General features: G+C 56.5%; 52 protein-coding genes, 1 tRNA gene and 4 CRISPR repeat arrays (1 of these 57 only partly in view). Of the genes, 33 read left to right on the top strand and 20 right to left on the bottom strand.

Annotation, left to right across the window (positions count from 1 at the left end; genetic code table 11):
• Positions 1-553 carry the 3' portion of a zinc-dependent alcohol dehydrogenase family protein gene (locus Q6A51_RS18890; protein ID WP_304575462.1) on the top strand. It extends 458 nt beyond the left edge of the window, so 553 of the gene's 1,011 nt are visible here — the last part of the coding sequence; the start codon falls outside the window, past its left edge; it ends in the stop codon at positions 551-553.
• 11 nt (positions 554-564) lie between these two features.
• Here the strand turns inward: Q6A51_RS18890 and Q6A51_RS18895 are convergent, their stop codons facing one another.
• From Q6A51_RS18895 to csy1, 5 genes are all read right to left on the bottom strand, one after another.
• Entirely contained in the window at positions 565-1,224 is a 660-nt protein-coding gene (locus Q6A51_RS18895; RefSeq protein ID WP_304575463.1) for a hypothetical protein, read from the bottom strand.
• A 303-nt stretch (positions 1,225-1,527) separates the two neighbouring features.
• Positions 1,528-2,275: direct repeats of the CRISPR family, unit length 28 nt; unit sequence CTTCACTGCCGAATAGGCAGCTCAGAAA.
• A 115-nt stretch (positions 2,276-2,390) separates the two neighbouring features.
• Positions 2,391-2,954: a type I-F CRISPR-associated endoribonuclease Cas6/Csy4 gene (gene cas6f / locus Q6A51_RS18900; protein ID WP_304575464.1), complete on the bottom strand. Its 564-nt coding sequence runs from the start codon at positions 2,952-2,954 to the stop codon at positions 2,391-2,393.
• A 3-nt stretch (positions 2,955-2,957) separates the two neighbouring features.
• A complete protein-coding gene (gene csy3, locus Q6A51_RS18905) occupies positions 2,958-3,980 on the bottom strand; it encodes a type I-F CRISPR-associated protein Csy3 (protein WP_304575465.1) in 1,023 nt (340 codons plus the stop codon).
• A gap of 32 nt (positions 3,981-4,012) precedes the next feature.
• Positions 4,013-4,996 carry a type I-F CRISPR-associated protein Csy2 gene (gene csy2 / locus Q6A51_RS18910; RefSeq protein WP_304575466.1) on the bottom strand — a complete coding sequence of 328 codons (984 nt, stop codon included), beginning with the start codon at positions 4,994-4,996 and terminating at the stop codon, positions 4,013-4,015.
• On the bottom strand, positions 4,989-6,335 hold the full coding sequence (gene csy1 / locus Q6A51_RS18915) for a type I-F CRISPR-associated protein Csy1 (RefSeq protein ID WP_304575467.1): 1,347 nt from the start codon (positions 6,333-6,335) through the stop codon (positions 4,989-4,991). The genes csy2 and csy1 overlap by 8 nt, the downstream gene beginning before the upstream one ends.
• 569 nt (positions 6,336-6,904) lie before the next feature.
• Here csy1 and fic point away from each other — a divergent pair.
• Positions 6,905-8,026, top strand: coding sequence for a protein adenylyltransferase Fic (gene fic, locus Q6A51_RS18920; RefSeq protein WP_304575468.1), 1,122 nt, complete (start codon positions 6,905-6,907; stop codon positions 8,024-8,026).
• Positions 8,027-8,247: 221 nt separating this feature from the next.
• On the opposite strand, the gene cas3f is transcribed toward fic, so the two are convergent.
• Positions 8,248-11,616, bottom strand: coding sequence for a type I-F CRISPR-associated helicase Cas3f (gene cas3f, locus Q6A51_RS18925; protein WP_304575469.1), 3,369 nt, complete (start codon positions 11,614-11,616; stop codon positions 8,248-8,250).
• A complete protein-coding gene (gene cas1f, locus Q6A51_RS18930) occupies positions 11,613-12,590 on the bottom strand; it encodes a type I-F CRISPR-associated endonuclease Cas1f (RefSeq protein WP_122320943.1) in 978 nt (325 codons plus the stop codon). Before cas1f ends, cas3f begins: the two co-directional genes overlap by 4 nt.
• A 1,391-nt stretch (positions 12,591-13,981) precedes the next feature.
• A CRISPR array of direct repeats spans positions 13,982-14,609; the repeat unit is 28 nt; unit sequence CTTCACTGCCGTATAGGCAGCTCAGAAA.
• A 328-nt stretch (positions 14,610-14,937) separates the two neighbouring features.
• On the opposite strand from cas1f, the gene Q6A51_RS18935 reads away from it, so the two are divergent.
• Together Q6A51_RS18935 and Q6A51_RS18940 are read left to right on the top strand one after the other, a co-directional pair.
• Positions 14,938-15,780, top strand: a complete 843-nt coding sequence (locus Q6A51_RS18935) for an AraC family transcriptional regulator (protein ID WP_201018007.1) — start codon at positions 14,938-14,940, stop codon at positions 15,778-15,780.
• Positions 15,781-15,830: 50 nt separating this feature from the next.
• Positions 15,831-16,397, top strand: a complete 567-nt coding sequence (locus tag Q6A51_RS18940) for a LysE family translocator (RefSeq protein ID WP_201018006.1) — start codon at positions 15,831-15,833, stop codon at positions 16,395-16,397.
• A gap of 2 nt (positions 16,398-16,399) precedes the next feature.
• Here Q6A51_RS18940 and Q6A51_RS18945 read toward each other — a convergent pair whose 3' ends face one another.
• Both Q6A51_RS18945 and Q6A51_RS18950 read right to left on the bottom strand, forming a co-directional pair.
• Complete coding sequence (locus Q6A51_RS18945) at positions 16,400-16,795, bottom strand: RidA family protein (RefSeq protein WP_304575470.1); 396 nt, start codon at positions 16,793-16,795, stop codon at positions 16,400-16,402.
• Positions 16,785-17,921 (bottom strand): DSD1 family PLP-dependent enzyme, encoded by a 1,137-nt coding sequence (locus Q6A51_RS18950; RefSeq protein WP_304575471.1) that lies wholly within the window; start codon positions 17,919-17,921, stop codon positions 16,785-16,787. The genes Q6A51_RS18945 and Q6A51_RS18950 overlap by 11 nt, the downstream gene beginning before the upstream one ends.
• A 95-nt stretch (positions 17,922-18,016) precedes the next feature.
• Between Q6A51_RS18950 and Q6A51_RS18955 the strand changes: the two genes are divergently transcribed.
• Complete coding sequence (locus Q6A51_RS18955) at positions 18,017-18,898, top strand: LysR family transcriptional regulator (RefSeq protein WP_201005911.1); 882 nt, start codon at positions 18,017-18,019, stop codon at positions 18,896-18,898.
• 115 nt (positions 18,899-19,013) lie between these two features.
• Entirely contained in the window at positions 19,014-19,769 is a 756-nt protein-coding gene (locus Q6A51_RS18960) for a hypothetical protein (protein WP_304575472.1), read from the top strand.
• Between the two features lie 56 nt (positions 19,770-19,825).
• Here Q6A51_RS18960 and Q6A51_RS18965 read toward each other — a convergent pair whose 3' ends face one another.
• From Q6A51_RS18965 to Q6A51_RS18995, 7 genes are all read right to left on the bottom strand, one after another.
• Positions 19,826-20,056, bottom strand: a complete 231-nt coding sequence (locus Q6A51_RS18965) for a hypothetical protein (protein WP_201005909.1) — start codon at positions 20,054-20,056, stop codon at positions 19,826-19,828.
• A 97-nt stretch (positions 20,057-20,153) separates the two neighbouring features.
• On the bottom strand, positions 20,154-20,873 hold the full coding sequence (locus Q6A51_RS18970; protein ID WP_304575473.1) for an alpha/beta fold hydrolase: 720 nt from the start codon (positions 20,871-20,873) through the stop codon (positions 20,154-20,156).
• A gap of 152 nt (positions 20,874-21,025) precedes the next feature.
• A complete protein-coding gene (locus Q6A51_RS18975) occupies positions 21,026-21,817 on the bottom strand; it encodes a TSUP family transporter (protein ID WP_201005904.1) in 792 nt (263 codons plus the stop codon).
• Between the two features lie 82 nt (positions 21,818-21,899).
• Positions 21,900-22,979, bottom strand: coding sequence for a hypothetical protein (locus tag Q6A51_RS18980; RefSeq protein WP_304575474.1), 1,080 nt, complete (start codon positions 22,977-22,979; stop codon positions 21,900-21,902).
• A 917-nt stretch (positions 22,980-23,896) separates the two neighbouring features.
• A CRISPR array of direct repeats spans positions 23,897-24,224; the repeat unit is 28 nt; unit sequence CTTCACTGCCGTATAGGCAGCTCAGAAA.
• 92 nt (positions 24,225-24,316) lie between these two features.
• Complete coding sequence (locus Q6A51_RS18985) at positions 24,317-24,847, bottom strand: BRO-N domain-containing protein (RefSeq protein WP_304575475.1); 531 nt, start codon at positions 24,845-24,847, stop codon at positions 24,317-24,319.
• A gap of 299 nt (positions 24,848-25,146) precedes the next feature.
• The gene (locus Q6A51_RS18990) at positions 25,147-26,415 is read right to left on the bottom strand and encodes a DUF1835 domain-containing protein (RefSeq protein WP_304575476.1); all 1,269 of its coding nucleotides are present in this window, start codon (positions 26,413-26,415) and stop codon (positions 25,147-25,149) included.
• Between the two features lie 280 nt (positions 26,416-26,695).
• Complete coding sequence (locus Q6A51_RS18995) at positions 26,696-27,739, bottom strand: hypothetical protein (protein ID WP_304575477.1); 1,044 nt, start codon at positions 27,737-27,739, stop codon at positions 26,696-26,698.
• A gap of 116 nt (positions 27,740-27,855) precedes the next feature.
• On the opposite strand from Q6A51_RS18995, the gene Q6A51_RS19000 reads away from it, so the two are divergent.
• On the top strand, positions 27,856-28,416 hold the full coding sequence (locus Q6A51_RS19000) for a hypothetical protein (protein ID WP_304575478.1): 561 nt from the start codon (positions 27,856-27,858) through the stop codon (positions 28,414-28,416).
• A gap of 56 nt (positions 28,417-28,472) precedes the next feature.
• Here the strand turns inward: Q6A51_RS19000 and Q6A51_RS19005 are convergent, their stop codons facing one another.
• Positions 28,473-29,015 carry a BRO-N domain-containing protein gene (locus Q6A51_RS19005; RefSeq protein WP_304575479.1) on the bottom strand — a complete coding sequence of 181 codons (543 nt, stop codon included), beginning with the start codon at positions 29,013-29,015 and terminating at the stop codon, positions 28,473-28,475.
• Between the two features lie 1,611 nt (positions 29,016-30,626).
• The gene (locus Q6A51_RS19010) at positions 30,627-30,845 is read right to left on the bottom strand and encodes a hypothetical protein (RefSeq protein WP_304575480.1); all 219 of its coding nucleotides are present in this window, start codon (positions 30,843-30,845) and stop codon (positions 30,627-30,629) included.
• A 342-nt stretch (positions 30,846-31,187) separates the two neighbouring features.
• On the opposite strand from Q6A51_RS19010, the gene Q6A51_RS19015 reads away from it, so the two are divergent.
• Positions 31,188-31,736, top strand: a complete 549-nt coding sequence (locus Q6A51_RS19015) for a hypothetical protein (RefSeq protein WP_304575481.1) — start codon at positions 31,188-31,190, stop codon at positions 31,734-31,736.
• Between the two features lie 83 nt (positions 31,737-31,819).
• Positions 31,820-32,270: direct repeats of the CRISPR family, unit length 29 nt; unit sequence TTTTCTGAGCTGCCTACACGGCAGTTAAG.
• A gap of 369 nt (positions 32,271-32,639) precedes the next feature.
• On the opposite strand, the gene Q6A51_RS19020 is transcribed toward Q6A51_RS19015, so the two are convergent.
• Positions 32,640-32,724, bottom strand: a tRNA-Leu gene (locus Q6A51_RS19020).
• A gap of 117 nt (positions 32,725-32,841) precedes the next feature.
• Between Q6A51_RS19020 and queA the strand changes: the two genes are divergently transcribed.
• From queA to Q6A51_RS19050, 6 genes are all read left to right on the top strand, one after another.
• Positions 32,842-33,906: a tRNA preQ1(34) S-adenosylmethionine ribosyltransferase-isomerase QueA gene (queA, locus tag Q6A51_RS19025; RefSeq protein WP_304575482.1), complete on the top strand. Its 1,065-nt coding sequence runs from the start codon at positions 32,842-32,844 to the stop codon at positions 33,904-33,906.
• A 14-nt stretch (positions 33,907-33,920) separates the two neighbouring features.
• Positions 33,921-35,036, top strand: a complete 1,116-nt coding sequence (gene tgt, locus Q6A51_RS19030; RefSeq protein WP_095067087.1) for a tRNA guanosine(34) transglycosylase Tgt — start codon at positions 33,921-33,923, stop codon at positions 35,034-35,036.
• A gap of 53 nt (positions 35,037-35,089) precedes the next feature.
• On the top strand, positions 35,090-35,425 hold the full coding sequence (yajC, locus tag Q6A51_RS19035; protein WP_025258825.1) for a preprotein translocase subunit YajC: 336 nt from the start codon (positions 35,090-35,092) through the stop codon (positions 35,423-35,425).
• 61 nt (positions 35,426-35,486) lie between these two features.
• Positions 35,487-37,355 carry a protein translocase subunit SecD gene (gene secD, locus Q6A51_RS19040; protein WP_304575483.1) on the top strand — a complete coding sequence of 623 codons (1,869 nt, stop codon included), beginning with the start codon at positions 35,487-35,489 and terminating at the stop codon, positions 37,353-37,355.
• A gap of 9 nt (positions 37,356-37,364) precedes the next feature.
• The gene (gene secF / locus Q6A51_RS19045; protein ID WP_201003797.1) at positions 37,365-38,276 is read left to right on the top strand and encodes a protein translocase subunit SecF; all 912 of its coding nucleotides are present in this window, start codon (positions 37,365-37,367) and stop codon (positions 38,274-38,276) included.
• Between the two features lie 201 nt (positions 38,277-38,477).
• Entirely contained in the window at positions 38,478-39,020 is a 543-nt protein-coding gene (locus Q6A51_RS19050) for a glycine zipper 2TM domain-containing protein (protein ID WP_025258828.1), read from the top strand.
• Between the two features lie 86 nt (positions 39,021-39,106).
• Here Q6A51_RS19050 and suhB read toward each other — a convergent pair whose 3' ends face one another.
• Positions 39,107-39,922, bottom strand: coding sequence for a type III secretion system regulator SuhB (gene suhB / locus Q6A51_RS19055; RefSeq protein ID WP_201003793.1), 816 nt, complete (start codon positions 39,920-39,922; stop codon positions 39,107-39,109).
• 193 nt (positions 39,923-40,115) lie between these two features.
• Here suhB and trmJ point away from each other — a divergent pair, with 193 nt between their 5' ends.
• The 19 genes from trmJ to der all read left to right on the top strand — a co-directional run bounded on the left by trmJ (position 40,116) and on the right by der (position 56,756).
• Positions 40,116-40,889, top strand: a complete 774-nt coding sequence (trmJ, locus tag Q6A51_RS19060; RefSeq protein ID WP_201003791.1) for a tRNA (cytosine(32)/uridine(32)-2'-O)-methyltransferase TrmJ — start codon at positions 40,116-40,118, stop codon at positions 40,887-40,889.
• Complete coding sequence (cysE, locus tag Q6A51_RS19065; RefSeq protein ID WP_201017960.1) at positions 40,889-41,665, top strand: serine O-acetyltransferase; 777 nt, start codon at positions 40,889-40,891, stop codon at positions 41,663-41,665. The genes trmJ and cysE overlap by 1 nt, the downstream gene beginning before the upstream one ends.
• 157 nt (positions 41,666-41,822) lie before the next feature.
• Complete coding sequence (gene iscR, locus Q6A51_RS19070; protein ID WP_201003787.1) at positions 41,823-42,314, top strand: Fe-S cluster assembly transcriptional regulator IscR; 492 nt, start codon at positions 41,823-41,825, stop codon at positions 42,312-42,314.
• 44 nt (positions 42,315-42,358) lie between these two features.
• Positions 42,359-43,573 (top strand): IscS subfamily cysteine desulfurase, encoded by a 1,215-nt coding sequence (locus tag Q6A51_RS19075; protein ID WP_201003785.1) that lies wholly within the window; start codon positions 42,359-42,361, stop codon positions 43,571-43,573.
• Positions 43,574-43,656: 83 nt separating this feature from the next.
• Complete coding sequence (gene iscU / locus Q6A51_RS19080; RefSeq protein ID WP_002552476.1) at positions 43,657-44,043, top strand: Fe-S cluster assembly scaffold IscU; 387 nt, start codon at positions 43,657-43,659, stop codon at positions 44,041-44,043.
• 44 nt (positions 44,044-44,087) lie between these two features.
• Positions 44,088-44,411: an iron-sulfur cluster assembly protein IscA gene (gene iscA / locus Q6A51_RS19085; protein WP_201003783.1), complete on the top strand. Its 324-nt coding sequence runs from the start codon at positions 44,088-44,090 to the stop codon at positions 44,409-44,411.
• Positions 44,412-44,422: 11 nt separating this feature from the next.
• Positions 44,423-44,944 (top strand): co-chaperone HscB, encoded by a 522-nt coding sequence (gene hscB, locus Q6A51_RS19090; protein ID WP_304575484.1) that lies wholly within the window; start codon positions 44,423-44,425, stop codon positions 44,942-44,944.
• Between the two features lie 44 nt (positions 44,945-44,988).
• Positions 44,989-46,851: a Fe-S protein assembly chaperone HscA gene (gene hscA / locus Q6A51_RS19095; protein WP_304575485.1), complete on the top strand. Its 1,863-nt coding sequence runs from the start codon at positions 44,989-44,991 to the stop codon at positions 46,849-46,851.
• A gap of 3 nt (positions 46,852-46,854) precedes the next feature.
• Positions 46,855-47,196, top strand: coding sequence for an ISC system 2Fe-2S type ferredoxin (fdx, locus tag Q6A51_RS19100; RefSeq protein ID WP_201003777.1), 342 nt, complete (start codon positions 46,855-46,857; stop codon positions 47,194-47,196).
• A gap of 14 nt (positions 47,197-47,210) precedes the next feature.
• Positions 47,211-47,411 (top strand): Fe-S cluster assembly protein IscX, encoded by a 201-nt coding sequence (iscX, locus tag Q6A51_RS19105; protein ID WP_117182667.1) that lies wholly within the window; start codon positions 47,211-47,213, stop codon positions 47,409-47,411.
• A 93-nt stretch (positions 47,412-47,504) separates the two neighbouring features.
• Positions 47,505-47,930 (top strand): nucleoside-diphosphate kinase, encoded by a 426-nt coding sequence (gene ndk, locus Q6A51_RS19110; protein ID WP_002552482.1) that lies wholly within the window; start codon positions 47,505-47,507, stop codon positions 47,928-47,930.
• Between the two features lie 32 nt (positions 47,931-47,962).
• Positions 47,963-49,111: a 23S rRNA (adenine(2503)-C(2))-methyltransferase RlmN gene (gene rlmN / locus Q6A51_RS19115; protein WP_201003775.1), complete on the top strand. Its 1,149-nt coding sequence runs from the start codon at positions 47,963-47,965 to the stop codon at positions 49,109-49,111.
• A 14-nt stretch (positions 49,112-49,125) separates the two neighbouring features.
• On the top strand, positions 49,126-49,884 hold the full coding sequence (gene pilW / locus Q6A51_RS19120) for a type IV pilus biogenesis/stability protein PilW (protein WP_201017958.1): 759 nt from the start codon (positions 49,126-49,128) through the stop codon (positions 49,882-49,884).
• Positions 49,884-50,897 carry a RodZ domain-containing protein gene (locus Q6A51_RS19125; protein ID WP_201003771.1) on the top strand — a complete coding sequence of 338 codons (1,014 nt, stop codon included), beginning with the start codon at positions 49,884-49,886 and terminating at the stop codon, positions 50,895-50,897. Before pilW ends, Q6A51_RS19125 begins: the two co-directional genes overlap by 1 nt.
• Before the next feature lie 3 nt (positions 50,898-50,900).
• Complete coding sequence (gene ispG, locus Q6A51_RS19130) at positions 50,901-52,010, top strand: flavodoxin-dependent (E)-4-hydroxy-3-methylbut-2-enyl-diphosphate synthase (protein ID WP_025258843.1); 1,110 nt, start codon at positions 50,901-50,903, stop codon at positions 52,008-52,010.
• Positions 52,011-52,032: 22 nt separating this feature from the next.
• A complete protein-coding gene (gene hisS, locus Q6A51_RS19135) occupies positions 52,033-53,322 on the top strand; it encodes a histidine--tRNA ligase (RefSeq protein ID WP_200978163.1) in 1,290 nt (429 codons plus the stop codon).
• 39 nt (positions 53,323-53,361) lie between these two features.
• A complete protein-coding gene (locus Q6A51_RS19140; RefSeq protein WP_304575486.1) occupies positions 53,362-54,003 on the top strand; it encodes a YfgM family protein in 642 nt (213 codons plus the stop codon).
• Entirely contained in the window at positions 53,996-55,147 is a 1,152-nt protein-coding gene (gene bamB / locus Q6A51_RS19145; protein ID WP_201003765.1) for an outer membrane protein assembly factor BamB, read from the top strand. The genes Q6A51_RS19140 and bamB overlap by 8 nt, the downstream gene beginning before the upstream one ends.
• A gap of 139 nt (positions 55,148-55,286) precedes the next feature.
• On the top strand, positions 55,287-56,756 hold the full coding sequence (gene der, locus Q6A51_RS19150; RefSeq protein ID WP_201003763.1) for a ribosome biogenesis GTPase Der: 1,470 nt from the start codon (positions 55,287-55,289) through the stop codon (positions 56,754-56,756).
• Positions 56,757-56,865 lie beyond the last annotated feature (109 nt).

Consider the following 56,865-nt stretch of genomic DNA (forward strand, 5'->3'; position numbering starts at 1 on the left):
GAGCGATGGCGGCCTGAAAGCAGGTGACACCGTATTGGTTCAGGGCACAGGCGGCGTTTCGATCTTCGCCCTGCAATTCGCCAAAATGGCCGGAGCAACGGTTATCGCCACATCCTCCAGCGACGAGAAACTGGAGCGTCTGCGCGAACTGGGCGCCGATCACCTGATCAACTATCGCAAGGACAGCAACTGGGGCGAGACAGCCCGCACCCTGACCGGCGGCCGTGGTGTCGATCACATCATCGAAGTCGGCGGTCCATCGACACTTGAGCAGTCCATGCAGGCGGCGCGTGTGGGTGGGCATATCTCGGTGATCGGCATTCTGACCGGCGTTGCCGGGCAACTGGCAATCGTGCCGGCCCTGATCAAGCAATTGCGCCTGCAAGGCGTATTGGTAGGCAGCCGGAGCCAGCAGCAGGACATGATCCGTGCGATCAACGCCACCGGTATCCGCCCGGTCATTGACCGCTCGTTCCCGCTGACCGATATCGTCGAAGCATTCCGCTATCAGGAAACCAACCGGCATTTCGGCAAGATCACGCTGGATATCTGATCGGCCCGGGCCTATGTGTAGGACTCTTCCAGCTCTGTGAGCTGTTCTTCGATCGTCGTCATGAGGGTTTCCCAATCGGCCTGGGTTCTTTGCCAGGCCTCACCCTCATGGGCATAGAGAAAATCCACGATGGAGTGGGTGATCTTGCCTTTGCCCACGGCCCCGAACGCTTCGGCACTTAGAGCCCGTGCCAGCATTTCGAGTTCGGCTGCATGGTTCAGCCAGCGCCAGTGACTCTTGATCACCACCTTGTCCAGCAGGATGCACTGTTTTTTGAACGCCCTCAGCGCCAGACCCAGCGGGCTGGCGCTGAGCAGCGAATCGATCTGGCGCGCATCGTTGCCGGCCTTTAGCTCGGCATCCGGGCGGAAGAACCACTCGTTGAACCCGATCTCGATCTCCCGGAACGCCACACTGGCATCCCAGATAACGCCAAGCGCCTTGTGCTGGCGCACATCCCGCTTCCAGGACCCATAAGCCTTGAACGTCACCCCTGCGATCCCGATGATCGCCAGAGCCTCGACCAGAGAAGAGGCCGAATAAATGACAAAATAGGCATCTGCTGTCCGAATCGGATGAGTACCGGAAGCCGCGCTGTAATAAGTCGCCGCAACCACCACCATCAGCGCAAAACAGGCACTGTAGAACCCGAAGGCATAAGGGTCTTTCATTATTATTCTTGTCCCCATCAGTCAAGGTGGCCAGAGCATCAACCGCTTAAATGATGGGTTTGAGGGTAGTCGAGAGCGGGGGTGTTTGCTGCTGATAGATCTATCCTAAGAACACATAGCCCCTCCCACTGGTGACATGTAGGCCTTAAATGATCGGCATTACCCTTTCCTGACCCTCTTTTTTTCACCATAGGTTCATCCTTTAAAAATCAACGACTTACAAAGCTCGATAAAAAAAGGGGTAAAACGGCTGAAAACGCATATTTTTCTTTGAAAACGGAGGGTTATCGGGGAGAGTGTCTACTTCACTGCCGAATAGGCAGCTCAGAAATATCCAGTGCAGGGTTGTCGGTGGGCTCGTTCCTTCACTGCCGAATAGGCAGCTCAGAAAGTCAACAGGCCCAACGATGGGACCCCAGCTCCCTTCACTGCCGAATAGGCAGCTCAGAAAAGGGTGCGCGCAGTTAGCCCCATGAATGTTTCCTTCACTGCCGAATAGGCAGCTCAGAAATGAACGAAAGGGCCGCCGTCAGTTGCCAGGTCCTTCACTGCCGAATAGGCAGCTCAGAAATGACAGCGGGTCGACTGGCGCACGATGCGCAACTTCACTGCCGAATAGGCAGCTCAGAAATCCCACTGCGCGCCCTCGATGTAAACGAATCGCTTCACTGCCGAATAGGCAGCTCAGAAAAATCCAGATATAGCCCTCGCTTAATGCGTTACCTTCACTGCCGAATAGGCAGCTCAGAAATCACGGAAGCGGGCTTTTTCATTTCTGCATATCTTCACTGCCGAATAGGCAGCTCAGAAAATGGAAGCCAATCATGATGCGGTCGAGGGCGACTTCACTGCCGAATAGGCAGCTCAGAAATTCTCGGCATCCTTGAGGTGATCTGAGCGACTCTTCACTGCCGAATAGGCAGCTCAGAAAAGATCTCCCGCTCTTTCATCAGCGCGCTTGAGCTTCACTGCCGAGTAGGCAGCTCAGAAAAGCCAGCGTCAGTCTGCCCTGGTGCGATATCTGCTCACTGCCGTATAGGCAGCTCAGAAAATGGTGCCATAGGTGATGATTTGCGAAACGGCCCGACTGCCGCACAGGCAGCCCAAACCAAACCCCTCGCAGTTACATCACCTGCAAGGGGGTCGGTCCATTAGCCAAAAAATCATCAAAACCAGGGAACAGTCGCCGTAGCACTCAACCCATAGCTATTGAAGGTCCCCGGCTGGGCGTTGGCCTGTAGTGATCCATGCTGGATGAACAGCAGAAACGTCTGGCCACTGGTGCGGCTGCGAAGTTGGGTGAAGGGCAGGTTGCAGCGTTTTGCGGCGCTGTCGGGGATGCGTTCTCGGGCTTGTTCTTCAGTGATGCCGTGGCGTTTTATCAGGCGCCGCCTTGTGCGTTCCGGGTTGCTGTCCACTTGCACGCGGCTGACACGGCGATGCTGCGCGTCGCTTGGCACCACGCTCAGTTCGCCTACCCGCACATGGTCACGCATGCCCGTCAGCCAGGTCATTGCCATCAAGGCATCCAGCGCTTGCGCGCTGCCATGCAGGCGCAGGCAGTCGCCCAGGCCGCTGGCCTTGCCTCCAAGAGCCGGGAAGCTGATACCAATGTCATCGCGGCGCAGGTCATGCAAACCGCGATGCAGCTTGGACATCAGCGCGCTCATCAGTTGCGTGGCTGCAAACTCCGGATCGGGCAGTAATTGCAGGTCGAGGTAGTGATCCATGGCTTAGCCCGCCTCACCGAATACGCCGCCACGAATCAGGGTCGCGATGACGAAATGCTGCTGATCCAGCTCTGGCACCTTGTCCTTGAGCACCCAGCCGTCGAGCAGGGTGTAGAAATCATCCTTGGTGCTGCGAGGCTGGCGATAAGCCTTGCCCTGCGTGGTGACCGAGCCATAGGGTTCTACGGCAATCGGGCCGTTGATATCGGCTTCCTGATACCAGGTGTCGATGCTGCGAATGGCGTTACCTATCTTTTGCGAGTGAATGCCCGCGATACCGCCGACCTGATAGAGCGTCTTGCTTTTGGTGCCGCTGGATCGGTCCAGAATCAGTTCTTGCGAAGGGAAGACTTCCTGCCCCGCGCCGATGCGTACATACGCCGTCACGCCCAGCAGCACATGCTGTTTACCGGCCAGACCGCTGGCGATCAATTGCGTCAGTTCGCCCAATGCCTTGGTGTTTTCAGCGCTGGTGTTGAAGTCCCGCAGAGACAGCGCCAGACCATCGAAAGCCCATTTCGACGCATCCTTGCCATCCACCCGATGAGCGACTTCCACTTGCACCTGCTCGGCACCGATGCGATTGCGCCACAGGAAACGACCGTTGGCCAGGTTATGGGCATAGCGGCGTGCCAGTTCATCGAAGCCATTGCCGTCTACGTAGCTTTTTACAGTAGCAAGCAGCTTGTCGCGATATTCGGTGTCGTTGCAGGCCGAAGGCTGGCCGGTGCCACTCAGGATGCGCAGGGTAAAGCTGACCCGCAGGGTGTCGGCATCGTGGGGCAGGGCGGCGACATCCACGGTTTGCAGGTTGGGCTTTTCGATCTGGGCATCCAGTTTGGCCGGGTCCAGGTCTTTGGTTTTCAGGCGGTTGGAAATGGTGCCACGTACCGATTTTTCACGAACTTCCACCGGCGTCCAGCTTTCGCGAGACTGCCAGTCGCCTGAATGAAACAGCGCATCGGAAGGATCGAGCTTGCGCTCGAAAGCCAGAACGGAAGCGGTCTTGAGAGTGTCGTTAGCCATGTTCAAATACCTTTTAGGAAGATGGTCAGCAGTCAGTCGAAGTCGTGCAAAACAGTAGGGCAATAGTCGTTGGCGCAGCGATAGAGGCCATCATTGGGTTGCGAGTCGGCGTACCAGAGCAGGTGTTCTGGTTTGTGCAGGCGATGGGGGCTGATCCATTCACCGATGCCATACAGGCTTTCGACGAAACAGAACTCGGTTTGCCCATCGCGGGCGTTAGCCACCGAACCAGCGGCTAGCACATCACTCAACGCGCCATAGCCGACAGGAATGGGCACTATCCAGCCTTCGCCCTTTTTATCGCTGACCCACTTGGGCTTCTTGTCCGGATCCTCGTTGGCAACGCTGTGCCAGTTGATGCGTGATAACGACAGCCAGGCGTCGAGCGAGGATGCATCGGGATCGTTTTCCTTTAGTGCGTCATGCCGCTTTTCGAGCAAATCCTGACGATCAACCAGCGCAAAGCCCGGCAGCAGGCGCAAGCGGATTTTGCTGAACAACTCTTGCCTGTCGCTCTCTTCTTTGGGCATGAGCGCCAAGAAAGGCTGCTGCTTGTAGGGCGGCGCACTGGACGGAACCACACTGCCGCCTGCAATACGCATTTGCGAAAGCTGATCGCGTACTTGTCGGGCGATCAACAGCGTGGCTTCACTATCGGTCGGCAACGTGTCGCCTTGCACTCCGAACACAAGGCTGATCTCCATATGCATCCGGCCTTCCTCTACAATTGCGGCGGTGCTGCCGTCCTTGTTGACGGGGTTGCGGGTCAGGCGCAAGGCACTCACGTATTTGCTGTCGGTAATTTGCTCTTCGTGATGATGCACAACGACGCCGACAGTCTTGAATTTCAGGTCCAGGCCTGCATCGTGGGTCTTGCGTTCGAGTGCCCACATCAGGCCCAGGAATGCCGTCATCGACGGAAAACCGTGGGTCAGCGGGCTGGAAATGGAGTTGGCGTTCTGCACGCGAATACGTGGGATAACCAGCAGGTGAGTGAACGAGGGGCAGTCAGCCATTGGCGCTCTCCCGACCAGTGATCGGCATGAAAGAGTCAGCCTCAATGATTGCCTGTTTTGTCCAGTGTCGCAGCTCCACATCGCCGACAGGCAAACCGATATCGCGCAGGATCGCGTTCAGCCATTGGCCAAAGCGCTTGGCGACCTGATCGGGCCAGTCATTGCGCTCAAAGGCCGCGATAAATGCCTGATCCTCATCAAGATGATCGTCGCGCAAAGGCATATCGATGCGGCCAGGGTCGAGCCAGAGTTGTTCGCATAACGGCAGTTCGCAGTCAGTGTGACGGCTCCAGCCCGGTTCTATCAGTTCGCGACTTGTAACGCCGAAGGCTGCCAGTGACTGGTTCAAGGCGTGTTCGATTTTCTTGCGGGCATTACGAGTTGGCAGCGTTTGGGGCGGGTCACTTTTCAGTAGCTTACATAAAGCATCTATCTGTTCGCTCACGCCTTCAAAATGCTCAAAACGATCCAGTGCCGTTTCGATCTTGAGAAAGTCACGTAGTCTGTTTTGCTTCCATATAGGTGGTATTGAGGCCAGCAGATAATTCACCCCACCGCGCTCGCTGTTGAGCTGGCTGATGTTCTGCGGCTTGGTGCCACCCAGCTTGCGGGTGACCAGATTGCGGTAATCGCGGTATTGGCCATCGTGAAGCTGTTTGTCTCGTCTGGCCTGCCGGGCTGCCTTGTTGGCTTCACCGAAGCGCGCATCGTTGATGTTCTGATGTACCGCATGGGCAAGGCTGCTGGCGAACAAGGGCTGCAAGAGATGAAAGCCCGAGTTGTCAGTCGGATCACCGGAAACGCTCCAGTAAACCTGCTTGGCCATGGTGTGAGAAGCCAGTGTAGAGGCTGATCGGATCAGGCCCTTGAATGCCGATGCCCACTCATGAGCAGTGGCTTCATCATCATTCAATGCATTGAGCAGGTCTGGATCATTGGCTTGCAGCCAGTCCAGCAGACGACGGCCTTCGACTTCTATCTTGAGAAACTTGTACACATCGAGAGCGGCAGCATTGCCAACGATATCGTCGGCATACACTCCGCCCAATACATGGCTGCCTACCTCGGCATGTTGATGCAGCGATTGCGGCACGACATGCAGGCTACTGCCCCGAGCATCGGGATGCGTGGCCTTGAGCACATGAGTCACTGCCTGAATCTGAGTGACCCGGCGGGCGGCATCAGCCAGCCAGGTGGCGTAATCATATTTGCTGGCAGTTTGATTACTGTCGCCCTCGTCACTGCCCTTGAGCTTTGCTTCTTTGCGCTCATTGATAAAGGCAGTGATGGCGGCACGAAAAAGGGTGGAGCGGGGCGAGGGCCTAGATCCTTCATCCATGTTCGGAACCTTTAAAAATCGACTTGGCGGATGCCTCGTATGTAGAATCACCGCAGCAACACGTTGTGTACGCTGCGGTGATAATGGTTGGGGGGAGCTTTTGCTCCTACGATCTTCTGAGCCGACGTTTGAGATGCATCGTTTTTCCTCCTTCCTTGTTCAAGGGGGCTGGTGCTGGTCAGCGAGTGCGCATATGAAGCCGTGCAGCGCTCCATAAATTGGAATGTAGACGGTTTTTTGAATTCATCCAGCCATAATATTAATAATTAAAAAATCAACCGAATCTGCTCTACACGCTTTATTCATCCAGACAGTTTTTCGGCCTTCTAGAGTCATCAAAGATTTCTCATGGCAAGCTGTGTCCAGCTATTACCGTGGCATATGTCGCCATAGATCAAATTCAAAAACATATGAGAGCTATATGTCGCTCTGGGCGACATGACGTCATAACATGTCGCTAAAATCTAAAAAATGCGACATGACATCGTGACGTGTCGTCAAAGGCCATCAATTGCGACACGTAGACTATGCGTGCTAAAAGTCAGTCTGAAAATTTTCAGGACTTCCTCATGCACTCTCCCTTGTTGCCTTGGCAGGCGGGCAGCCCCTACAACCAATTGCCGTTGGTGCCGCCAGTGGCCGAGCTTGAAACCCGTGCGGTTCTCAAGCTCTGTATCGAGGCGCGTGCGGCACTGGCAGAGTTGAAGCAAGCTGCGGAGTTGATTCCCAACCAGACGATGCTTATAAACACTCTTCCTTTGCTGGAGGCAAAGGACAGTTCGGAAATCGAAAGTATTGTCACCACGACAGATTTACTTTTTCAGCATGCACAGGGCCATGAAAGCAATGCTGACCCCTCCACCAAAGAAGCACTGCGCTATCGCACAGCCCTTCATCGTGGGTATCTATCGTTGGCACAACGGCCTTTATCTACCGGCACAGCCGTTGAAATCTGTCGCACGCTCAAGGGTGTGGATATGGATATCCGTCGCACGCCAGGCACACAACTGACGAATGATCGTACGGGGGAAATCATTTACACCCCACCTGAAGGCGAAAGCCATCTACGCGATCTGCTCGCCAATTGGGAGCGGTTCCTGCACAACGAAACCGATCTGGACCCTTTGGTGCGCATGGCTGTCGGGCATTATCAGTTTGAGGCTATCCATCCATTTACCGACGGGAATGGTCGTACCGGCCGTGTTCTCAATACGCTTTACCTGATACAGGAAGGTTTACTGAACCTGCCCATTCTTTATCTCAGTCGATACATCATCATGCATCGGGCCGATTACTACAGGTTGTTGCTTGAGGTTACCCGCGAGCAAGCTTGGGAGCCCTGGTTACTTTTCATGTTGAGGGCGGTGGAAGAAACTGCTCGCTGGACCACGGCAAAGATTGCAGCCATTCGTAGCCTGTCCGAGCACACTACTCATTTCGTTCGTGAGCAATTACCCAAAACCTATTCACGTGAATTGGTAGACGTCATTTTTGAACAGCCCTACTGTCGTATCGGTAACGTGGTTGAAAAACAGATCGTCCAGCGTCAGGCAGCCTCTCGTCAACTCAAGGAATTAGTGATGATTGGCGTCCTGCGAGAAGTCCAGATCGGTAAGGAAAAGCTATTTATCCATCCCAAGCTCATGCAGTTGTTGATTCGAGATAGCAATGCATTTACAGCCTATACGTAAGGCCGGTGTTCTCAGCAGTGCCTTTTGTGGGTACTGTCCACACCTGTTTAAAACGCACAAACGGTCAGGAGTGCTATTTTCTTTTTGAGCGGATGCCGCTCAAACAAGGTGTCCTTTTCACTGCCGTACAGGCAGCTCAGTAAATAATGTTAGTGACTAAGTCATTGAATACTGCCGAATAGGCAGCTCCACCCTCCAATAACGGGGTTCTCGCAGCCCCGTTATGTTTTTCTCCCAAACCCCAAAACCGGGTGATACCTCCACCCAAACCGGCTTTCACGCACGCTGACCGAGGTGAATTTCTCGGTACATCTCTCAAGGGAGAGGCCTTGAGCCTCTGCCTGTTCAACAAGCAGCTCCATCAAGTCATGCCGACCCCAAGGGGTTATCCGTGGGCCAAGCAAGTTGTCGAGGTCAATAGTGGTGAGTTCGCTCTGGGCTAGGGTATGAATTGCAGGCTTGCCGCGTTTTGCTTCTTCATGAATGCGATGCAGCACAAGTTGCTCTTCATCCTCATCAGGCAGAAACACCAGTTCGGTTTCCTGTGTGGTCTGTTCGCGGAAGGGCTGATGCTGCGGCAAGATCCAGGTCAGTGAAGCCTGTGGATACTGCCAGGCGCAGGCGGCATCCAGGCTGAATGCGGTTTTCGAGACTGGGTTGTGATCCTTGGGCAGCATTTGTGCCGCAAGCCGACTATGTTCGAGATCCACCAGGCTTTTCTTGGCCTGCCACTCCTGAGCTGGTCGCGGCTGGATGCGCGGGAGGGCTGTAAGGGTCTTGTATTCATCCTCTTTCAGCAGCTTGCCAAGCCGATGAGTCATCAGCCTGAACGGATCATCAAGCGTGCCATTTTTGTTCTCGAAACCCGGCTGCACAAAAGCGGCTGCCTGCGGGTGTTCAAAGTGTCGCAGGTTGGCATCGAAGATAAGCACATTGGGCGTATTGCACGGCTCGTTGCGATGTCGCTGTATGCGCCCGGCCAACTGAATGAGTGAGCGCATGGACGACGGCTCTACGATGGCCCAGTCATAATCGTGATCACGACCGACTTCCGTCACCGGCGAGCCCAGCACCACAAACAGATGGTTCTGCTCGGGAGACTGATCGATGGCTTGCCTGATTCCCGGCAGCCCATAAACCGCTTCACGCTTGCGCCGGTTCAGGCTGGCGTCCAGTTGCGCTTCGATGGCCGAGCGCAGCAGTAGCGGAAAGCGCGAATGGTAAACGCATAAATGGATGCGGTAATCCTCAGGAGCGCCTGCCTGAAACAACGCCAGAGCGGTATCGAACAGCGGCTCGATATTGGCCATGCGCACCAGACCGAAGCTGACCCGCTTGCCGCTGTGCGGGCAGGTTTCTGCGTGTCGGGCATGGGCCTCAAGCATGGCGCTGCGCACATGCCTGGCGAACTCGACACGAATGGCGTCCGGTTTTTTGGCTGTGATATTCAGCGGTATCAGCTCACCGCATCTTCGCGGCTCGGCTTTGCCCAGTTCTTCAACACGACGCTGCACGAAGGCTTCATGCTCGGCGAGAAAGTGCTGGATATCAGCGCAGGTCGTGCCGTGGGCGCTGAACTCATCCACCCACAGGCACGCTACATCTGATGGTGAATAAGTCTGATGGTCATGGGAGCCGCGGTTGCGTCGATAATGCACACGACCTGCTCGATAGGCCTGAAACATCCCGTCCACCAGCGCCGGCGGCAATGTTGCCGATGACAGCAAGACCCGCGTGCCGAGCATGCCTGCCCAATGCATCAGGCGGGTCAGGGCGGGCAAATCAGACAGGTCGAAGTCGTCCAGTTCATCGAGCACCAGATCGCTGCTCATCATGCGCAACATCGGCGCGATCTGGCGGCCCGAGCGCTGGGCTTCGGTGGCGGGCATCAGATGATCGATGGTGCAGACCAGCATGGGCGCGCTGAGCAGCGAGCGTATGTCCTGATTGGCCATGGCTTTGGAAAGCAGACCGTGATCGCTCGACTGGCCTTCGTACAAAACGTGGCTGTCTTCTTCGATCAAGGCCTGCACCGAGCCCGAGCCTGTTTGCTCCGCCTGCTTCTGGTGGAACTTGAACAAGGCTTTGCTGGCCGAGCCGCCGACATGCACGGCCAGTTCGTCTTCGTTCAGGTGCAGATCCTGGCGATAGCTGGCCCCGGTCTGCAGCGTCAGCGTGCGCAGGCCCAAGGCGAAGGTGCAGCGAAACCCCAGTTGCGGGTCGGCCAGTGCATTCATGATGCGGGCGTTGGCGAGAGTCTTGCCGCAGCCGGTGGAAGCCATATTGACGATGAATGCTCCGTGCTCGACTGACCTGTCACGCAGGCTGGTGGCGGCATCGCTGGCTTTGTCCTGCCACTCGAAGCGTCCCGAGCCACTGCGTTTGCGCAGCCCTTTGTGCTTTGCAAGGCGTGGCAGATGACGCTCGAAACCCGGCAGCCCATGAACGATGGTGCCCGCAAGACGTGCCACGCCCAGCAAATGTTCATCCAGCTTCTGTTTGAGCTTGCCGTCTTCGGTATTGGCGTAGAGCAGGCATTGCGCATCGCCTTTGACGCGCTGGCCTGAGTCGTTAGCCCTGATGCCGGAGTAATGATGGTCAGCCAGCATCAGGCTCATGCGTGACACATGCATGACATAAGGGTTATTCAGCCAGTCGCCTTTGCCTGCCTTGCCCAGCAGTGCTAACAGGCGAGTAGCCAGTTTCGCTGCCTGGGTGCGCCATTTGGGCAGCGTCACCGGTAAACCGTGCTCGAACTGCCAGTAAGGCTTTATCTCGCCCGGTTCGGCAGGGCGTTTCAGCTCGTTCCACTCGTGGGTGATGCCATCCAGAATATTGCTCAGCGATGCTGTGGATATGTTGCGCGATGGCTTGCCGAACCAGAGCTTTTCGTCGCCCAGATAATCCTCAAAAGGCTTTGTCGGCAAGCGATGGTGAGTCACGACCAGCCAGGCAATCGCTGCCGCCAGTGGTGGCAATTGGCGAAAAGGAGGCGGCGTGTCGGGGTCAAGACCATCGCGCAGATATCGGCCTTCAGCCAGCCAGCTGGCATCGTCCAGTGAGTCGGGTTTGGCCAGACGTCTGAGCCAGGTTTCGTCGGAGTCGCGCCCGACAAACGCCAGAAAAAGCCGCAGCGAAACCCACTCGTGGCGATAAAGGTTTTTCTCGCGGATGTCGCTTGTCAGGCGGTGCTGAAAAGCGATGCTGGATTTGCCAAGGTCGTGCAGTAACGCGGCCATCTGCGCAAGCAAGGTGATGTCTTCGCCTGTGTGCCAGTCGTTTTCATCGCCCTTGCGCAACACATTTCGGCGCGTGACGTTGGTCGGTACGGCGCCCTGTTCATTGAAACGGCTGGCATCACCGACAATCCACAGCAACTCGCTATGGTCCAGCCCTCTGATCCAGTGACAGGCCACCGCCGTGTTGCGGCGTGCGCTTTTTCTCAACAGGCGGCGCAAGGTGTCGAGACCGGCCTGAGTGATCGGCGTTTGCCAGGTGCGCTCGCCACGACGTTCGGCGAACTGATCCAGGATGCGCCGGGTTTCCACCAAGGCTCGCTTGTCGCACTGGCAGATAAGCAGAATATTCACGCGACGCTGCCTCCCAGTTGCTCGGCAACGTCCTTGAGGCTGTCGATCATGAAATCCAGTGCTTCGCTGCGGGTCAGGTTCTCGATGCAGGCCTGACGGAATGCCTGCTCATCGTCGCCGCGCATGGCCGAGATAAAGGCTTGCGGCAAGATCAGCCCGTCCTTGACCAGATCAGCGGCATCGAACACCAACCCGCCGCGCCGGGTCTTGCCGTGCAGCACCGCCAGACCATGGGGCAGGCCCAGCACCCAAGTGGCCGTTGCGGCCAGGCCATAAGCGAGGTAATTGCCGTGATCGAGAAACCGGTTGGCCGGGTCGCCACCTGCGCCACGCTTGGCCCGCACGAAATCCCCATATTTCATTGCCGTGGCCGCGAGTTTGAAGAGGCGTTTGGTCAGCCGGGCTTCTTCGGTCAGCAGAAAGGTGTGGTCTGGAGCGTTGTTCAGGGCTACGAGAGATTGCCCGAGTGCGCTGTCCAGCTCAGCCGGATCGACTTTGAAACCGGCCTTGGCGAAAGCCTTGTGCTCGATCCATTGACGCCGGATGTGTGCCAGCCGCAACCGCTGAAAAGCCTTGGCGGCCTCAAGTCGCAGATCATTCTTGAACCAGAAGGCGACCCAGCGTTGCAGGTATTCGGTCGGTCGATATTCGCTTTGTGGCGAGAACCATGCGACCTCGATATCGATCTCGTTCGCACTGAATAACGGCGTGCCGCCACCTCCGCAAAAACCGACCAGCACACCTGCCTTGGCCAATTCACGCATCGCCGCCTGGGTCACCGAAGTGCCGGTGCCGAGTAGTACAGTCGTGGTATTGGCGATGGGGATATTCCAGTACAGCGACTGTTTGCCCGCATCCGTCACATACTCGACCCGCCCGCCATTCACCAATACCCGGCAATGCTGCAGGTAATAAATATTCGCGCGTTTGGAATGCAGGATCGTCTTGAGATCCGAAGAACTGATGTCATCCATGAAAGAAGCACTACCACTAATGGCACTAGGCCGGTGAGAGAAAACATATATAGCCGATAGCGTAGGGCGGTGCTTTATGTTTTTTGAGTTGGGGAGCGGCAGGGTGTCAGAAAGACCAGTCCGTGATTTGTGTACGAAGGGCGTTACGGAAAGGGCCGTAGGAGAGTGCTTGCCCGCGACGGCATAGACAGAGTCGATACACATCTGTCGTCAGGAATATTGCCGTCGCGGGCAAGCGCGCTCCTACAGTGAGTGCTTTAAATTTATGTAAATCAGTTGGTTATGGATTGAGTGGCCGTGTGATTTGATTGGTGTTGAGCTGCCTGTTCGGCAGTTGATCAGAGCAGATGACCGTTAGTGACCGGGTCGTATTTCTGAGCTGCCTATACGGCAGTGAAGTAGGCGCCGCTCAGGTAGGCGTCGCGCAGGTTTTTCTGAGCTGCCTATACGGCAGTGAAGTTGGCGCCACTCAGGTTGGCGTCCTCCAGGTTTTTCTGAGCTGCCTATACGGCAGTGAAGTTTCTTGTATTTCTTTAATGTGGTGCGTTGTTTTTCTGAGCTTCCTATACGGCAGTGAAGCGCTCCCTCCGGCGAGGGCGGCGCTCACCTGATTTCTGAGCTGCCTATACGGCAGTGAAGACTGGCCAGAGACTTGTCCATCAGCTCGCCGTTTTCTGAGCTGCCTATACGGCAGTGAAGATGATTTGCGCGAAACGGCTAATAGCTATTTTTTTCTGAGCTGCCTATACGGCAGTGAAGCGTCTTTTGGTCGACTTCACCGAACACCCAACTTTCTGAGCTGCCTATACGGCAGTGAAGATCCCAGAATTGTGCCCATTGTGTTTGTAACTTTTCTGAGCTGCCTATACGGCAGTGAAGTAGACACTCTGCTCGATAACCTTACGTTTTCAAAGAAAAATATGAGCTTGCGATCGTTTTACCCCTTTTTTTCGTCGGTTCTGTAAGTGATTGATTTTAAAAGGGTGCATGGTGGGCGAAAAAAAGAGGGTCAGGATCAGCAATTGATCCAGACTCGCGGCCTCATCGTCCCTCGATTACCGAACAACCGCAGCGCAAGGCCTCCCGACAATGGTGCCAGCACTGCGAGAGTCACCGTGTGTTGCCTTGTCGCGGGCAAGCCCCTCCCACGGGGATTTGATTTATCTGCGACAAGGTATCGAGGGCAATACATTTTCGTGGAAGGGGCCTTGGCCGCGACAGTGCTCAGACAGAAATGCACCAGCAATGAACCCTTTTTTGACCCTCTTTTTTTCGCCTCAGATTCGTTCTTTAAAAATCAATGACTTACAAAACTCGGTAAAAAAAAGGGTAAAACAGCTTTTGGTGCATATTTTTCTTTGAAAACTGTAGGTTATCTAGCAGAGTGTCTACTTCACTGCCGTATAGGCAGCTCAGAAAACTGCGGCAGCAGCGAGCTTGGCGGCTTTTTCCTTCACTGCCGTATAGGCAGCTCAGAAAAACTGAGGGCAATAAAAATGCCGCAATCTCGTCTTCACTGCCGTATAGGCAGCTCAGAAAAGGTTCTTTTTTTTGCCTCGAATTCAGTGATTCTTCACTGCCGTATAGGCAGCTCAGAAACACAGCAACGCCAAGCCCCGCCGCAACAGCAGCTTCACTGCCGTATAGGCAGCTCAGAAATTAGAAATTGATGGTGACGTGCGGCACTTCACCTTCACTGCCGTATAGGCAGCTCAGAAATTGACCGGCGGCAACCGCTCGACCTTGACCGGCTTCACTGCCGTATAGGCAGCTCAGAAATTTCTGCCGATCAAGTCAGGGCTATATCCGAACTTCACTGCCGTATAGGCAGCTCAGAAATGCTAGAGATGGTATTTGTGCCAGGCATAGCACTTCACTGCCGTATAGGCAGCTCAGAAAAGTAGAAAGACTGCTCAACAGAAGCGTTGTGCCTTCACTGCCGTATAGGCAGCTCAGAAAATCCTGGGCGTATCACGCTTGTGCGATTGATCCTTCACTGCCGTATAGGCAGCTCAGAAATTTGGCTACACGGCAGTGAACTCGACTCGGTCGAGCAGGTATTCACCCAGGCGTTTCTAAGCTGCCTGCATGACACTGAAGTCGCCAGCAAGCTGCCTCCCACAAAGTAATTCATGACCTTAACTGATCCGCCTTACTCGGTAGGCGGATTCATTCGCGAAAGGGTACGTCCGACATAGATATGTCGTTTGAAATACCCCTTTCCCGGATGAGTCCGGTCCTACAGGTTTTGAGGGCAGTGATCAGCCAACCCTGCACAAACCTTCTAGACTTCCCGCCTCCCATACGCGATAACACTCAACCCGACCCCAAACCCTGTAAGCCCACCATGACTCAGAGCAACTGGATCAATCTTGCTCAGGACCGCGACACCGGTATCGAGACGTTGCATGCCCATTTCCAGGGGAATGCTCATGTTTACGATCCGCATTGGCATGACAGTTATCTGGTGGGTGTCACGGAGCAGGGTGTGCAGCAGTTTCATTGTCGGCGGCAGCGTTATGCCTGTACGCCGGGGCAGGTGTTCATGCTGGAGCCGGGGGAGATTCATGATGGGGATGCGCCAAGTGCAGACGGCTTTACGTACCGGATGCTTTACCTCGACCCGGACTGGGTGGCCCGTGAGTTGCCCTCGCTGTTTGAAGACGCGCCGGATGGCTATCAACTGGGGTTCGCCAGCACTCTGGCAAGCGACCCGCGACTGACCAACGCCACTCTTTTTGCTTTTGCCGCTCTGCATGGGCAGGAAACGCGGTTGTTCCGGCAAAGCGCGCTCGATGGATTGCTGGAGCGGCTTACCGGCAATCTGCGCTGGCGGCTTCGGCAGAATCAGGACCCGCGCCTGCCACAGGTCGCCTTGCGCGCCCGTGACTATCTGCATGCCAACTTTCGACGCGATCTTGGCCTTGATGAGCTGGCTCAGGTCTGCGGCGTGGATCGTTTTCGTCTGAGTCGTGCCTTCAAGTCGGCATTTGGCTTGCCACCCCATGCCTATCTTGTGCAACTGCGTCTGGCCCAGGCCCGAAGGATGCTGGCTGCCGGAGCGTTGCCCGTTCAGGTTGCCAGTGACCTGGGTTTTGCCGATCAGAGCCACCTGGGTCGATGGTTTCTGCGAGCCAACGGCATGACACCATCGGCCTATCGAAACCGCTGCACGGATCTTCCAGACTAAGGCCGCATACCGGGCGAGCATGAGCGCATCCCGCTTCCGGAGTTGTGCTCATGTTGTCCTTCCTGCTGTTTGCCTTTGTTTCCTCGATTACCCCTGGCCCGACCAATATTCTGGTCCTGAGCAACAGCGCCCGTTATGGCCTGCGGGCCAGCCTGCCGATCATTTTCGGTGGCTGCATGGGCGCAGCGGCACTGGTGCTGGTGGTCGGGACTGGCGTGGGACGTTCTCTGGTACAGATTCCGGGTGCTCAGACGCTGATGTCGGTTGTCGGTGTGGCGTGGTTGACCTGGCTGGCGTGGAAGATTTTCACCAGTGCCAGCACCATCGAGCAGGACGACAAACAGCAACGGCTCGGTTTTGTCGGCGCGGCAGGCCTGCAAGTGGTCAACCCCAAGACATGGATGATGGCGCTGGCGGTCGTCAGTGTCTTCAGCCAGGGCACGGTGGTCGATCTGGCGCTGGTGTTCTTCCTGGTATCGCTGCCCTGCATGGCGTGCTGGGCATTGCTGGGCCGTGGATCGGCGCGGCTGCTCAAGTCCGGGCAGGCCATGCAGCGGCTGAACCGTGGCATGGCGGTGTTGTTGCTGGTGTCGGCATGGGCCGGGTTCCTGCGTTGACGTCAGTCCTCACACCGCGCAACCGCCTCGATCTCAATCAGATACCCATGATGCAAAACCGGCACGGGCACCACCGCGCGTGCCGGGCGATGTTGGCCCAGGCAGCGGGCATAGAGTTGATCGAACGCGGGCCAGTGTTCGATGCCGACGATATAGACGGTCACCTTCAGAAGATCATCTGCGCCACTGCCGGCCTTTTCGATAATCGCCAGCAGGTTATTCAGGGCAATGGCGGCCTGGACCTCGAAAGGCTCATCGACACTGTGGTTGCCATCGGCGCGTACCGGTAACTGGCCGGACACCCACAATAAGCCTTGATGACGCACGGCCTGTGAATAATGCCCGCCCGGTGCCGCAGCATTCGGGGTGTGGACCAGGTCGATCGGTTTACCAGCCATGCAGACGACTCCAGATGTGCGTTTCGCTATTGGCATCAAGGGCGTGGTAATGAGGAAATTGCGCACCCGTCGCGCAGGCATGGTTCGGCAGGATGCGCAGGCGGCTGCCTATCGGGAAGAGGGCGGTCAGGTCGCTGCCTGCTGATGCTTGCAGAGTCACTATGCCGTGCTCTTGGTTGGCGCTGTGCAGCAGGGTGCCGTCGATCCATTGGCCGTCTTCGCTGCACACCTGGCCATAGGCGAAATCCTGCTGCTGACGTTGCGTGCCACGGTCGCGGCTCATGGCCATCCAGCCCGAGTCGGTAATCACCCAGCCCTTGTCCAGTTGATGGCCGATGACCGTGGTCAGCACGCTCAAGGCCAGTTCATCGGCCTGGCACACGCCGACGTTATGCATCACCAGATCAAAGAACACATAGACCCCGGCACGCACTTCGGTGACGCCTTGCAGATCGGCAGCCGACAGCGCGGTGGGTGTCGAGCCTACACTCACCTGCGGGCACGGCAGCCCTGCCGCCCGAATCCGCTCGGCGGCGCTGACGCACTGATAACGCTCTTGCTCGGCCAACCGTTGCAGGGCTTGGGCGGTGTTCAGTTCATAGCTGGAGCCTGCATGAGTCATGACCCCGACGAGATGCATTCCGCCGTCATGCAGCACCTGCGCGACCTCGATCAGCACATCGTCGTCGCACTTGATTCCAGAGCGATGGCCATCGCTGTCGACTTCAATCCAGACGTCCAGCACCTCACCTCGCTCCTGGCCAAAAGCGACGATGGCCTGAGCTCCGGCAACGCTGTCGGTGATGATGCTCAGCTTGCAACCCTGACGTTTGAGCACCAGCGCTTGAGCTAACTTGCCGGGCACCATGGCGACCGCGTAGAGAATGTCAGTGATCCCGGCCGCAAAGCAGTGCGCGGCTTCTTTCAGGGTCGACACCGTGACACCACTGGCACCTGCTGCTATCTGCGCCTCGATCACCGGCAGGCACTTGCTGGTTTTGACATGGGGGCGCAGGCGAACGCCCAGGCCGTCCATGCGCTGCTGCATACGCTGGATATTGCGCTGCATTCTGGCCACATCAATGATCGCGGCAGGCGTTTCAAGAGTAGAGAGAGCGGTGGGCATGGTCGGTTCTCCAATGTCGACTGATGGCCTCACTCTACTGATCAACCGTAAATCCATGGTTAAATCGGCTGTCACTTATGATTAAGTAAAATTGAATGATCACCATCGAAGATCTGCGTCTGGCCGTGACCCTGGCGCGCTCCGAATCCCTGAGCGCAGCCGCCAGAACCCTCAATGTTTCACCTCCGGCGCTGTCCATGCGCTTGCGCAAGCTGGAGGCTTTGCTGGGTTCCAACCTGGCCAATCGGGATGCCCGACGCCTGAGCCTGACGGCGGAAGGCGAGCGTTTTGCCAAAGAAAGCGCAGCCTTGCTGGAGCGGCTGGAAGCACTGCCCGAGTCTTTCAAGCAGCCCGATGATCAGTTGAGCGGCACCCTGCGACTCGCCGCGCCCTTCGGCTACGGTCGCCAACGCATCGCGCCACTGCTGGCCCGGTTTGCGAAGCTGCACCCAGGGCTGCGCCTGCATCTGGACCTGCGCGAAACCCCTTGGCCGGATCGGCACGACAGCGACGCCGTGATCCATATCGGCAGCATCAATGACAGCTCATGGGTTGCCCGCACGCTGGTGCAAAACGAGCGTTGGCTGTGTGCCAGCCCGCAATACCTGAAAACTTACGGTGTACCGCAGAGCCCGGCCGAACTGGCTAACCATCGTTGCATCTGCATTCGCGAGAACGAAGAAGACGTCACGCTCTGGCACCTGCGCAAACAGACCGCCCGGCATACGCTGCGTATCGAGCCTGCGATGCTCTGCAACGATGGCAGCGTTGCGCGCCGTTGGGCCGAGCAGGATCAAGGGTTGGTCCTGCGCTCCGAGTGGGATGTAAACGATGCCATCCAGAGCGGCGCCCTTGTTCGGGTACTGGCGGACTGGTCGTTCGAGAGCGCGCCGATTCTTTTGCTGGTGCCCTCGCGCAAGCACCGCAGTGCGCGGATGCAGGCGCTGGTGGGGTTTCTTGAGGCGTCGTTGAAGTGAGAGCGATGGATTACTTTTAAAGATGAATGATGTCACGCCGATACCGCTGTAACTTCAATCACGGCTCGGCCCAACCTCGCAGGATGCGCAGAGCTTCCGTCATGGACGAACATCAATGAATCAAAGTGGTTACCTGTGTCTGGCCTTCATGCTCGTCGTGGGCTGCCTGAGCTTTTTTCTGCAACCCGAAGCCGCTGGCGTTTCATTCGCATTGATTGCGCTGTTTTCCTGTAGCTACTTCGTCTATTTCCTGATCAAGAACAACCTGCATCACGGCATCATCCGTGGCCTGCTGTTGTCAGTGCTGATCATGGCACTGGCTGTCATCCCGGTGATTGGCTGGATCGTGGTGATCGGTTTTGTGATCTACAACATCTCCAAAGCTGTGGATGGCCTGAAAAGCCTGATCCCGGATGTGCTCACCAGTGTGGTCATTTACGGCCTGCTGCTTGCCCGACTGGCCTTCGATATTCGTGACCCGCTGGCTATTGCCGTACTTGCCAGTGCTTATCTGGTGGCTGCGATCATCTATTGCCGAAGCCTCAACGGGCTGACCACCCGGAATGCGCTGTTCAAGATGAGCATCATGTGGCTCTCGATTCCCTTTGCGGCGCTGACCGTCATTTCCATCGTTTCAGCCTTGGGCAACCTGTTCCGCACCATCAGCTCCACCATCACCCGTACGGTTCTTACGCCTCAAGTGGTTTCTGCCCACATGCGTGGCGGCATTCAGATTGAGGAATACACCCGCACTATCAGCACCTCCGTCAACGAAACCGTCACGCGAGTCGTGCCAGGTGTGGGGGGCGTAGTGACAACTTCCATGGCCGGTGAAGTGGCGCAGAAAGTGAAAGACGAGAAGGGCGAGTAATATTACCCGGCCGTCAGTTCTTGGCTGACGGCCAGGTTCTGGATATCCAGGGCAGGTCAGAGAAGTTTCTTCTCTTCCTTGTCGACATGCTTGTCCGCCTTATGGCGTTCTTCATCGTCGTGCTTGGCACCTTTGTCGACTTCTTCGGCGTCATGTTTGACACCCTTTTCCACTTCACGGGCATCGTGCCGGACGCCTTTCTCCAGCTCGCTCTCGGCAAGGGCCGGAGCCGTGACGCTACCCAGCAGTAGAGTTGCAGCGAATGTCGCCATCACCAGCTTCTTCATAGACTTCTCCATGTTCTGAACGGCCGTCCCTTCATGGGGCGATCAGGTTCAACGATAGACCAGTCGAAAAGAGCGAGTGGGCATTCTGTCGGCGAGTTCAGCTATTGATGAAGCCTGAAATCTCTAACGAAAGTTGCTGCGCATATTCCGGGTTATTGCGAAACCAGGCCGAAACAGCATGGTCGCATCCGGGCAGAACATGCTTTTTGAACTGATGGGGACGCAGGTTCTTTTCAATGGCTTCGATCACTTCATAAGGAATCGCGCTATTGATGATGCGTTCTTGCGGCGTGCCCTGATCTATTGTCACTGCCCCCACCGATGTACCGACAACTTTGCCGAAAGCCGTGGATTCAAGACCATCGAACTCGCCGATTACCAGCATGAGTTCTCCCTCGAAATCGCGCAGGAACTCAAGCGACGATGAGTCGAGAAAGTTACAGGGGACCGAAATGGCACGTTTGAACGGCTCGCCAAACGGTTGTTGATACGCCGCATCTGCATACAGGGCAGGGCAAAACAGGACGACCTTCTTGACGCGGGTTCTGTGGGCTTCAGCCACTTTCAGGGCCAGTGCTCCGCCCATGCTGTGGCCGATCACGGTATTGAAACCTGTGCCCAGGCAATCGGCAAACCGCAAGGCTTCTTGCAGGTTATTGGCCAGGGAAGTGTCTGCTAACGGGATATCAGTTGTTGTGTTGTGCCCGGAAAGATTGAAACTCAAACTGGCAACGCCCGACGCCTGCAAAGGGTACAGAATGCCGTTCAGTTTGCTGTAATCCGAGCGGGCACCATGAATGGCCAGAACCTGCGGCATTGCATCTGGCGTCGCTGTGCTCGACAGGATTCGACCTTCAAGTTCATACCCCTCGAAGGCCTGTGAAAAATAACAGGCAGGACCCGCCGGCGTTTCATCGAACTGCAACCGGGACCGAAGTCGAGAATCGCGGGTTAACGCCGGCAGATTGATCATAACGAAGCCAGTGTGTGCATGAATGCAACGCGCAACGGGTTGGTTTCCACGCTCAAGAGTTTAATGGCCAGCGCGCAGCACACCACGACCAACATGGGTTTGATCAACTTTGGGCCAACCTTTACAGCGGCCCGCGCACCCAGTTGAGCGCCAATGAAGGCCGCCAGGGCCATGGCAATTGCTATCGGCCAGATAATAACGCCCTTGGTGATAAAGACCGACAGAGAACCCAGGTTGCAGGACGCATTGGCCAGTTTGGTAAAACTCATTGCTCTCATCATTCCCAGGCCGCACAGCAGGACGAAACCCACAATGAAGAACGAACCGACACCAGGGCCAAATACACCGTCGTAAAAACCCAAGGCAGGCGCAACGGTAAATGAGAACAATAGAATACCGATTCTTTTGCGGCGATCTTCATTGCCGATCTTTGGCGAAAAAGCAAAATAAAGCGCAACCAGAATCAGCATGATCGGTACGCAGACTTCCAGATAGTGCTTGTCGATGGAGCTGACCAGTAACGCACCACTGGCACCGCCAATAAAACCGCATAGCACCAGAAAACGACCTTCCCGCCATTCGATCATGCCCTTGCGAGCAAAGGTGACCGTTGCCGAAATGGTTGCCGAAGCCGCCTGGAACTTGTTTGTGGCAATTGCACTGATCGGGTCGACACCGGCCAGAAACAGTGCCGGTAATGTTATCAGCCCGCCGCCTCCGGCAATCGCATCAAAAAAACCGGCGCAAAAAGCCACGAGCGCCAACATGCCAATCAAATCCCAAGACATCACATTCCCTCATTACCCATACAGGCCAGCCATCTGCATGGCTGGCCGTTCAAGAATCTCGGCAAAACCGAGAGCAACGCAATCACCCACGCAGCAACAGCGGGTCCTCTGAAATAACGAGAGGGGAAGAGAACTTGGACATGCCAAAGATACGGACCAGTACCCGCCGGTTATCCTTGATGACATCCCGGCAATGCAAGGCCCGAATATTATTGATGATAATGGCCGACTCCTGAGTCAGTACGTACTCATACGGCGTGCTTTCTTTAATACCGTCGCAAAGAGCGGCGTAGGCTTTTTTCACGAAGGGCGAAGCGTTTTCATTGACTGAAAAACGATATGAATTGAAGCGGGCCGCAAAGCCGACTTTATTATCGAACTCCAGAATCGACACGCCTTTACCATCTTCACCTTTACCGCTGACAAAAGAGTCGCTGCGAGTGAACTGGAAACTGCCGGTCGTCAATGCCAGGCAATGGGTTACACCGATCTTGTCCAGCACAGGCGGGAGCGGGATGACGGTGGTCGGCTCCTGGCTCGGGTTCCAGAGGGCTGACAGTATCAGCGAGGACGGTGAAGGCGAATGCCCGTCCTGAGCGTTCACGGCACACCAGTAAGGTGCTTCGGTATGAGGCCCGAGCGCCAGGCCTGAATGGGAACTCAGTTCCTTTATCTCTGGCTCGGCCTCGATTTTAGTCAAGCCACCGCCTTTGAAGTTGGCGACCAGACGAACCAGTTTGCCTTCGTTGTCCATGTCATAGGCAAAGGAACTGTTATCCACAAGCTTCAACAGGATCTGATTACGTGCGGCCATGCACAGCACGTCGTCTCGATTCTCCAGTGCTTCCAGCTCCGGCAACTCATCGGGAGGGCTGACATCGCTGATCTTTTGCAAACCTTCAAATATCAGCAGCGAGATAAGACCATCGGAATAAGCACCCAGAAGTTCGCATTGTTCTTTCGACATCGAGAACTTCAACTCAGTGGCCGCGACAGAAGCCTTGGCCCTTGCGCCCGCAGCTTGCGGCCCGCCAATAGCCGCCAGCTCTTGCGAGAATGTATGCAGCAGTTTGGACTGTTGGTCATCAAAACGGAAAGTTCTGACTTCCTGTTGAACGATAGATACAGCGGATTCGGCACTTTGTTTTATAGCTGTTGTCATGTGTGACATCCCTGTGGTGCTAAGCACCTTTTTTATTGTTTATAAGTACTACTGGAACAACAACGGGTGAGGCAACGCATGACACAAGATGCATGGCCTCAGGCATAAGCGAATCAATGATGTTTTTGAAGTTAGCGCAACAAGGCAGCCCGCAGAGAAGCGCAAGGCATGGAGGGTATGAACGGGAGCGGCAATTTTTTGCGTTCTTGACGGCGCATATTCTGAAAACCTGGCTGACTGTTTTTATTTTAATTCTTGTAGCTGCTCTCGTATCCAGGCGCTGGCAGTACCCGGGATAGAGGCCTTTCAGAATGGGTGGGAGTATTGAAACTTCCCGAGGCAGATAACGGCCCACTGAAAAAGCGCGCAGAGATTAACATCAAAATAATGGCCGTCAAATTCTTTTACAATATTGTGCCTGTCATGCCATAAAAAACGCTTGATAAATATATAAACCACTTGGTCAGGTTTTTTAACACTTTGCCATTCGCAAACGATTGCAGGAACGAATTCATTCGCGAAGAGGCATATATGCCGCTCTGAAAATACGCAGAAGCGCGCTTGCCCGCGATGGGGCAATGAAAAATGCATGGTTCAAGACGCAGGCAGTGCGAATATCAGCAGCGGCGCATTTCTGAGTGGCCTATGCCGCAGTGAAGAGTGTGCCCCGTCGCGGGCAATGATTTCTCGTGGGAGGGGCCTTGGCCGCGACATATCAACAGGTACGGCTATGTCGCATAGTGTTTGAACACCTGTCTACAACGGCCAGGAATGAACCCTTTCTTGACCCTCTTTTTTTCGTCTCAGGTTCGTTCTTTAAAAATCAATGACTTACAAAACTTGATGAAGAAAGGGGTAAAACGGTTTCAGGCGCATATTTTTCTTTGAAAACGGAGGGTTATCGAGCAGAGTGTCTACTTCACTGCCGTATAGGCAGCTCAGAAAATATTACCCACACGGAATACCAGCTTGCGGCACTTCACTGCCGTATAGGCAGCTCAGAAATCAACTGCTGGCAAGCATGGAAAAGAGCGGCACTTCACTGCCGTATAGGCAGCTCAGAAATACAGTCAGGCTTCTCTAAAGCTTCAGCACTTCTTCACTGCCGTATAGGCAGCTCAGAAATCAAGCATCAGCTGCTCGTGCTCCAGGCTGTCCTTCACTGCCGTATAGGCAGCTCAGAAATGCGCGCTCAGTACCCCTACGCATGAGTTTGTCTTCACTGCCGTATAGGCAGCTCAGAAAATCACCGGATGAATGTCGCCGTCCGGCAATCGACTTCACTGCCTATAAGGCAGTGAAGGCAAAAGCCGTTGATCGTGAAGGCCTGTATCACTTCAGCTACCAAACGCGCCCCAAACCTTGCGCCACATTCCTTGCCTGGGCTGCGGCGGGATCTCCATCACCACATGTGGCATATCCCGAAACCGAATCCATGATTCGTTACGCCATTGCAATACGCTCAGGGCATTGCCGAACCATTGCATCTGATTCAGACACGGTTGATCGCCCGTGACAGCATGTTGCTGATGCAAAACCGGCAACACGTCATGAGTCAGCCAGTGACGCAGGGCGCGGTTTTCTGGGATGTAATGGTGAACCAGCATCGCAAACACACCGGATTCACTGAGCAGCACGCACTTTTCCCAACGGCCATGGGCTTGCAGCCAGGCTGTGCGACGTTGATCCGGGTCGAGCTTGAGGGTGGCGCGTTCGTCCAGCTTCTTGCCCATCAGCCGCGCAAGGTCTGCCAGACAAAACCATGCCTGAGCGTCACACACGACGGCACGCAATGCGCGGTGATGGCGGTTGAAAACGAGGGCTTCAAATTGTTCTGTGCAGGGCGCAGAGGGATTGAGGGGGTACATTGGCGTAGCTCCTGGATGATTGAAGCTGCCAAACAACGTCGTCAAACGAATGGGTGGCAGCTGTGCGAAGGTTGACGAACCGGTATCCAGGAAACCGGCAGACCCGAAGGTCTCCGACGCACAGCCGCCATAACACGTACTTCAAGCGTAAGCCTGAGGCAGTGGGGGAGACGCTGATACGCCTGGATAGATCGGATCGTCAAATCCGGCCGCTGATTTTGCAGCGAACGGCGCGGAGACTAACGCGCACTGCGAGACGTGGCAACTGCTGGCCGTTCGATGCCTGTTTCAATCACTGCTCATTCAGAGAAGCCAGTCACCTGTTCACGCCAAACCGGCAATAGCTGCTCATCAATCACCCAATGAGACTGCCCAGGACGTATGCAGACACCACCGACCCAACGCTCATGAGCAGCATGCTCCAGCCAATATGCTTCACCTCTCAAAACCTGCTTGCCCAATGGCGTAATCGTCAACAGACGCCGAGGCCATTCCAGATGAACCTCCGACTCGATCAGCAAAGGGCGCGGAGTATCGATCAGCGGTCGCATCATCGCGTGAAACATCAAATCCCCAAGAAACGGCAGCGGTTCGCGCCTGGCCATCAGTTCGGCGAAAACCCTGCCGAATGCCACCGGCCCAGCCTCGTCCACACACTGCAAAGCCAGACGCTCAGTGAGCGACAAGCCATCGCGAATACCCGGCAACTCCTGCAATTGCCGCAACAGCGCCGGCGCGAGAAAGGGCAGGGCGGCGTTCGGTTCATGAGCCAGTTTCGCCAACGCGACGGGAGATGAATCGCAATAAGCCAGCCACGCCTGACGCGCCAACAGCAGCGCGTCCTCATCGATCAGCCTGCGCTGCGGCCAAAGCCAGGCAAGCACATCGGGAGCCAGTTGCCCGATACCGATAAAACGCTGAACGCCGGGCACACGATCCACCTCAATCAGCTCAAGCTTGCGCGGCAGACGCTCAAGCCCCGCCAGCGCCCGGATCAGGAAAAGCTGGTCATAAGCATCCGCTTCACACCACAGCACACTATGGTCGGCGTCGCTCAACTGCGTAAGGTTCGAGTATTCATCGTCGAGCCGTCGCGCAGCATCGGCCACATCAATCCCGAAAGCATCGCTGATGAACCGGCTACGAAGCGCCTTGTAATCCTCGGCAGGCAAATCCTGAACCGGCCCCATGCACAGCGGGTCCGCCAGCATCCGAAATGAACCCTTGAAACCCGCCAGTTGCAGGCTGTGCGCAATATCATTGCCGCACCGCCAATGCACCGTCCGCGCCTCATCACTCGCCTCGAAATCCGGATGCCGCGCCGCAAAATCCACCGCATCCACATGCGCCTTGAGCTTGGGCCAACTGCTGAAACCCAACTCCCGGGCAATCAGCCATTGAGCATCGGACAAGCTCACAGGCGCGGAGGAATGATTACGTGAAAACAGCGAAAGCTCATCAGGCGCAGCGCCATTTTTCATCCGTTGCAAAAGCTCCTTGGCCCGCTTGCGCTGCTGCTCAAGGTTGATACGACCGTCATTGGACAATGACGCAGAACGAGTAGACATACGATCTCCTTGCACAAACCTTGTCCGCTTGAAGGTCGGGAGTCGTAGTGACGAATGCGAGAGGCAAGATCCTGGGCGCAGCCCTTTCCGCGGATGGGGGCGTGGATAGCGCCGAGCGGGAATATAGGCAATGGGTCCGATGAAAGCAATGTTCACCGTGTCCTGATACTGCGCTTTCTGTAGGACCGGATTTATCCGGGAAGGCGTTATTTCTGACGATAAAGATGCAGGAGAATGAATAAGCAGAGCGCCGCCTGATGCGGGGCGCTCTGCTTATCGATCAGTTTTTCCAGCAATTGATGAATCGTTCGCACACGCCATATCGCTTGTCCAGATCGGCCATCCGATTCAGGTTGTCACTCAGGTTTTGCCTCATCACTTCACGAGTGGTGCGGTTGTAGTATTGCAGCATCTCGTTGTTACTGAGTAGCAACCTCGTGAGATTGGCTGTCTTACTGCCCGGCGTAAGGACTTTCAGGTCTTCAGTTGTCTGCCGTTCAAGCTGCGTGCGATAAAAGTCGTTGTAAAACTTTAGCGAACGCTCTTTGGTTGAGTTCACATCGTTAGCGAAGGTCTGAACGTTCTGGCGATACTCAGCCCAGTAGGCATCCGGGAGAGTAATGGTCACGAATTGTTTGCGGTCATTGACCGCCTTGTCGAGTTTTTCGGCTGTCGGTAGTTGGTCTGCTGGTACAGCCGTGACCTTCATTTCTTCAGTGAGGCTTTCTTTGATGATCTGATCGATCAAGGCTGTTCGTTCCGGCGTGGAAGGTTGCGCTTCTACAGGCTTTGGAAATATTGCATTACTCCCGGTGCAGCTTGGCAAGCCTTTGTACACCAGTGGTATCGGCGAGCGCGTAACAGTACCGTTGAGCTGATGTAGCCGATTGAGCACGGCTTGGCACTGATTGCCTGCATAATTGAAGGTCAGTTCGTATTCGGCACCGCTTTGCGGTGTGAAGTTGAAGCTAGTCCCGCATACCGTGCCCGTGGTTAATGTATTGGTACGCAAGAAGAGCTCGTGGCCCGGTTTTAGTTTTAATTCGTAATACGCCTTGATGCCCTCTTGAGGAGGGATACTCATGCCTGCCCGCCGACTGGTGTTGGCTACAAACAGGTTGTTCATCAAGCCAGTGGTTTGGCCATCGCAATGCTCTGTATCGAACACGTCGAGTGTGGCGCTTTCCAGTTTGCTGATGTAGCGCAGTTTTGCCGCATCGGGGCCATTGAAGTCTGGATACGTGCCGTTGATACCACATCCGCTCAGCAAAATAGCGAAAGCGGTTACTGCGCCGAGCACACGCAGTTGAGAAAAGTTTGACATGGCAATGTATCCTCCTTGAAACGCGAGTAAACGAAAGGGCGACAATGCTAATTACAAGGCTTGTCACCGTCCAGCGCGCTCGTGCATGTATGAGTATTAATCGATTGGAGTAAGGAATGCTCAAGCTGCGTCAGCTTCTTGCAGTGTGCTTCGTGGGCTCACTGGCTGGATGTGCGTCGATGCCCGACGAGATGAAACTGGACTCAAAAGTCTACTCCGCTCAAAACGCGGGTCTGGTGGTGGGAACGTTTATCCAGGAAGGCGCCTTCGGGACCTGGCTTGGATTTCGCGATGTTAATACTGGCAAGAATTATGGCTGGGGTGCCAAGGATTACTATTCAGCCTGGCTGCCAGCCGGGGAGTACGAAGTGTCCAGAATGGGCGCACGCCGGGGTGTAATGGGGGCCTACTCCAAGCCGCTGCGTTTTACCGTCAAGCAAGGCGAAATCAACTACTTGGGCGAAATGGTCTATGGCTGTCCGTCGTCCTCTCCAACAGCAGCGCTGTATGGCGTGATGAGTTGCGGGTTCCTGGCGCTTGGCGAGTGTACGGTGCCGTATCCTACCGAACGCATCTGCGTAGTGGATCGCCAGGAACAGGCGACCAGGATTCTTCTGAAGCAAAACCCCGAATATTCCAACCTGCCTGTTCGTGGCTCGGTAATGTCTGTTCGATGAAAACGTGCTGATCAGCAAGGTCGTGTAAGCAACACGGCCTTAATTGGTCAGCGGTCTCAAGCTCTCTGGCTGCCGTCTAGATGCGACATCACCTTCCGCCAGAACCCGCGCTCAGGCGAAGGTAGAACCTGCGGTGCGACATTCGGCATATCCCGCAACCGAATCCAGGGCTCATCACGCCACTGCATCACACTCAATGACGTGCCCGGCCAGTGCAAATGGCTCAGCCTAGGGTTATCCAGCGTCACGTTCTGCGCCCCATGCAGCACCGGCAACACCTCATGAGTCAGCCACTGCCGCAACGCCCGATTCTCAGGCACGTAATGATGAACCAACAACGCAAACGCCCCCGACTCGCTGACCATCAACTGCTTTTGCCACTTGCCGTTGGCCTGCAACCAGACAACCCGACGCTGATCGGCATCCAGCTTGAGTGCCGAACGCTCGCCCAGGGTTTGGCCCATCAGGCGGGCAAGGTCCGAGAGACAGAGCCAGGCTTGGGATTCGGTGAACATGGCGCGCAGCATGCGGCTGTGGCGCAGGAAGAGGGTGGCTTGGAAGGAGGATGTACAGGGAAGATCGCTGCTGAAATTTTGCATGGCTTCATTCATCGGAAATGGCTGATGGAACTGCCCCGCATTGTCGCCAAACAATGGGTGGCAGTTGTGTGTGGGTTGGCGAACCGGTAGCTATTTCCAAACCCGGCAGGCCCGAAGGCCTCCCGCACACAACCGCCATAACGCGATGAGCCGACAGGATAAACGACTGCATCACGATGGGGAGAGATTTAGCTTGGTCGGGTCGCCAAACCCTGTCGCTGAATTGGTAGCGAACTGTCGGGAAGGGTAGCTTGGGGGGCTGGGTGGGGGAAATGAGGAGATTCAGTTTGGGTGGATGGATGGGGAGTAGGTGGTTGTAGGGCGGGTGTGAGTGGGGGTGTAGGATTTGGTGTTATGAAGTGGAGTAGGGCTGCTTGGGGCGGCAGTTAACGAAGCGGACCATACCCCACAATAGCCCTGTTTTTTCTGAGCTGCCTATGCGGCAGTGAAGGCATAATGCGGCGGCATTCACAGGTTACGTTTTGACATCTTCGACGCTATCAACTGCGATGAAGAAAATTACGCTTTGATTTACGTCTTAACGAATTGCGTCATAAAAAATCGGAAAGTATTTTCGTAACGCTTTTTATTTTCTACTGATTTTTTGTGTTCGTATTGCAGTGCGCTTTTATGACTGCAGACAAAGCATCACGAATGCATTAGGCAGTGTTGCCTATTTCATTAGGCAATGTTGCCTACTGTCGAGACAGATTAAATGAGTTTACTAGGAAGTGCTGTTAGCCGTTTGTCGGATAATTATGGTTGCGTGTTCGCGCAATGCACTGCGCGCGCGAAACATCATTTCTCGCGAGTACCCCACTGAAACCCGTTGATTGGCGAGGAAAGCGCCGTGCGCGGTGATGGCGCGGAGCTACAAAAACGACGAGGCCCGCGCATTTGCGGGCCTCGTGGCAGATATTTTCAGGTTGCTTCCCTCAGGAAGTCTTGTTGTAATCTGCCTTAACCACTCACAGCTGTACTTCTTTGTTACTCGCATTTCAAAGGGTATGGCTCTGTGACAGACCCGTCAAGCTCGAACGGGGCACGAAACGGTCATCAGGTATCGTTTAGCGTGACTTTGTAGAGGTAAATTTATTAATCGTATCGGTTAATAAATTGTTCCGGTTCAGTCGCAGGTGATTGGGATATTCTGCTGCTAGTCGTTAGGCACGCGCAGGTTCTGTCACTTAAGAGATATTCCTCATGAAAAATTTCATAGAGAAATTCTTTCCTGAAGAATTGATTCGATTACTTCAGACCGCCTATTGGCTTGTCCGTCTTTGTCGAATCATTCAACAACTCTAACCTAACTGCGAGGGCCTTTGGCCCTCGCTTCTTTTTCTGGCACCGGTGGTGTTACTTTCGGCAGCAGCTTGTTAGACCTATTCTATTCCTTTGGTTTGCCTAGCACATAGGCCACATAAGCCCTTCCTGTCTCATACATGCTGGGTACACGGCCAACAACGTCGACCCCTCTGCCAGCTTCTTGTTGGCCTCAGACGGGCCGTCCACTTGCACCACTTCGCTTACTTCGGTCTTCTCCATCGATCTGCTCCTTGCATGGCTGAAACTCGATCTCATCACTTTTTGTGACGGCGGCGGGATGGGGGGTTAAGGATCGCTCAGATCTGGTGCATCGTTGCAGGCCCACACCAGCCCTTCTGTAGTATGTCTACGCACATGATAAGTCACCGACGGTGGCTGTTCATTTACGCGACGGGCATCCCAAACTACAGGCGGCGAATAATAATCCTTGGACGATTTGTACCATTCGCCCCTGTGCGGTCCGTCGATCACCGGCAGCGGTTTTGTAAAGTCACGCTGGGTCATGGTTGTGCTCCTTCCATGTAAGAGAGGCTGATCAGCAAGGTCGTGTAAGCAACACGGCCTTACTTGACCGGTGATCTCAAACGCTCTGGCTGCAGTCTATACGCGCCATCACCTTCCGCCAGAAGCCACGCTCATGTGAGGGTAAAACCTCCGGGGTAACATTCGGCATATCTCGCAACCGAATCCAGGGCTCATCACGCCACTGCATCACACTCAATGACGTACCCGGCCAGTACAAATGGCTTAGCCTCGGGTTACTGACGTTCGTTGACCTGCTCCCTTTGAACTAGGCATATTGCCTGTCCGCAGCGAAGAGCTGTTCAACGGATTAGGGGCGCGGCAATGGATGTAGCAACGAGCAATAAAAGAGTCTTAGGGTTGTCAGTGTTGGCCTTGGTCGCGCTTACATTCTCGGCGGCTAATAACGCCTATGCAGCAGACGGCGAAGGCTTCTCTCCCTCTCTCGCATGTAAAGTGCTCGAAAGAACCCCCGGCTTCAAACCCAATCCCAGCGGCTATGCGGCGTTGTATGACGATGTTTATTCCTGCGGCACCCCATACAAATATTTAGGGTCACAAGAGTTGCCCAACAACGTAGCGTTGTATGGTCGAGGTACTAAGGACGAAGTGACGCGGGTTAAGCTTATGCTCAACGTGAACGTGGAAAGTCGAGCGGCCGAAGATACAAGGGCACTTGCGTCTCTGTGCACAAAAATGATCGCAGATCTATCGGGTAGTATTCCTCCTGGATTTGGCAAGAAGGCTAGCCTGGGCAAACCGTTCGAGGAGCAGTTTCAGGGCTACAAGATTTTCCTGACTAAAGAAGTCTGGCCGACAGGCAAAGGGTTTGAGTTGAATTGCGGTATCGCTACCTTGAGTCATGAGGAGTAGCGAAGTAGTCGATACGGCTCAATCGGCGGCTTCTCGTGTTGTTCTGTCTACCTGAGGTCGTTCGATGGAGCGAGTTTGGACGATTTTCTAAGCTGCCTACACGGCAGTTAAGATTGAACGTGAAGTCTTGTGGGCCGACTCCCATTTCTGAGCTGCCTACACGGCAGTTAAGATGTTGAAGGGCGGTAAGATCCGGTGTGCCCTGTTTCTGAGCTGCCTACACGGCAGTTAAGCTGCTGGTCATGCATGAGCGGATGCAGGGTAATTTCTGAGCTGCCTACACGGCAGTTAAGCGCAAGATGTTGAAAGCTCAGGGCGTCGGAATTTTCTGAGCTGCCTACACGGCAGTTAAGTGATAGCGCGACCGGCGAGAACGTCGATGACTTTTCTGAGCTGCCTACACGGCAGTTAAGGGTTACCAGCTTGGTTTTCGGTGTTGACGGGTTTTTCTGAGCTGCCTACACGGCAGTTAAGCTAAGGCAGAAGTCGTGCAGCGCGCCCTCGATTTTCTGAGCTGCCTACACGGCAGTTAAGTAGACACTCTGCTCGATAACCTTTCGTTTTCAAAGAAAAATATGCGCTTGCGGTCGTTTTACCCCTTTTTTTCGCCAGTTCTGTAAGTGATTGATTTTAAAGGGGCGCATGGTGGGTGAAAAAAAGAGGGTCAAAAGAGGGTGCGTTAAGTAGTGGCCTAGCACCGGACTTGTAGGATGCGACTTCAGTCGCGAGAGGCCGGTACATTCAAAGGGGATGTATTGTCTGGAATGCCGTTTCGCGAATGAATTCGCTACAGGCCCGGCAAGCAGACTGGATCATCACCAAAACCCAGACACAAAAAAACCGGCTCAACTGGCCGGTTTCTTTTGAACCCAAGCTCTGCAACCGCTTGGGTGTCTTGCTGTTTGGTGCCCCGAGGGAGACTCGAACTCCCACTCCTTTCGAAAACGGATTTTGAATCCGCCGCGTCTACCAATTCCGCCATCAGGGCTCAATGGCGGCGAAGTATAGGGATGCGCATGCCGTTGGTCAACAAGGATTTTTGCAGGTTTTTTACTAATCTCTCCAAACCGGATAAACTCCCCGGCCCTGCTTATCGAACACCATCATGCGCGTTGCTGACTTTACCTTCGATCTTCCTGATTCCCTGATTGCTCGCCACCCACTGGCCGAGCGGCGCAGTAGTCGTCTGTTGACCCTGGACGGGGTGAGCGGCGCGCTGGCGCATCGTCAATTCACTGATTTGCTTGAGCATTTGCGCTCTGGCGATCTGATGATCTTCAACAACACCCGTGTGATTCCCGCACGTCTGTTCGGGCAGAAGGCGTCCGGCGGCAAGCTGGAGATTCTGGTTGAGCGGGTGCTGGACAGTCATCGGGTGCTGGCGCATGTGCGGTCGAGCAAGTCGCCCAAGCCAGGTTCGTCGATTCTGATCGATGGTGGTGGCGAGGCCGAGATGGTGGCGCGCCACGACACGCTGTTCGAGTTGCGTTTTGCCGAGGAAGTGCTGCCGCTGCTCGACCGCGTCGGGCATATGCCGTTGCCTCCTTATATAGATCGCCCGGACGAAGGCGCTGACCGCGAGCGTTATCAGACGGTCTATGCTCAGCGCGCCGGTGCGGTGGCTGCGCCGACGGCGGGTTTGCATTTCGATGAGCCGCTGCTGGATGCGATTGCCGCCAAGGGCGTCGAGACGGCCTTTGTGACGCTGCACGTAGGCGCTGGCACCTTTCAGCCGGTGCGGGTAGATCGAATCGAAGATCACCACATGCATAACGAATGGCTGGAAGTCAGCCAGGAAGTCGTCGATGCCGTGGCCGCGTGCCGTGCGCGGGGCGGGCGGGTGATTGCGGTCGGGACCACCAGCGTGCGTTCGCTGGAGAGTGCCGCGCGTGATGGCGTGTTGAAGCCGTTCAGCGGCGACACCGATATCTTCATCTATCCGGGGCGGCCGTTTCATGTGGTCGATGCCCTGGTGACCAATTTCCATTTGCCTGAATCCACGCTGTTGATGCTGGTTTCGGCGTTCGCCGGTTATCCCGAAACCATGGCGGCCTACAAGGCGGCCATCGAGCATGGGTACCGCTTCTTCAGTTACGGTGATGCGATGTTCATCACCCGCAATCCCGCGCCGACTGCCCCGCAGGAATCGGCCTCAGAGGATCAAGCATGAGTCGCACCTGTCGTATGTCTTTCGAGCTGCTGGCCACCGATGGCAAGGCTCGTCGCGGTCGCCTGACCTTCCCTCGTGGCGTGGTGGAAACCCCGGCGTTCATGCCGGTGGGCACTTATGGCACGGTCAAGGGCATGCTGCCTCGGGATATCGAGGCTACCGGCGCGCAGATCATTCTGGGTAACACTTTCCACCTGTGGCTGCGTCCGGGTACTGAAGTCATCAAGGGCCATGGCGACCTGCACGATTTCATGCAGTGGAAAGGGCCGATCCTGACCGACTCTGGCGGTTTCCAGGTGTTCAGCCTGGGCGCGATGCGCAAGATCAAGGAGGAGGGCGTGACCTTCGCTTCTCCGGTCGATGGCGCCAAGGTGTTCATGGGGCCGGAAGAGTCGATGCAGGTCCAGCGTGATCTGGGCTCGGACATCGTGATGATTTTCGACGAATGCACGCCGTACCCGGCTGATGAAGATGTCGCACGGGTTTCCATGGAGCTGTCGCTGCGCTGGGCCAAACGCTCGAAAGTCGCTCATGGCGAAAGCACGGCGGCGCTGTTCGGCATCGTGCAGGGCGGCATGCATGAAAACCTGCGCATGCGCTCGCTCGAAGGGCTGGACCAGATCGGTTTCGACGGCCTGGCCATTGGCGGTCTGTCTGTGGGCGAGCCCAAGCACGAGATGATCAAGGTGCTGGATTATCTGCCGGGCCAGATGCCAGCAGACAAACCTCGTTACCTTATGGGGGTAGGCAAGCCCGAAGATCTGGTTGAGGGTGTGCGCCGCGGAGTCGACATGTTCGACTGCGTGATGCCGACCCGTAATGCCCGCAACGGCCATCTGTTCATCGATACCGGTGTTCTGAAGATTCGTAATGCGTTCCATCGCCATGACGATTCGCCGCTGGATCCGACCTGTGACTGCTACACCTGCAAGAACTTCTCCCGCGCTTATCTGCATCACCTGGACAAGTGCGGCGAAATGTTGGGGAGCATGCTCAATACGATCCACAATTTGCGGCATTACCAGCTGCTTATGGCTGGTTTGCGCGAGGCTATTCAACAAGGTACATTGGCCGCCTTCGTCGATGCCTTCTATGCCAAACGCGGCCTTCCAACGCCGCCGCTTGGCTGAAACAGAACCGATTTTTCGTGTTTCTTATACTAATTATGCAATTGGAGCGCTAAATGAGCTTTTTCATCTCTCCCGCTTTCGCGGATGCTGCTGCACCGGCTGCCGGTCCTGCGGGCACCGGCTTTGAGTGGATCTTCCTGGTCGGCTTCCTGGTCATCTTCTATCTGATGATCTGGCGCCCACAGGCCAAGCGCGCCAAGGAGCAGAAAAACCTGCTCAGCAACCTGCAGAAGGGCGATGAAGTCGTTACCACTGGCGGTATCGCTGGCAAGATCAACAAAGTGACCGATGACTTCGTGGTTATCGAGGTTTCCGACACTGTTGAGCTGAAGATCCAGAAGGGCGCTATCGCTGCCACTCTGCCAAAGGGCACCCTGAAAGCGATCTGAGTACCATTTTTACCAATCGACGGGGCGCGCAAGGCGCCCCGCGTTCTAAGCGGGCGGCGTGATGCTGAACAAATACCCTCTGTGGAAATACGTACTGATCCTGGCGGTGCTGGTGGTCGGTTTCATTTATTCCGCACCCAATCTCTACCCTGACGACTCGGCTATCCAGATCAGTGGCGCCAGTACTGCGCTGCAGGTCAGTCAGGCGGATCTGGATCGTGCAGGCAAGGCGCTTGCCGATGCCGGTATCTCGGTCAAGGCCTCCTCTCTGGCTGAGAATGGCAAGGGCGGTTTGTTGCGTCTGAGCAAGCAGGAAGATCAGTTGCCAGCCAAGGATGTGGTGCGCAAGGCTTTGGGTGATGACTATGTCGTCGCACTCAACCTGGCCCGTACTACCCCGACATGGTTGCGTAACCTGGGCGCAAGCCCGATGAAGCTGGGTCTGGACCTTTCCGGTGGTGTGCATTTCCTGTTGGAGGTGGACATGGACAAGGCCATCGATGCTCGCCTGAAAGTCTACGAAGGCGAAGTCAAGACTCTGTTGCGTAAAGAGAAGGTGCGTTATCGCAGCCTTCCACAAGTCAACAATGTCATTCAGTTGGGTTTCACCGACGATGCCGAGCGTGAACAGGCCCGTGCCCTGGTCCGCAAGAGCTTCACCGACTTTGAAATCACGCCTGCCGAGTTGAACGGTATTCCTGTTCTGCGTCTGGCGCTGACTGCAGCCAAGCTGGCTGAAATTCGCGAATACTCCATCAAGCAGAACCTGACTACGGTGCGTAACCGCGTCAACGAGCTGGGTGTTGCCGAACCTCTGGTCCAGCGTCAGGGTGCCAACCGTATCGTGGTTGAGCTGCCGGGCGTGCAGGACACTGCCGAAGCCAAGCGTATTCTCGGCAAGACGGCCAACCTGGAATTCCGTCTGGGCGCAGGCCCTGATGATTCCAAGGGCACCACCGAGATGTTCGAGTTCCGCGAGGGCGGTCGTCCTGCGGCTGCGGTCGAGCGTGGTCTGATCATCACCGGTGATCAGGTAACCGACGCCAAGGCGAGTTTCGACGAGCATGGCCGTCCACAGGTGAACATCAACCTTGATGGTCACGGTGGCGAGCTGATGAGCCGTGCAACCCGCAGCAACGTGGGTCGCAGCATGGCGGTAATCTTCATCGAGCAGCGTCCGACCACGACCTATGTCAAGCAGACGGTCGATGGTGTCGAGAAAGACGTGGCGGTGCAGACTTTCAAGGAAGACAAGAAAATCATCAGTCTGGCGACCATTCAGTCGCCGCTGGGCAGTCAGTTCCGGATCACCGGTCTGAACGGTCAGGGTGAGTCCTCCGAGCTGGCGCTGCTGCTGCGTGCCGGTGGTCTGGCGGCACCGATGTACTTCGCTGAAGAGCGCACTATCGGTCCAAGCCTGGGTGCCGACAACATCACCAAGGGTATCGATGCTTCCCTGTGGGGCATGCTGTTCGTTTCGCTGTTCATCATGGCGATCTACCGTTTCTTCGGTCTGATCGCGACTGTCGCTCTGGCCTTCAACATGGTCATGCTGCTGGCGCTGATGTCTCTGCTGGGTGCAACGCTGACCCTGCCGGGTATTGCCGGTATCGTTCTGACCATGGGTATGGCGGTCGACGCCAACGTGCTGATCTTCTCGCGTATTCGTGAGGAAATCGCCAATGGCATGAGCGTGCAGCGTGCAATCAACGAAGGTTTCGATCGTGCCTACACGGCGATCCTCGACGCCAACCTGACGACGTTGCTGGTCGGCGGCATTCTCTTTGCGATGGGCACAGGCCCTGTCAAAGGGTTTGCGGTGACCATGTCGCTCGGGATCTTTACCTCGATGTTCACGGCCATCATGGTGACCCGCGCTATGGTCAACCTGATCTACGGCGGTCGTGACTTCAAGAAGTTGTGGATTTAAGGGGCTGCCATGTTACGTACCATCAACTTCATGGGTGTTCGCAATGTTGCGTTCGCCGTTACCATGCTCCTTACCGTACTGGCGTTGTTCAGCTGGTTCCATAAAGGGCTTAACTTCGGTCTGGACTTCACCGGCGGTACGCTGATCGAGCTGACCTACGAGCGTCCGGCGGACCTGGGCAAGGTGCGTGAGGAGCTGGCTTCGGCTGGTTACCACGATGCTGTGGTTCAGAGCTTCGGCGCGACCACTGACTTGCTGGTGCGCATGCCGGGCGAAGACCCGCAACTGGGCACCCAGGTCGCTGAAGCGCTGCGCCAGGCGGGTGCCGATAATCCGGCAACCGTCAAGCGCGTCGAGTTCGTTGGTCCCCAGGTTGGTGAAGAGCTTCGCGACCAGGGCGGTATCGGCATGCTGCTGGCGCTCGGTGGCGTTCTGATCTACCTGGCGTTCCGTTTCCAGTGGAAGTTTGCGATCGGCGCGATCATCTCCCTGATTCACGACGTGGTCGTGACCATGGGTATCCTGTCGTTCTTCCAGATCACTTTCGACCTGACGGTTCTGGCAGCGGTGCTGGCGATCATTGGTTACTCGTTGAACGACACCATCGTTGTATTTGACCGGGTCCGTGAAAACTTCCGCTTGCTGCGCAAGGCTTCGCTGATCGAGAACATCAACATTTCCACCACCCAGACACTGCTGCGCACCATTGCGACTTCGGTCTCTACGTTGCTGGCAATCATTGCGTTGTGGGTGTTTGGTGGCGACAGCCTGGAAGGCTTCTCCATTGCGTTGTTCATCGGTGTTCTGGCGGGTACTTACTCGTCCATCTACATCGCCAACGTGATGCTGATCTGGCTGAACCTCACCACAGAGGATCTGATTCCTCCGGTTGTGACCGAGAAGGCGGATGATTTGCCTTGATGCCCTCCTTCTGTAGGAGCGAATTCATTCGCCAATGCCTCTGATGCCAGGGTGATCGGGAATGTTCGCGGATGAATCCGCTCCTACGGAAAATGCAAGAAATGAAAAGGCACGAGTTCGGAACTCGCGCCTTTTTTTATGCTCCAAGGCTTGGCAGTGCGTAGGAAAGAATCTACGCGAACGTAGGTCAGGAGGTTCAAAGTGAACAAGTCTCTGCTTGTTGGTGCTGTGTTGGGTGCTGCTGTCGTTACCGCTGGTGGCGCTGTTGCCACCTACAGCCTGGTCAAGGGCGGCCCAGAGTATGCAGATGTGTTGGCCGTCGAGCCGATCAAGGAGCAAATCAAGACCCCGCGTGAGGTCTGCAAGGATGTAGCTGTTACCCATCGCGCTCCGGTCAAGGATGAGCATCAGATCGTAGGTAGTGTGATTGGTGCTGTCGCAGGTGGTTTGCTCGGTAACCAGGTTGGTGGTGGTAACGGCAAGAAGATTGCCACGGTCGCCGGTGCGGTAGGTGGTGGTTATGCAGGTAACAAGGTTCAGGAAGGTATGCAGAACCGCGATACCTACACCACGACTGAAACTCGTTGCAATACCGTCAACGATATCAGCGACAAGGTTGTGGGCTACAACGTGAAGTACAAGTTGAACGAGAAGGTTGGACAGGTTCGTATGGCCAATGACCCAGGCAGTCAGATCCCTGTGGACAAGAATGGTCAGTTGATCCTGAGCCAGGCTGCTCAATAAGCTGTGATGCAGGAGTGAATGAATTCGCTCCTGCGGTCAGCAGGCATAAAAAAACCGGCGAAAGCCGGTTTTTTTACATCTGCCATTCAGCGTTTCAGCGAAGGCGGCAGGTGTGGAGCGATGGCGGTCAGGACTGCCTTGAAGCATTTGGTGTTGCCAGCAACGATGTGGCCTTTCTCCAGGAAGTCGTGACCGCCTGTGAAGTCGCTGACCAGGCCGCCTGCTTCCTGAATCAGCAGTGCGCCTGCTGCCATGTCCCATTCGGACAGGCCAGATTCCCAGAATGCATCGAAACGGCCGGCTGCAACGTAAGCCAGGTCCAGGCTGGCAGCGCCTGCGCGGCGGATGCCGGCGGTCTGGCCGACCAGGCTGCGGAACATGCCCAGGTAGTTTTCCAGGCCGTCCATTTGTTCATCGCGGAACGGGAAGCCGGTGCCCAGCAGTGCGCCTTCAAGGCTCTTGCGGGTGCTGACGCGCAGGCGGCGACCGTTCAGGGCTGCGCCACGGCCACGGCTGGCGGTGAATTCTTCCTGGCGAACCGGGTCGAGAACGACGGCGTGCTCAAGGCGGCCGCGATATTTGCAGGCGATGCTGACAGCGAAGTGCGGGATGCCGCGAACGAAGTTGGTGGTGCCGTCCAGTGGATCGATGATCCACAGGTAATCGGCGCCTTCGCCGCTGCCTGCGTGCAGGCCGCTTTCTTCGCCGAGAATGCCGTGGGTAGGATAAGCCTTGCGCAGGGCGGTGATGATGCTCTGCTCGGCGGCACGGTCAATTTCCGTGACGTAGTCTTTAGCTTCTTTTTCGTCAACCTTGATGGTATCCAAGCGCTCGATGGAGCGGAAAATCAATTCGCTGGCGCTGCGGGCGGCGCGCAGCGCGATATTCAGCATGGGCTGCATGGACATTTCACCTAAGGTTGTTAAAGAGAGCCGAACATTCTATGGGTTAAGTCAAATTATTTCCAGCCCTGGCGTTGTCGTCTCGATCAGGTTTTACGATTTTCCGTGGTCAGGCGTTTGTAAGGGTTCATAGCGTTAATGAGGCGGATTCTGTAATATTTGCACCCCTTAATTTTGTCAGTGAGCGCTTGCATTGCTGCAGAACATTCGTGTTGTCCTGGTCGGCACTACCCATCCCGGAAATATCGGTGGGGCTGCGCGTGCCATGAAAAACATGGGGCTTTCGCGGCTGGTGCTGGTCGAGCCGCGTGTGTTCCCGTCTCCTGAAGCCGATGCGAGAGCGTCGGGGGCTGGCGATATTCTTGAGGGTGCGCAGGTCGTGGCGACTCTTGAGGAGGCGTTGGTCGGTTGCAGTCTGGTGCTGGGCACCAGTGCCCGAGATCGCAGTCTTCCCTGGCCCATGCTCGACCCGCGTGAATCCGGCGTGAAAGTCGTCGAGCAGGCAGGGCAGGGCGCCGAGGTTGCGTTGGTCTTTGGTCGTGAGCATGCCGGCCTGACCAACGAGGAATTGCAGCGCTGTCATTACCATGTGCATATTCCGTCCGATCCCTCGTTCAGTTCGCTCAATCTGGCCGCTGCGGTCCAGGTGCTTGCCTACGAGGTACGCATGTCGTGGCTGGCTGCCCAGCAGCAGTCGTCGGGCGCCGAGGTGGCTCCAGTCGTTTCGGCGCGCAATGCCGAACTGGCGACGATGGATGAGATGGAAGGCTTTTATGGGCATCTGGAAGCGGCACTGGTTGCCATCGGCTTCCTTGACCCGGAAAAACCACGTCATTTGATGGCGCGACTGCGTCGGCTGTATGGCCGTAGCGAGGTCGAGCGCTCCGAGTTAAGCATTCTGCGTGGCATTCTCACCGAGACTCAGAAAGCGGCTCGCGGTGAACCTTATAAGCGGAAGGATCAGTGATGTTCGAGCGTCTGCGAGAAGATATCCAAAGTGTTTTCCATCGTGATCCTGCGGCACGTAATGCTTTCGAGGTTCTGACCTGCTATCCGGGTATGCATGCGATCTGGCTGCACCGGCTGGCGCATATCCTGTGGCGCAGTGGCTGGAAGTGGCTGGCGCGGCTGGTGTCCAACTTTGGTCGCTGGATGACCGGTATCGAGATACACCCTGGTGCGCGCATCGGTCGTCGTTTCTTCATCGATCACGGGATGGGAATCGTGATTGGTGAGACTGCCGAGATCGGCAACGATGTCACGCTTTATCAGGGCGTGACCCTGGGTGGTACAAGCTGGAATGCGGGCAAGCGTCACCCGACCCTGGAAGATGGTGTTGTCGTCGGTGCGGGTGCCAAGGTGCTTGGGCCGTTTACTGTGGGCGCCGGTGCCAAGATCGGTTCCAATGCGGTGGTCACCAAGGCTGTACCGGCAGGAGCGACGGCGGTCGGTATTCCGGGGCGCATCATCGTGAAGTCCGATGACGAGGCGGAGGCTCGGCGCAAGGCGATGGCCGAGAAGCTGGGGTTCGATGCCTATGGTGTCAGTGCCGACATGCCGGACCCGGTTGCGAGGGCTATCGGCCAGTTGCTCGATCATTTGCAGGCTGTTGATGCTCGCCTGGAGGATATGGGCGGCGCTCTGGGCCGGCTTGGCAGCGATTACTGCGCCAAGGAGTTGCCCGAATTGCGTGACGAGGTCTTCGATTGCGTGAAGGACAAGAGCGAAGAGAAGGTCGGCTAGAAGTCGCTGCATGTGGGGCGTGTCAACAGGACGCACCTTTGCTATGATATCGCCCGCTATTTTTGCTAATCCCGACTATTTCACTTGGTCTAATAGTTGACTTAAATACTCGGGAATAGCATACTCGCTCCCATTCTGAACCTCCGCGGTACACGCCATGCGACTGACTACAAAAGGCCGATACGCTGTAACAGCAATGCTTGATCTGGCATTGCATGCGCAGCACGGGCCAGTGTCTCTGGCCGATATCTCTGAGCGGCAAGGCATTTCCCTGTCTTACCTTGAGCAACTGTTCGCCAAGCTGCGTCGCAGCAATCTGGTGTCGAGTGTGCGCGGTCCTGGTGGTGGTTACCAGTTGTCCCGCGACATGCAGGGCATTCAGGTCGCCCAGGTCGTCGATGCGGTCAATGAGTCGGTCGATGCCACTCGTTGCCAGGGGCTGGGTGATTGCCATGCCGGTGATACCTGCCTGACCCACCATCTGTGGTGCGATCTCAGCCAGCAGATTCACGAATTTCTAAGTGGTATCAGCTTGGCGGATCTTGTCACTCGCCGTGAGGTGCAGGAAGTCGCCCAGCGCCAGGACCTGCGTCGCAGTAATAACAATGTGTCGCAGCTGGGTAAGATTGAAACGTCCGCCGTCGAATGAACGTAGATGAATGAGCGGTGCGCCTGCCTGATAGGAGAGATTCAATGAAGTTGCCGATTTACCTCGATTACTCCGCGACGACGCCGGTCGATCCGCGCGTTGCGCAGAAAATGATGGATTGCCTGCTGGTTGACGGAAACTTCGGCAACCCGGCCTCGCGCTCCCACGTTTTTGGCTGGAAAGCCGAAGAATCCGTCGAGAACGCTCGCCGTCAGGTCGCTGATCTGGTCAATGCCGATCCGCGTGAAATCGTCTGGACCTCCGGTGCTACCGAGTCCGACAACCTGGCCATCAAGGGTGTAGCGCATTTCTACGCCACCAAGGGCAAGCACATCATCACCTCAAAGGTCGAGCACAAAGCCGTTCTCGATACCACGCGCCAGCTGGAGCGTGAAGGTTTCGAAGTGACTTACATCGAACCGGGCGAAGACGGCCTCATCACGCCGGCCATGATCGAAGCTGCACTGCGCGACGACACCATCCTGGTTTCGGTCATGCATGTGAACAACGAGATCGGCACCATCAACGATATCGCTGCCATTGGCGAGCTGACCCGTTCGCGTGGCGTGCTGTTCCATGTCGATGCTGCCCAGTCCACCGGCAAGGTTGAAATCGATCTGGCCAGCCTCAAGGTTGACCTGATGTCGTTCTCGGCCCACAAGACTTACGGCCCTAAAGGTATCGGCGCGCTGTACGTGAGCCGCAAGCCGCGTGTTCGCCTTGAAGCGACCATGCACGGCGGCGGTCATGAGCGTGGCATGCGTTCCGGTACGCTGGCGACTCACCAGATCGTCGGCATGGGCGAAGCTTTCCGTATCGCCAAGGAAGAGATGGCCAGCGAGAACGTTCGCATCAAGGCCTTGAGCGACCGTTTCTACAAGCAGGTCGAAGATCTGGAAGAGTTGTACGTCAACGGCAGCCTGACTGCCCGCGTACCGCACAACCTGAACCTGAGCTTCAACTATGTCGAAGGCGAGTCGCTGATCATGGCGCTCAAGGATCTGGCGGTTTCGTCCGGTTCTGCCTGTACCTCGGCTTCGCTTGAACCGTCGTACGTGCTGCGCGCCCTTGGTCGTAATGACGAACTGGCACATAGCTCGATACGCTTTACCTTTGGTCGCTTCACGACTGAAGAAGAAATCGACTACGCCGCGCAGAAGGTCTGCGAGGCTGTTACCAAGCTGCGCGCTCTTTCGCCGCTGTGGGACATGTTCAAAGATGGCGTCGATATCTCCAAGATCGAGTGGGCGGCGCACTAATTTAAAGTCGCCGCCAAACAGGCCGGGCGCAACCCCGTTGACCGGCCTGCAGAGCGACTCCCTGATGTGAGAGGAACAGAATCATGGCTTACAGCGAAAAGGTCATTGACCACTACGAGAACCCGCGCAACGTCGGCAAGATGAACGCGGAAGATCCTGATGTCGGCACCGGCATGGTCGGCGCTCCGGCGTGCGGCGACGTGATGCGTCTGCAGATCAAGGTCAACGAGCAGGGTGTCATCGAAGACGCCAAGTTCAAGACTTACGGCTGCGGTTCCGCCATCGCTTCCAGCTCCCTGGCGACCGAGTGGATGAAGGGCAAGACTCTGGATGAAGCAGAGACCATCAAGAACACTCAGCTGGCTGAAGAGCTTGCTCTGCCTCCGGTGAAGATTCACTGCTCCGTACTCGCGGAAGACGCCATCAAGGCGGCAGTTCGTGACTACAAGCAGAAGAAAGGCTTGCTGTAAGAAGCGGTCTTTTCAGAAAAGCTGGCGACAAGAAAGGAGTTCCGATGGCTATCAGCATGACAGAAGCTGCCGCTAACCACGTACGCCGTTCCCTCGATGGGCGCGGCAAGGGTGATGGCATTCGTCTGGGGGTTCGTACCACAGGCTGTTCAGGTCTTGCCTATGTACTCGAATTCGTCGATGAGGCGGGTAGCGAGGACACTGTGTACGAGCTGCACGGCGTCAAGGTGATTATCGACCCTAAAAGCCTGGTCTACCTCGACGGCACCGAACTCGATTTCGTACGCGAAGGTTTGAACGAAGGCTTCAAGTTCAATAACCCCAACTCGCGCGGTGAGTGCGGCTGCGGCGAAAGCTTCAACGTCTGAGGCTTTTATTCGTGGGTACTCCTTGTCACTTCGCCCTGTTCGACCTCAAGCCTGATTTCTGTCTTGATCTCGACCAGTTGGCGACGCGCTACCGTGAGCTGGCGCGCAGCGTACATCCAGACCGTTTTGCTGATGCCTCCGAGCGTGAGCAGCGTCTGGCGCTTGAGCATTCCGCACGTCTCAATGAGGCCTATCAGACTCTCAGGAGCGCCCCGAAAAGAGCGCGTTACCTGCTGGTCATGAAGGGCGATGAGGTGCCGCTGGAAGTCACTGTGCATGATCCCGATTTTCTTCTGCAGCAGATGCAATGGCGCGAAGAGTTGGAAGATCTGCAGGATGAGGCTGATCTGGCGGGTGTCGCGGTATTCAAGCGTCGCCTCAAAAGCGCTCAGGATGAACTGAACGAAAGCTTCGCCGCCTGTTGGGACGATGCTGCACAACGCGAGCACGCCGAACGGCTGATGCGGCGTATGCAGTTCCTCGACAAGCTCTCCTACGAAGTGCGCCAGCTGGAAGAGCGCCTCGACGATTAACTCCGTGCCGCCCTGGCCGCACGCCTGTGATTATTCAGAAAAGCATGGCCTTACTGCAGATCGCTGAACCCGGGCAAAGTCCTAAACCGCACCAGCGCCGTCTTGCTGTCGGCATTGACCTGGGCACCACCAATTCGCTGGTTGCTGCATTGCGCAGCGGCCTTTCCGAGCCTCTGGCCGATGCAGAAGGGCAGGTCATCCTGCCGTCTGCTGTGCGCTATCACGCCGATCGCGTGGAAGTGGGCCTGTCAGCCAAGGCTGCGGCTTCTGTCGATCCGTTCAATACCGTGCTTTCGGTCAAGCGCCTCATGGGGCGCGGTCTGTCCGATGTGAAGCAGTTGGGCGAGCAATTGCCTTATCGCTTTGTCGAGGGTGAGTCGCACATGCCGTTCATCGACACGGTCCAGGGCCCGAAAAGCCCGGTCGAAGTGTCGGCGGATATTCTCAAGGTGCTGCGCCAGCGTGCCGAGGCTGCCCTGGGTGGTGATCTGGTCGGTGCGGTGATTACCGTTCCGGCCTATTTCGATGATTCCCAGCGTCAGGCGACCAAGGATGCAGCGCGGCTTGCGGGCCTCAATGTGCTGCGCCTGCTCAACGAGCCGACAGCGGCTGCCGTTGCTTATGGTCTGGACCAGAAAGCCGAAGGCGTGGTGGCCATCTACGATCTGGGTGGCGGTACCTTCGATATTTCCATCCTGCGCCTGACCGGCGGTGTTTTCGAGGTTCTGGCAACGGGCGGCGATACTGCATTGGGCGGCGATGATTTCGATCACGCGATTGCCAGCTGGATTGTTGCGGATGCCGGCCTGTCGGCCAGTCTCGATCCTTCTGTCCAGCGCAGTCTGTTGCAGGCTGCCTGTGCGGCAAAGGAAGCGCTGACCGATGCTGAGTCTGTAGAAGTCGTTCATGGCGACTGGCGTGGCGTGTTGACACGTGAGGCCTTCAATGCGCTGATCGAGCCGATGGTTGCGCGCAGTCTCAAGGCTTGCCGTCGTGCCGTGCGCGACTCCAATATCGAGCTTGAAGAGGTCGAGGCTGTGGTCATGGTCGGCGGTTCGACCCGTGTACCGCGTGTTCGCGAGGCGGTTGCCGAGTTGTTCGGGCGTCAGCCGTTGACCAAGATCGATCCGGATCAGGTGGTGGCCATTGGTGCTGCGATCCAGGCCGACACCCTGGCGGGCAACAAGCGTGATGGCGAAGAACTGCTGCTGCTCGATGTGATTCCGCTCTCTCTGGGGCTGGAAACCATGGGCGGCCTGATGGAGAAGGTGATTCCGCGCAACACCACGATCCCGGTGGCGCGTGGTCAGGATTTCACCACTTACAAAGATGGCCAGTCGGCCATGATGATTCATGTCCTGCAGGGCGAGCGCGAGCTGATCAGCGATTGCCGCTCCCTGGCGCGCTTCGAGCTGCGCGGCATTCCGGCGATGGTGGCTGGTGCGGCGAAGATCCGTGTCACTTTCCAGGTCGACGCGGACGGCTTGCTCAGTGTGTCGGCCCGTGAGCTGGGTTCGGGTGTCGAGTCGAGCATTCAGGTCAAGCCGTCCTATGGCCTGACCGATGGCGAGATCACCCGGATGCTCAAGGATTCGTTCGAGTATGCCGGTGACGACAAGGTCGCTCGCGTACTGCGTGAACAGCAGGTCGATGCCCAGCGCCTTGTCGAGGCGGTGGAGGCTGCGCTTGAAGCCGACGGCGAGCGGCTGCTCGATGCCGAAGAGCGGATGGTGATCGAACTGCAACTGACAGAATTGCGTGAATTGATGCAAGGCACCGATGGCCCGGCCATCGAGCAGCAGACCCGGCGTCTGTCGCAGGTGACCGATGCATTTGCTGCCCGACGCATGAATTCGACGGTGAAAGCCGCACTCGCGGGGCGCAACCTGAATGATATTGAGGAATAACTGATGCCGCAGGTGATTTTTCTGCCCCATGCCGAGCATTGCCCGGACGGGTTGGTTGTAGAGGTGGAGCCCGGTACGTCTATTCTTGAAATTGCTCACGATAACCATATCGAGATCGAGAGTGCATGCGGCGGTGTCTGCGCCTGCACGACGTGCCACTGCATCATTCGCGAGGGTTTCAACTCGCTGAACGAGGCGGACGAGCTGGAAGAAGATATGCTGGACAAGGCCTGGGGGCTGGAAGTGCAGTCGCGCCTGTCCTGTCAGGCAATCGTCGGAAATGAAGACCTGACCGTTGAAATTCCGAAGTATTCGCTCAACCATGCTGCCGAAGCGCCGCATTGATTCAAGGAACGCTCATGAGTCTCAAATGGGTCGATGTGCTGGAAATCGCGATTCAGTTGTCTGAAACCAGGCCTGATGTCGATCCGCGCTATGTGAATTTTGTCGATCTTCGCAACTGGGTAGCGGCGCTGCCAGAGTTCGATGACGAGCTCAATCGTGGCGGGGAAAAGGTCCTGGAGGCCATTCAGGCGGCCTGGATCGAAGAAGCTGACTGAACCTGTAACGCAAGCAGTTAGGCAATACACCAGAACCCGCGTATAATTCGCGGGTTTAATTTTTCGCTTTAATCATTGTTTCTGGAGTTTCACATGGCTGTTCAACGTACTTTCTCCATCATCAAGCCTGACGCCGTTGCTAAAAACGTAATCGGCGAGATCACCACTCGTTTCGAAAAAGCCGGTCTGCGCGTTGTTGCTTCCAAGCTGAAGCAACTGTCCAAGGCTGAAGCTGAAGGTTTCTACGCTGAGCACAGCGCTCGTGGTTTCTTCGGCGACCTGGTTGCTTTCATGATCTCCGGTCCTGTCGTTGTTCAGGTTCTGGAAGGCGAAAACGCTATCGCTCTGAACCGTGAGCTGATGGGCGCTACCAACCCTAAAGAAGCTGCTGCCGGCACCATCCGTGCTGACTTCGCTGACTCCATCGACGCCAACGCTGTTCACGGCTCGGACTCCGAAGCTGCTGCTGCTCGCGAAATCTCGTACTTCTTCGCAGCTACAGAGGTAACCGCTCGCTAAGTCTTTCCGACTAACGAGTGGAGGGTGAATTCATGATTGCATCGACTGGTAAAACCAACCTTCTGGGCCTTACTCAGCAGGAAATGGAAAAATTCTTCGACTCTATCGGGGAGAAGCGCTTCCGTGCCGGTCAGGTCATGAAGTGGATTCACCACTTTGGCGTCGATGATTTCGACGCCATGACCAACGTCAGCAAGGCATTGCGCGAAAAGCTCAAGGCCTGTGCCGAAATACGTGGTCCTGAAGTCGTCAGCGAGGACATCTCCAGCGATGGCACCCGTAAATGGGTCGTGCGCGTAGAGTCCGGCAGCTGCGTCGAAACCGTTTTCATCCCCCAGGGCAAGCGCGGCACTTTGTGTGTTTCGTCCCAGGCGGGCTGTGCCCTGGATTGCAGTTTCTGCTCCACCGGCAAACAAGGCTTCAATAGCAACCTGACCGCCGCCGAAGTCATCGGCCAGGTCTGGATTGCCAACAAATCCTTTGGCAGTGTCCCGGCAACCGTCGACCGTGCCATCACCAACGTGGTGATGATGGGCATGGGTGAGCCACTGCTGAACTTCGACAATGTCATTGCCGCCATGCATCTGATGATGGATGACCTGGGCTATGGCATTTCCAAGCGCCGCGTGACCTTGTCCACGTCTGGCGTGGTGCCGATGATCGACGAGCTGTCCAAGCACATCGACGTCTCGCTGGCCCTGTCGCTGCATGCGCCCAACGATGCATTGCGCAACCAGCTGGTGCCGCTGAACAAGAAATACCCGCTGAGCGTCCTGCTCGACTCCTGCCGCCGCTACATGTCCAGCCTGGGCGAGAAGCGCGTGCTGACGGTCGAGTACACCCTGCTCAAGGATGTAAACGACAAGGTCGAGCATGCCATCGAGATGATCGAGCTGCTCAAGGACACACCTTGCAAGATCAACCTGATCCCGTTCAACCCGTTCCCGCACTCCGGTTACGAGCGTCCGAGCAACAATGCAATCCGCCGTTTCCAGGATCTGTTGCATCAGGCTGGTTATAACGTCACTGTGCGTACCACGCGCGGCGAGGACATCGATGCTGCATGCGGCCAGTTGGTCGGGCAGGTAATGGATCGCACGCGCCGTAGTGAACGCTATATTGCAGTGCGTGAGCTGAATGCCGACGCCGATGTGGCTCCAGGCACTGGCGCTCGAACCTGACCGAGAGGGACTCCATGTCTGTGCGTGCCTTGCTGTTGTCATGCCTTGTTATCTTGCTGGTAGGGTGCGTTTCGACAGGGCATGTCGATCCGCTCAAGACTTCGCAGGGGCGTGACGAGGCTCGCAAGGCATACGTGCAGTTGGGGTTGGGCTATTTCCAGCAGGGCCAGACCGAGCGAGCCAAGGTTCCGCTGAAAAAGGCAATTGAGCTCGACAGTTCCGACCCGGACGCCAATGCTGCACTGGCGCTGGTGTTCCAGGCCGAGATGGAGCCTGAACTGGCTGACCAGCACTTTCGCAAGGCGCTTGCCTCAAGCAGGAACGATGCTCGTATCGTCAATAACTACGGCAGTTTCCTTTATGAGCAGAAGCGCTATCAGGAAGCCTACGAACGTTTCCAGCAGGCAGCAGCAGACAACCTGTATCCTGAGCGGTCCCGGGTCTTCGAAAGCCTGGGCATGACCGCCTTGAAGCTGAACAAGCGCGAGGAAGCTCGCGAGCACTTCACCAAGGCACTGCGTCTTGACCGTCAACAGCCACGTTCCTTGCTGGAAATGGCTGAGTTGTCTTACGAAGACGGGCATTATGTGCCGTCGCGTGACTACTACGACCGTTTCAGCCAGCTAAGCGAGCAGAATGCACGTAGTCTGCTGCTCGGTATCCGGTTGGCCAAGGTCTATGACGACCGTAACAAGGCAGCCAGTTTTGGTTTGCAACTTAAAAGACTCTATCCCGGTACGCCGGAATATCAGCAATACCTGTCGGAGCAATGATGAAAGCGGCGCATCCCGAAGTTGTAGCAACCACTCGCTCGAACCCTGGTGAGACCTTGCGTCAGGCCCGTGAGAGCAAAAACTGGTCGCTGCCAGATGTGGCTTTGAGGCTGAATCTCACCGTGTCTTCCCTGACTCATCTTGAAAACGGGAATTTTGACAAGTTGCCCGGGCATACCTTTGCCCGTGGTTATGTGCGTGCCTACGCTAAATTGCTGGAGCTCGATCAGGCCGCGCTGGTCGATCAGTTCGATCAATGCACCGGCACCGATGGCAAGGGCAGTTCCGTTCACGCGCTGGGCCGTATCGAAGAGCCAGTGCGTCTTTCACACAACATCCTGCGCATTGTCAGCCTTCTGCTGCTGATGGTTCTGGTCGGCGGCGGCTTTTTCTGGTGGCAGGATCAGACCTCCATGCGTGGCAAGGACCAGTCCGGTCTGAGCCTGGAGCACGTCGAGGTCGAAAGCGCCGATGGCACCACTCAGATTCATCAACTGGATGAGTCTCAAGAGCAGGCTGCCACTGAAAGCAGCAAGCCTGCCAATGAAGCGCCGCTGCCTCTGACTCCAAGCGCCCCGGTTGAAACTCCGGCCACTGCGCCTGTTGCGCCGGCACCGGTGGTCACTGCACCGGCTGCTCCGACTGCACCCGCTTCGCCAGCGCCTGCGGCACCTGCCGTTGCGGCGCCTCATGCTCCGTCTGTCGCACCGGTTGCTCCTGCCGTGCCTTCAGCCCCTGCCGAGGTTGTCGAATCAGCACCTGTCCCTGCTGGCTCTGGCCAGATCAAGCTGCAATTCACTGCCGATTGCTGGACTCAGGTCACCGATGGCAATGGCAAGGTCTTGATGAGCGGTCTCAAGCGCAAGGGGGATAGTCTGGACGTCACTGGCCGTCCGCCATTGACCTTGCGTCTTGGTTACGCCCGTGGTGCGCAAGTCAGTTATAACGGTGAGCCTGTAGACGTAGCTCCCTTTACCAGCGGCGAGACTGCTCGCCTGAAACTAGGGCAATAAGTCATGCACGGCGAATCTCCCATCAAGCGTCGCGAATCCCGCAAGATATGGGTCGGCTCTGTTCCGGTCGGCGGCGATGCGCCGATTGCCGTACAGAGTATGACCAACAGTGACACCAACGATGTCGCTGCCACTGTGGCTCAGATCAACCGTCTTGAAGCGGCCGGCGTCGATATCGTGCGGGTTTCTGTTCCCGACATGGATGCCGCCGAGGCGTTTGGCCGGATCAAGCAACTGGTCAAGGTGCCTCTGGTTGCCGATATCCACTTCGATTACCGGATTGCGCTGCGCGTCGCCGAACTGGGTGTCGACTGCCTGCGTATCAACCCGGGCAATATCGGTCGCGAAGACCGTGTTCGCGCCGTGGTCGATGCTGCCCGTGATCGCGGCATCCCGATCCGCATCGGCGTCAATGCCGGTTCTCTGGAAAAAGACCTGCAGAAGAAATACGGCGAGCCAACGCCCGAGGCGCTGGTCGAGTCGGCCCTGCGTCATGTCGAGCATCTGGATCGCCTGGATTTCCATGACTTCAAGGTCAGCGTGAAGGCTTCGGACGTGTTCATGGCCGTCGCAGCCTATCGCCTGCTGGCGAAACAGATTGTCCAGCCGCTGCACCTGGGGATCACCGAAGCAGGTGGATTACGTTCGGGTACGGTGAAATCGGCTGTCGGCCTCGGTATGCTGCTTGCCGAAGGGATTGGCGATACTATCCGCATCTCGTTGGCCGCTGATCCGGTTGAAGAAGTGAAAGTCGGCTACGACATTCTCAAGTCCTTGCGCCTTCGTTCCCGTGGCATCAACTTCATCGCCTGCCCGAGCTGCTCGCGGCAGAACTTCGATGTGGTCAAGACCATGAACGAGCTGGAAGGGCGTCTCGAAGATTTGCTGGTGCCGCTGGACGTCGCGGTCATCGGGTGTGTGGTCAACGGTCCTGGTGAAGCCAAGGAGGCGCATATCGGCCTCACGGGCGGTACGCCGAACCTGATCTACATCGACGGCAAGCCTGCGCAGAAACTGACCAACGACAATCTTGTGAACGAGCTTGAACGCTTGATTCGCGAGAAAGCGGCCGAAAAAGCTGAAGCTGACGCATCTGTCATCGTGCGCGGCTAATCAAGATTGCTAAGGATTTTTTGTGAGTAAGTCTCTGCAAGCCATTCGTGGCATGAACGACATCCTGCCCGAACAGACCCCGCTGTGGCGTCACTTCGAAGGCACTGTTGCGCGTTTGCTGGATAACTACGGCTATCGGCAGATTCGCATGCCTATCGTCGAGTTCACCGACCTGTTCAAGCGTTCCATCGGCGAAGTCACCGATATCGTCGAAAAAGAGATGTACACCTTTGCCGACCGCAACGGTGACTCCCTGACCCTGCGCCCGGAAGGCACTGCCGCTTGTGTGCGTGCGGTACTCGAACACGGGATTACCGGTGGCGGTCAGGTGCAGAAACTGTGGTACATCGGCCCGATGTTCCGCCACGAGCGTCCCCAGAAAGGCCGTTATCGCCAGTTTCACCAGATCGGTGTCGAAGTCTTCAACCTCGACGGTCCCGATATCGACGCCGAGCTGATTGTCCTGACCTGGCGCCTGTGGGGCCTGTTGGGCATCCGCAATGCCGTCAAGCTCGAACTCAACAGCCTGGGCACCAGCGAAGCGCGTGCGCGTTATCGCGATGCTCTGGTGGAGTTCCTGTCTGCGCGCCTTGAGCAACTGGACGAAGACAGCCAGCGTCGCCTGAAGACCAACCCTTTACGGGTTCTGGACACCAAGCATCCGGATACCCAGGCCGTGCTGGTCGATGCGCCGAAGCTGGCGGATTACCTGGACGACGAGTCGCGTATCCACTTCGAGGGCCTCAAGGCGCGTCTGGATGCTGCTGGCATTCCCTACGTCATCAACCCCAAGCTGGTACGTGGCCTGGATTACTACAGCAAGACCGTTTTCGAGTGGGTTACCGACCAGCTCGGTGCTCAGGGAACTGTGTGCGCCGGTGGCCGTTACGATGGCCTGGTCGAGCAGATGGGCGGCAAGCCTACGGCGGGTGTCGGTTTCGCCATGGGTATCGAGCGTCTGGTGCTGCTGCTGGAAACCCTTGAAAAGGTCCCGGAAGAAATCTCGCGTCAGGTGGATGTCTACCTGTGTGCCTTCGGCGAAGCGGCCGAGCTGGCTGCACTGGCCCTCACCGAGCGTGTGCGTGACCAGTTGCCGAATCTGCGCTTGCAGGTCAATGCCGGTGCTGGCAGCTTCAAGAGCCAGTTCAAGAAGGCCGACAAGAGCGGTGCGCTGTATGCGCTGATCCTCGGTGACGAAGAACTTGCCCGGCAAGAGATAGGCGTCAAGCCTTTGCGTGGGCAGGGCGAACAACAAAATATTGCCTGGGATGCTCTGTCCGAGCACCTGGCCTCCTGCGTCGTGCAGGGTTGAAGCTGATTAGCAGCCGATTTAGCGAATAGGAGTATTGGGGTGTCGCGTACCGATGATGAAGAGCTGGCCGTAATGAAGGACTGGTGGCAACGCAACGGCAAACCCCTGGTAACTGGCGGTCTGCTGGCGTTGGTTGTGGTCTTTGGCTGGTACACATGGCAGAACTACAACAGCAAGCAGTCGCAAGGCGCCTCGATGCTGTATCAGCAACTGCTGGAAACCTCGCTGACGCCAAGCGGCCAGGCCGATACCGCTCGCGTTGCCGAAATCGCCGGCAAGCTCAAGAGCGAATTCGGTGGCACTGCCTATGCCCAGTTCGGTAGCCTGTTCGTCGCCAAGGTTGCAGTCGATGCCGGCAAGCTCGACGATGCTGCGGCTGAGCTGAAGCCAGTGGCCGACAAGCCTGCCAGCGCGACGCTGGGCGAAATCGCCCGTCAGCGTCTTGCTCGCGTTCTGGCTGCGCAGAACAAGGCTGACGATGCACTCAAGCTGCTTGCTGGCGATGCCGAAAAGGCGTTCCTGGCCAGCCGTGAAGAACTCAAGGGTGACCTGCTGGTGCAGTTGGGTCGTACCGACGAGGCACATGCTGCATACCAAAAGGCCAAGTCCGCTTTGTCTGAAGACGCAGCGGTGGGTGGCCTGCAAATGAAGCTCGACGATCTGGCGAAAGGGGATGCGTGACGTGATTCGTTGGAAACATGCAGCATTGCTGGCTCTGGCCATTCTGGCCGCGGGTTGCAGCAGCAACAGTAAAAAGGAATTGCCTCCAGCCGAACTGACCGACTTCAAAGAAGAAGTGGTTCTGCACAAGGAATGGAGCCGTTCGATCGGTGACGGTCAGGGTAAAACCTACAACATGCTGGTTCCGGCTGTTGAGGGTGACCGGATCTACGCTTCGGATGTGACCGGGGTCATCATGTCCCTGGATCGCCTGACCGGTGACGTGATCTGGAAGAAGGATCTTGAGCTGCCTGTTTCCGGCGCTGTCGGCGTAGGTTATGGCCTGGTCATGATCGGCACCGAGAAGGGCGAAATCGTTGCTCTGGACGTTTCCTCCGGTGAAGAGAAATGGCGTTCCCGTGTGACCAGCGAAGTCCTGGCTCCACCTGCCAACAACGGCGACGTCGTTGTGGTTCAGACCCAGGATGACCGCGTGATCGGTCTGGATGCTGTCACAGGCTCCCAGCGCTGGATCTACGAAAGCACTCCGGCGGTACTGACCCTGCGCGGTACTGGCGCACCGGTAGTGACCAACCGTCTGGCTGTTGCAGGCCTGTCGACCGGTAAGGTCGTGGCTCTGGATATCAGCAACGGCGTACCGGTCTGGGAGCAGCGTGTCGCTATCCCGCAAGGCCGTTCGGAGCTGGATCGTGTGGTCGATATCGACGGTGGCCTGCTGCTGTCTGGCGGTACCTTGTACGTTGCCAGCTATCAGGGCCGTGTTGCCGGTCTGGATCTGGAAAGCGGTCGTGTGCTTTGGCAGCGTGATGCGTCAAGCTACTCGGGTGTCGCTCAAGGCTTCGGCAGCGTATACGTGACTCTGGCCTCCGGCACTGTCGAAGGCATCGACGAGCGTTCTTCCACTGCACTGTGGAGCAACGAATCGCTGGCTCGCCGTCAACTGGGCGCGCCGGAAGTGTTTTCCAGCTATGTAGCGGTTGGCGACCTGGAAGGTTATCTGCACCTGTTGAGCCAGGTAGATGGCCGTTTCGTAGGGCGTGAGCGTATCGACAGCGATGGTCTGCGTGCGCGTCCGCTGGTGGTTGGTGACATGATTTATGTGTTTGGTAACAGCGGCAAGCTGGAAGCCCTGACCATCAAGTGATGATTGTCCATGTTCGGGGCCAAGGCCCCGGACGACCTTGCTTCGGCAAGGCTGCGGCGCCTGCGGGCGCTGCTCCGAACTCCGGCCGCTGCCCTGCAGCGGCTTTTGTATTTTCTGAAATAACGAAGTGGAGAGCCGCATGGTTCCCGTAATTGCCCTGGTGGGTCGACCGAACGTCGGCAAATCCACCATGTTCAACCGCCTGACCAGGACCCGCGACGCCATTGTCGGCGATCTGTCCGGTCTGACCCGTGATCGCCAATACGGAGAGGCGAAGTGGCAGGGGCGCTCTTATATCCTGATCGACACCGGTGGTATTTCCGGCGACGAGCATGGCATGGACGAAAAGATGGCCGAGCAGTCGCTGCTGGCCATCGAAGAAGCCGATGTCGTGTTGTTCCTGGTGGATGCCAAGGCGGGTTACACCGCGGCTGACCAGATGATCGGTGAGCACCTGCGCAAGCGCAACAAGCGTTCTTACGTGGTTGCCAACAAGATCGACAACATCGATGAAAACCTGGCGCGTGCCGAGTTCAGCCCGATGGGCCTGGGCGATGCGATCCCGGTTGCCGGTGCCCATGGCCGTGGCATTTCCCAGATGCTGGAAATCGCCCTGAAAGATTTCCCCAAGGATGAGGACGAAATCGAAGAGGGCGAGGCCGAGGACGTCGCTGAAGGTGAGGAAGCCAAGCGCATTCCCGGCCCGAGCGAAAAAGACGGCATCAAGATCGCCATCATCGGTCGTCCTAACGTCGGCAAGTCGACACTGGTCAACCGCATGCTGGGTGAGGACCGGGTGATCGTCTATGACCAGCCGGGCACCACGCGCGACAGTATCTACATCCCGTTCGAGCGTAACGACGAGAAGTACACGCTGATCGACACGGCGGGTGTGCGCAAGCGCGGCAAGATCCACGAGGAAGTCGAGAAGTTCTCCGTGGTCAAGACGTTGCAGGCCATCAAGGATGCCAACGTGGTGATCTTCGTGATGGATGCCCGCGAAGGCGTGGTCGATCACGACCTCAACCTGCTGGGCTTCGCACTTGAGGCTGGCCGTGCTCTGGTTATCGCACTGAACAAGTGGGATGGCATGACACCGGGCGAACGTGACTACGTGAAGACCGAGCTGGAACGTCGTCTGTTCTTCGTCGACTTTGCCGATATCCACTTCATCTCTGCCTTGCATGGCACCGGTGTGGGTAACCTGTATCAGTCGGTGCAGAACTCCTTCAAGTCTGCCGTCACCCGCTGGCCAACCAGCCGCCTGACCCAGATTCTGGAAGATGCCGTCAGCGAGCACGCGCCGCCGATGGTGGGCAGCCGCCGTATCAAGCTGCGTTATGCGCACTTGGGTGGTGCCAACCCGCCGCTGATCGTGATCCACGGTAACCAGGTCGAGAAAGTACCGAAGTCCTATGTCCGTTACCTGGAAAACACCTATCGCCGTGTTCTGAAACTGGTTGGTACGCCGATCCGTATCGAATTCAAGGGCGGTGAGAACCCGTACGAAGGTAACAAGAACACGCTGACAGACCGTCAGGTCAACAAGAAGCGTCGTTTGATGTCGCACCACAAGAAGGCAGACAAGAAGCGCCGCGACAAGCGCTGAGTCTTTCTCCTGAAAAGGCACCCTGCGTCTGCACGGGTGCCTTTTTTTATGCGCGCTCGATGGGCTATCCTGCTGGACCCGTGCCACCGTGATGCCGGGGGTATTGCAG

Source organism: Pseudomonas serbiensis (assembly GCF_030580745.1).
GTDB classification, from domain to species: domain Bacteria; phylum Pseudomonadota; class Gammaproteobacteria; order Pseudomonadales; family Pseudomonadaceae; genus Aquipseudomonas; species Aquipseudomonas serbiensis.

Bases quoted from the DNA above. Each gene is read 5' to 3' on its own strand.
- hscA (WP_304575485.1), top strand. From the start codon at position 44,989: ATGGCCTTACTGCAGATCGCTGAACCCGGGCAAAGTCCTAAACCGCAC.
- cas1f (WP_122320943.1), bottom strand. From the start codon at position 12,590: ATGGATGACATCAGTTCTTCGGATCTCAAGACGATCCTGCATTCCAAA.
- Q6A51_RS18995 (WP_304575477.1), bottom strand. From the start codon at position 27,739: ATGTCAAACTTTTCTCAACTGCGTGTGCTCGGCGCAGTAACCGCTTTC.
- Q6A51_RS19125 (WP_201003771.1), top strand. From the start codon at position 49,884: ATGAAAGCGGCGCATCCCGAAGTTGTAGCAACCACTCGCTCGAACCCT.
- csy2 (WP_304575466.1), bottom strand. From the start codon at position 4,996: ATGGCTGACTGCCCCTCGTTCACTCACCTGCTGGTTATCCCACGTATT.
- Q6A51_RS18990 (WP_304575476.1), bottom strand. From the start codon at position 26,415: ATGTCTACTCGTTCTGCGTCATTGTCCAATGACGGTCGTATCAACCTT.
- Q6A51_RS18970 (WP_304575473.1), bottom strand. From the start codon at position 20,873: ATGCCGCAGGTTCTGGCCATTCATGGTGCCCGCTCGGATTACAGCAAA.
- tgt (WP_095067087.1), top strand. From the start codon at position 33,921: ATGTCTTTCGAGCTGCTGGCCACCGATGGCAAGGCTCGTCGCGGTCGC.
- Q6A51_RS18980 (WP_304575474.1), bottom strand. From the start codon at position 22,979: ATGACAACAGCTATAAAACAAAGTGCCGAATCCGCTGTATCTATCGTT.
- ispG (WP_025258843.1), top strand. From the start codon at position 50,901: ATGCACGGCGAATCTCCCATCAAGCGTCGCGAATCCCGCAAGATATGG.
- Q6A51_RS18935 (WP_201018007.1), top strand. From the start codon at position 14,938: ATGACTCAGAGCAACTGGATCAATCTTGCTCAGGACCGCGACACCGGT.
- Q6A51_RS18965 (WP_201005909.1), bottom strand. From the start codon at position 20,056: ATGAAGAAGCTGGTGATGGCGACATTCGCTGCAACTCTACTGCTGGGT.
- pilW (WP_201017958.1), top strand. From the start codon at position 49,126: ATGTCTGTGCGTGCCTTGCTGTTGTCATGCCTTGTTATCTTGCTGGTA.
- der (WP_201003763.1), top strand. From the start codon at position 55,287: ATGGTTCCCGTAATTGCCCTGGTGGGTCGACCGAACGTCGGCAAATCC.
- ndk (WP_002552482.1), top strand. From the start codon at position 47,505: ATGGCTGTTCAACGTACTTTCTCCATCATCAAGCCTGACGCCGTTGCT.
- iscX (WP_117182667.1), top strand. From the start codon at position 47,211: ATGAGTCTCAAATGGGTCGATGTGCTGGAAATCGCGATTCAGTTGTCT.
- Q6A51_RS18985 (WP_304575475.1), bottom strand. From the start codon at position 24,847: ATGTACCCCCTCAATCCCTCTGCGCCCTGCACAGAACAATTTGAAGCC.
- Q6A51_RS19015 (WP_304575481.1), top strand. From the start codon at position 31,188: ATGGATGTAGCAACGAGCAATAAAAGAGTCTTAGGGTTGTCAGTGTTG.
- suhB (WP_201003793.1), bottom strand. From the start codon at position 39,922: ATGCAGCCCATGCTGAATATCGCGCTGCGCGCCGCCCGCAGCGCCAGC.
- Q6A51_RS18940 (WP_201018006.1), top strand. From the start codon at position 15,831: ATGTTGTCCTTCCTGCTGTTTGCCTTTGTTTCCTCGATTACCCCTGGC.
- secF (WP_201003797.1), top strand. From the start codon at position 37,365: ATGTTACGTACCATCAACTTCATGGGTGTTCGCAATGTTGCGTTCGCC.
- cas6f (WP_304575464.1), bottom strand. From the start codon at position 2,954: ATGGATCACTACCTCGACCTGCAATTACTGCCCGATCCGGAGTTTGCA.
- queA (WP_304575482.1), top strand. From the start codon at position 32,842: ATGCGCGTTGCTGACTTTACCTTCGATCTTCCTGATTCCCTGATTGCT.
- iscR (WP_201003787.1), top strand. From the start codon at position 41,823: ATGCGACTGACTACAAAAGGCCGATACGCTGTAACAGCAATGCTTGAT.
- Q6A51_RS18895 (WP_304575463.1), bottom strand. From the start codon at position 1,224: ATGAAAGACCCTTATGCCTTCGGGTTCTACAGTGCCTGTTTTGCGCTG.
- Q6A51_RS18950 (WP_304575471.1), bottom strand. From the start codon at position 17,921: ATGCCCACCGCTCTCTCTACTCTTGAAACGCCTGCCGCGATCATTGAT.
- Q6A51_RS18945 (WP_304575470.1), bottom strand. From the start codon at position 16,795: ATGGCTGGTAAACCGATCGACCTGGTCCACACCCCGAATGCTGCGGCA.
- Q6A51_RS18975 (WP_201005904.1), bottom strand. From the start codon at position 21,817: ATGTCTTGGGATTTGATTGGCATGTTGGCGCTCGTGGCTTTTTGCGCC.
- csy1 (WP_304575467.1), bottom strand. From the start codon at position 6,335: ATGGATGAAGGATCTAGGCCCTCGCCCCGCTCCACCCTTTTTCGTGCC.
- csy3 (WP_304575465.1), bottom strand. From the start codon at position 3,980: ATGGCTAACGACACTCTCAAGACCGCTTCCGTTCTGGCTTTCGAGCGC.
- Q6A51_RS18955 (WP_201005911.1), top strand. From the start codon at position 18,017: ATGATCACCATCGAAGATCTGCGTCTGGCCGTGACCCTGGCGCGCTCC.
- cysE (WP_201017960.1), top strand. From the start codon at position 40,889: ATGTTCGAGCGTCTGCGAGAAGATATCCAAAGTGTTTTCCATCGTGAT.
- Q6A51_RS19005 (WP_304575479.1), bottom strand. From the start codon at position 29,015: ATGCAAAATTTCAGCAGCGATCTTCCCTGTACATCCTCCTTCCAAGCC.
- yajC (WP_025258825.1), top strand. From the start codon at position 35,090: ATGAGCTTTTTCATCTCTCCCGCTTTCGCGGATGCTGCTGCACCGGCT.
- Q6A51_RS19075 (WP_201003785.1), top strand. From the start codon at position 42,359: ATGAAGTTGCCGATTTACCTCGATTACTCCGCGACGACGCCGGTCGAT.
- iscU (WP_002552476.1), top strand. From the start codon at position 43,657: ATGGCTTACAGCGAAAAGGTCATTGACCACTACGAGAACCCGCGCAAC.
- secD (WP_304575483.1), top strand. From the start codon at position 35,487: ATGCTGAACAAATACCCTCTGTGGAAATACGTACTGATCCTGGCGGTG.
- Q6A51_RS19000 (WP_304575478.1), top strand. From the start codon at position 27,856: ATGCTCAAGCTGCGTCAGCTTCTTGCAGTGTGCTTCGTGGGCTCACTG.
- Q6A51_RS18960 (WP_304575472.1), top strand. From the start codon at position 19,014: ATGAATCAAAGTGGTTACCTGTGTCTGGCCTTCATGCTCGTCGTGGGC.
- fic (WP_304575468.1), top strand. From the start codon at position 6,905: ATGCACTCTCCCTTGTTGCCTTGGCAGGCGGGCAGCCCCTACAACCAA.
- Q6A51_RS19010 (WP_304575480.1), bottom strand. From the start codon at position 30,845: ATGACCCAGCGTGACTTTACAAAACCGCTGCCGGTGATCGACGGACCG.
- fdx (WP_201003777.1), top strand. From the start codon at position 46,855: ATGCCGCAGGTGATTTTTCTGCCCCATGCCGAGCATTGCCCGGACGGG.
- iscA (WP_201003783.1), top strand. From the start codon at position 44,088: ATGGCTATCAGCATGACAGAAGCTGCCGCTAACCACGTACGCCGTTCC.
- rlmN (WP_201003775.1), top strand. From the start codon at position 47,963: ATGATTGCATCGACTGGTAAAACCAACCTTCTGGGCCTTACTCAGCAG.
- bamB (WP_201003765.1), top strand. From the start codon at position 53,996: ATGCGTGACGTGATTCGTTGGAAACATGCAGCATTGCTGGCTCTGGCC.